Origin of the sequence: Solidesulfovibrio fructosivorans JJ] (genome assembly GCF_000179555.1) — a bacterium.
Taxonomy (GTDB): Bacteria; Desulfobacterota; Desulfovibrionia; order Desulfovibrionales; family Desulfovibrionaceae; genus Solidesulfovibrio; species Solidesulfovibrio fructosivorans.
In genome coordinates, this window is sequence record NZ_AECZ01000020.1 from 1 (window position 1) to 56,293 (window position 56,293).

The 56,293-nt window shown below is 64.4% G+C and carries 53 protein-coding genes and 2 tRNA genes (1 of these 55 cut by a window edge); 24 read left to right on the forward strand and 31 right to left on the reverse strand.

The features are described 5' to 3' along the window. Positions 1-40: 40 nt before the first annotated feature. The 15 genes from DESFRDRAFT_RS13835 to DESFRDRAFT_RS13910 all read right to left on the reverse strand — a co-directional run bounded on the left by DESFRDRAFT_RS13835 (position 41) and on the right by DESFRDRAFT_RS13910 (position 16,764). Positions 41-1,768, reverse strand: coding sequence for a proline--tRNA ligase (locus DESFRDRAFT_RS13835; protein ID WP_005994886.1), 1,728 nt, complete (start codon positions 1,766-1,768; stop codon positions 41-43). Then, positions 1,759-2,862, reverse strand: coding sequence for a flavodoxin-dependent (E)-4-hydroxy-3-methylbut-2-enyl-diphosphate synthase (ispG, locus tag DESFRDRAFT_RS13840; RefSeq protein WP_005994890.1), 1,104 nt, complete (start codon positions 2,860-2,862; stop codon positions 1,759-1,761). Before ispG ends, DESFRDRAFT_RS13835 begins: the two co-directional genes overlap by 10 nt. Positions 2,863-2,905: 43 nt before the next feature. Next, positions 2,906-3,223: a hypothetical protein gene (locus DESFRDRAFT_RS13845; RefSeq protein WP_005994892.1), complete on the reverse strand. Its 318-nt coding sequence runs from the start codon at positions 3,221-3,223 to the stop codon at positions 2,906-2,908. 36 nt (positions 3,224-3,259) lie between these two features. After that, a complete protein-coding gene (locus DESFRDRAFT_RS13850; RefSeq protein WP_005994895.1) occupies positions 3,260-3,574 on the reverse strand; it encodes a hypothetical protein in 315 nt (104 codons plus the stop codon). A 107-nt stretch (positions 3,575-3,681) separates the two neighbouring features. Further along, entirely contained in the window at positions 3,682-4,407 is a 726-nt protein-coding gene (locus DESFRDRAFT_RS13855; protein ID WP_005994897.1) for a response regulator, read from the reverse strand. Between the two features lie 54 nt (positions 4,408-4,461). Further along, positions 4,462-6,471 carry an ATP-binding protein gene (locus DESFRDRAFT_RS13860; protein ID WP_005994899.1) on the reverse strand — a complete coding sequence of 670 codons (2,010 nt, stop codon included), beginning with the start codon at positions 6,469-6,471 and terminating at the stop codon, positions 4,462-4,464. A gap of 12 nt (positions 6,472-6,483) precedes the next feature. Then, positions 6,484-7,779: an ABC transporter substrate-binding protein gene (locus DESFRDRAFT_RS13865; protein WP_005994901.1), complete on the reverse strand. Its 1,296-nt coding sequence runs from the start codon at positions 7,777-7,779 to the stop codon at positions 6,484-6,486. 395 nt (positions 7,780-8,174) lie between these two features. Continuing rightward, complete coding sequence (locus DESFRDRAFT_RS13870; protein WP_005994903.1) at positions 8,175-8,897, reverse strand: 4Fe-4S dicluster domain-containing protein; 723 nt, start codon at positions 8,895-8,897, stop codon at positions 8,175-8,177. Between the two features lie 12 nt (positions 8,898-8,909). Continuing rightward, entirely contained in the window at positions 8,910-11,954 is a 3,045-nt protein-coding gene (gene fdnG / locus DESFRDRAFT_RS13875; protein WP_081458497.1) for a formate dehydrogenase-N subunit alpha, read from the reverse strand. A gap of 169 nt (positions 11,955-12,123) precedes the next feature. After that, complete coding sequence (locus DESFRDRAFT_RS13885; protein ID WP_005994907.1) at positions 12,124-12,984, reverse strand: transposase; 861 nt, start codon at positions 12,982-12,984, stop codon at positions 12,124-12,126. A 201-nt stretch (positions 12,985-13,185) separates the two neighbouring features. Continuing rightward, the gene (gene moaA / locus DESFRDRAFT_RS13890) at positions 13,186-14,190 is read right to left on the reverse strand and encodes a GTP 3',8-cyclase MoaA (protein ID WP_005994908.1); all 1,005 of its coding nucleotides are present in this window, start codon (positions 14,188-14,190) and stop codon (positions 13,186-13,188) included. Further along, positions 14,187-14,786 (reverse strand): molybdenum cofactor guanylyltransferase, encoded by a 600-nt coding sequence (gene mobA, locus DESFRDRAFT_RS13895; RefSeq protein WP_043794946.1) that lies wholly within the window; start codon positions 14,784-14,786, stop codon positions 14,187-14,189. The genes moaA and mobA overlap by 4 nt, the downstream gene beginning before the upstream one ends. 8 nt (positions 14,787-14,794) lie before the next feature. Then, a complete protein-coding gene (locus DESFRDRAFT_RS13900; protein WP_005994910.1) occupies positions 14,795-15,505 on the reverse strand; it encodes a formate dehydrogenase accessory sulfurtransferase FdhD in 711 nt (236 codons plus the stop codon). A 1-nt stretch (position 15,506) separates the two neighbouring features. Next, positions 15,507-16,391, reverse strand: a complete 885-nt coding sequence (locus DESFRDRAFT_RS13905) for a formate dehydrogenase accessory protein FdhE (protein ID WP_005994911.1) — start codon at positions 16,389-16,391, stop codon at positions 15,507-15,509. A 286-nt stretch (positions 16,392-16,677) separates the two neighbouring features. Beyond that, positions 16,678-16,764, reverse strand: a tRNA-Leu gene (locus DESFRDRAFT_RS13910). 114 nt (positions 16,765-16,878) lie between these two features. Here DESFRDRAFT_RS13910 and DESFRDRAFT_RS13915 point away from each other — a divergent pair. The 15 genes from DESFRDRAFT_RS13915 (at position 16,879) to DESFRDRAFT_RS13985 (ending at position 29,847) form a co-directional block, all read left to right on the forward strand. Further along, positions 16,879-17,562: a DUF554 domain-containing protein gene (locus DESFRDRAFT_RS13915; RefSeq protein WP_005994912.1), complete on the forward strand. Its 684-nt coding sequence runs from the start codon at positions 16,879-16,881 to the stop codon at positions 17,560-17,562. A 59-nt stretch (positions 17,563-17,621) separates the two neighbouring features. After that, complete coding sequence (locus DESFRDRAFT_RS13920; RefSeq protein ID WP_005994914.1) at positions 17,622-17,972, forward strand: hydrogenase maturation nickel metallochaperone HypA/HybF; 351 nt, start codon at positions 17,622-17,624, stop codon at positions 17,970-17,972. 12 nt (positions 17,973-17,984) lie between these two features. Further along, positions 17,985-18,647, forward strand: coding sequence for a hydrogenase nickel incorporation protein HypB (gene hypB / locus DESFRDRAFT_RS13925; protein ID WP_005994916.1), 663 nt, complete (start codon positions 17,985-17,987; stop codon positions 18,645-18,647). Between the two features lie 487 nt (positions 18,648-19,134). Then, positions 19,135-19,722, forward strand: a complete 588-nt coding sequence (locus DESFRDRAFT_RS13930) for a hypothetical protein (RefSeq protein ID WP_005994918.1) — start codon at positions 19,135-19,137, stop codon at positions 19,720-19,722. A 142-nt stretch (positions 19,723-19,864) separates the two neighbouring features. Further along, on the forward strand, positions 19,865-20,845 hold the full coding sequence (gene fliM / locus DESFRDRAFT_RS13935) for a flagellar motor switch protein FliM (RefSeq protein ID WP_005994920.1): 981 nt from the start codon (positions 19,865-19,867) through the stop codon (positions 20,843-20,845). A 195-nt stretch (positions 20,846-21,040) separates the two neighbouring features. Beyond that, positions 21,041-21,766 (forward strand): C39 family peptidase, encoded by a 726-nt coding sequence (locus DESFRDRAFT_RS13940; RefSeq protein ID WP_005994921.1) that lies wholly within the window; start codon positions 21,041-21,043, stop codon positions 21,764-21,766. A 21-nt stretch (positions 21,767-21,787) separates the two neighbouring features. Beyond that, complete coding sequence (locus DESFRDRAFT_RS13945; protein ID WP_005994922.1) at positions 21,788-23,257, forward strand: RimK family protein; 1,470 nt, start codon at positions 21,788-21,790, stop codon at positions 23,255-23,257. Further along, positions 23,254-24,519 carry a carboxylate-amine ligase gene (locus DESFRDRAFT_RS13950; RefSeq protein WP_005994923.1) on the forward strand — a complete coding sequence of 422 codons (1,266 nt, stop codon included), beginning with the start codon at positions 23,254-23,256 and terminating at the stop codon, positions 24,517-24,519. The genes DESFRDRAFT_RS13945 and DESFRDRAFT_RS13950 overlap by 4 nt, the downstream gene beginning before the upstream one ends. After that, on the forward strand, positions 24,485-25,204 hold the full coding sequence (locus DESFRDRAFT_RS13955; protein ID WP_043794947.1) for an N-formylglutamate amidohydrolase: 720 nt from the start codon (positions 24,485-24,487) through the stop codon (positions 25,202-25,204). The genes DESFRDRAFT_RS13950 and DESFRDRAFT_RS13955 overlap by 35 nt, the downstream gene beginning before the upstream one ends. A gap of 24 nt (positions 25,205-25,228) precedes the next feature. After that, positions 25,229-26,173: an alpha/beta fold hydrolase gene (locus tag DESFRDRAFT_RS13960; RefSeq protein ID WP_144005044.1), complete on the forward strand. Its 945-nt coding sequence runs from the start codon at positions 25,229-25,231 to the stop codon at positions 26,171-26,173. Continuing rightward, complete coding sequence (locus DESFRDRAFT_RS13965; RefSeq protein WP_233489617.1) at positions 26,170-26,538, forward strand: type II toxin-antitoxin system HicA family toxin; 369 nt, start codon at positions 26,170-26,172, stop codon at positions 26,536-26,538. The genes DESFRDRAFT_RS13960 and DESFRDRAFT_RS13965 overlap by 4 nt, the downstream gene beginning before the upstream one ends. Next, a complete protein-coding gene (locus DESFRDRAFT_RS13970) occupies positions 26,535-26,756 on the forward strand; it encodes a hypothetical protein (protein WP_005994931.1) in 222 nt (73 codons plus the stop codon). The genes DESFRDRAFT_RS13965 and DESFRDRAFT_RS13970 overlap by 4 nt, the downstream gene beginning before the upstream one ends. Before the next feature lie 306 nt (positions 26,757-27,062). Continuing rightward, positions 27,063-28,046, forward strand: coding sequence for an ATP-binding protein (locus DESFRDRAFT_RS13975; protein WP_005994933.1), 984 nt, complete (start codon positions 27,063-27,065; stop codon positions 28,044-28,046). Beyond that, positions 28,043-29,371, forward strand: a complete 1,329-nt coding sequence (locus DESFRDRAFT_RS13980) for a vWA domain-containing protein (RefSeq protein WP_005994935.1) — start codon at positions 28,043-28,045, stop codon at positions 29,369-29,371. The genes DESFRDRAFT_RS13975 and DESFRDRAFT_RS13980 overlap by 4 nt, the downstream gene beginning before the upstream one ends. Positions 29,372-29,385: 14 nt before the next feature. Further along, positions 29,386-29,847: a hypothetical protein gene (locus DESFRDRAFT_RS13985; protein ID WP_005994937.1), complete on the forward strand. Its 462-nt coding sequence runs from the start codon at positions 29,386-29,388 to the stop codon at positions 29,845-29,847. 190 nt (positions 29,848-30,037) lie between these two features. Here DESFRDRAFT_RS13985 and pgi read toward each other — a convergent pair whose 3' ends face one another. The 4 genes from pgi to DESFRDRAFT_RS14005 form a co-directional block, all read right to left on the reverse strand. Further along, entirely contained in the window at positions 30,038-31,681 is a 1,644-nt protein-coding gene (gene pgi, locus DESFRDRAFT_RS13990; protein WP_005994940.1) for a glucose-6-phosphate isomerase, read from the reverse strand. Positions 31,682-31,711: 30 nt separating this feature from the next. After that, positions 31,712-34,216 carry a plasma-membrane proton-efflux P-type ATPase gene (locus DESFRDRAFT_RS13995; protein ID WP_005994942.1) on the reverse strand — a complete coding sequence of 835 codons (2,505 nt, stop codon included), beginning with the start codon at positions 34,214-34,216 and terminating at the stop codon, positions 31,712-31,714. A gap of 118 nt (positions 34,217-34,334) precedes the next feature. Next, complete coding sequence (locus tag DESFRDRAFT_RS14000; RefSeq protein ID WP_005994943.1) at positions 34,335-36,098, reverse strand: aldehyde ferredoxin oxidoreductase N-terminal domain-containing protein; 1,764 nt, start codon at positions 36,096-36,098, stop codon at positions 34,335-34,337. Beyond that, a complete protein-coding gene (locus tag DESFRDRAFT_RS14005) occupies positions 36,085-36,531 on the reverse strand; it encodes a 4Fe-4S binding protein (protein ID WP_005994944.1) in 447 nt (148 codons plus the stop codon). The genes DESFRDRAFT_RS14000 and DESFRDRAFT_RS14005 overlap by 14 nt, the downstream gene beginning before the upstream one ends. Before the next feature lie 181 nt (positions 36,532-36,712). On the opposite strand from DESFRDRAFT_RS14005, the gene DESFRDRAFT_RS14010 reads away from it, so the two are divergent. The 3 genes from DESFRDRAFT_RS14010 (at position 36,713) to DESFRDRAFT_RS14020 (ending at position 38,401) form a co-directional block, all read left to right on the forward strand. Continuing rightward, positions 36,713-36,788, forward strand: a tRNA-Ala gene (locus tag DESFRDRAFT_RS14010). 124 nt (positions 36,789-36,912) lie between these two features. Then, positions 36,913-37,860: a hypothetical protein gene (locus DESFRDRAFT_RS14015; protein ID WP_005994946.1), complete on the forward strand. Its 948-nt coding sequence runs from the start codon at positions 36,913-36,915 to the stop codon at positions 37,858-37,860. Between the two features lie 52 nt (positions 37,861-37,912). Continuing rightward, positions 37,913-38,401 carry a universal stress protein gene (locus tag DESFRDRAFT_RS14020; RefSeq protein WP_005994947.1) on the forward strand — a complete coding sequence of 163 codons (489 nt, stop codon included), beginning with the start codon at positions 37,913-37,915 and terminating at the stop codon, positions 38,399-38,401. Between the two features lie 185 nt (positions 38,402-38,586). On the opposite strand, the gene pdxA is transcribed toward DESFRDRAFT_RS14020, so the two are convergent. The 4 genes from pdxA to DESFRDRAFT_RS14045 all read right to left on the reverse strand — a co-directional run bounded on the left by pdxA (position 38,587) and on the right by DESFRDRAFT_RS14045 (position 43,992). Next, positions 38,587-39,585: a 4-hydroxythreonine-4-phosphate dehydrogenase PdxA gene (pdxA, locus tag DESFRDRAFT_RS14025; RefSeq protein WP_005994948.1), complete on the reverse strand. Its 999-nt coding sequence runs from the start codon at positions 39,583-39,585 to the stop codon at positions 38,587-38,589. A 345-nt stretch (positions 39,586-39,930) separates the two neighbouring features. After that, a complete protein-coding gene (glgB, locus tag DESFRDRAFT_RS14035) occupies positions 39,931-41,859 on the reverse strand; it encodes a 1,4-alpha-glucan branching protein GlgB (protein WP_005994949.1) in 1,929 nt (642 codons plus the stop codon). A gap of 35 nt (positions 41,860-41,894) precedes the next feature. Further along, positions 41,895-43,352 (reverse strand): glycogen synthase GlgA, encoded by a 1,458-nt coding sequence (gene glgA / locus DESFRDRAFT_RS14040; protein ID WP_005994950.1) that lies wholly within the window; start codon positions 43,350-43,352, stop codon positions 41,895-41,897. A 178-nt stretch (positions 43,353-43,530) separates the two neighbouring features. Beyond that, positions 43,531-43,992 (reverse strand): NUDIX domain-containing protein, encoded by a 462-nt coding sequence (locus DESFRDRAFT_RS14045; RefSeq protein WP_005994951.1) that lies wholly within the window; start codon positions 43,990-43,992, stop codon positions 43,531-43,533. Positions 43,993-44,102: 110 nt separating this feature from the next. Here DESFRDRAFT_RS14045 and DESFRDRAFT_RS14050 point away from each other — a divergent pair, with 110 nt between their 5' ends. Further along, on the forward strand, positions 44,103-45,044 hold the full coding sequence (locus DESFRDRAFT_RS14050; RefSeq protein ID WP_005994953.1) for a glycosyltransferase family 9 protein: 942 nt from the start codon (positions 44,103-44,105) through the stop codon (positions 45,042-45,044). Between the two features lie 114 nt (positions 45,045-45,158). After that, positions 45,159-46,007, forward strand: coding sequence for a S1 family peptidase (locus DESFRDRAFT_RS14055; RefSeq protein ID WP_043794950.1), 849 nt, complete (start codon positions 45,159-45,161; stop codon positions 46,005-46,007). 12 nt (positions 46,008-46,019) lie between these two features. Here DESFRDRAFT_RS14055 and DESFRDRAFT_RS14060 read toward each other — a convergent pair whose 3' ends face one another. Next, the gene (locus DESFRDRAFT_RS14060; RefSeq protein WP_005994955.1) at positions 46,020-46,658 is read right to left on the reverse strand and encodes an L-threonylcarbamoyladenylate synthase; all 639 of its coding nucleotides are present in this window, start codon (positions 46,656-46,658) and stop codon (positions 46,020-46,022) included. A gap of 111 nt (positions 46,659-46,769) precedes the next feature. On the opposite strand from DESFRDRAFT_RS14060, the gene DESFRDRAFT_RS14065 reads away from it, so the two are divergent. Further along, positions 46,770-48,440, forward strand: coding sequence for a glycosyltransferase family 2 protein (locus DESFRDRAFT_RS14065; protein ID WP_005994956.1), 1,671 nt, complete (start codon positions 46,770-46,772; stop codon positions 48,438-48,440). A gap of 513 nt (positions 48,441-48,953) precedes the next feature. Here DESFRDRAFT_RS14065 and DESFRDRAFT_RS14070 read toward each other — a convergent pair. Beyond that, positions 48,954-49,544: a TrmH family RNA methyltransferase gene (locus DESFRDRAFT_RS14070; protein ID WP_005994957.1), complete on the reverse strand. Its 591-nt coding sequence runs from the start codon at positions 49,542-49,544 to the stop codon at positions 48,954-48,956. Positions 49,545-49,601: 57 nt separating this feature from the next. Here DESFRDRAFT_RS14070 and panB point away from each other — a divergent pair, with 57 nt between their 5' ends. The 3 genes from panB (at position 49,602) to lgt (ending at position 52,744) form a co-directional block, all read left to right on the forward strand. Next, on the forward strand, positions 49,602-50,489 hold the full coding sequence (gene panB / locus DESFRDRAFT_RS14075; RefSeq protein WP_005994958.1) for a 3-methyl-2-oxobutanoate hydroxymethyltransferase: 888 nt from the start codon (positions 49,602-49,604) through the stop codon (positions 50,487-50,489). Positions 50,490-50,533: 44 nt separating this feature from the next. After that, a complete protein-coding gene (locus DESFRDRAFT_RS14080; protein ID WP_005994959.1) occupies positions 50,534-51,877 on the forward strand; it encodes a tetratricopeptide repeat protein in 1,344 nt (447 codons plus the stop codon). Between the two features lie 69 nt (positions 51,878-51,946). Continuing rightward, a complete protein-coding gene (gene lgt, locus DESFRDRAFT_RS14085) occupies positions 51,947-52,744 on the forward strand; it encodes a prolipoprotein diacylglyceryl transferase (RefSeq protein WP_005994960.1) in 798 nt (265 codons plus the stop codon). A gap of 192 nt (positions 52,745-52,936) precedes the next feature. Here lgt and DESFRDRAFT_RS14090 read toward each other — a convergent pair whose 3' ends face one another. The 6 genes from DESFRDRAFT_RS14090 to DESFRDRAFT_RS14115 form a co-directional block, all read right to left on the reverse strand. Then, entirely contained in the window at positions 52,937-53,176 is a 240-nt protein-coding gene (locus tag DESFRDRAFT_RS14090) for a hypothetical protein (RefSeq protein WP_005994961.1), read from the reverse strand. Further along, on the reverse strand, positions 53,173-53,979 hold the full coding sequence (locus tag DESFRDRAFT_RS14095; protein WP_005994962.1) for a glutaminyl-peptide cyclotransferase: 807 nt from the start codon (positions 53,977-53,979) through the stop codon (positions 53,173-53,175). The genes DESFRDRAFT_RS14090 and DESFRDRAFT_RS14095 overlap by 4 nt, the downstream gene beginning before the upstream one ends. Before the next feature lie 317 nt (positions 53,980-54,296). Then, complete coding sequence (locus tag DESFRDRAFT_RS14100) at positions 54,297-54,860, reverse strand: outer membrane beta-barrel protein (protein WP_005994963.1); 564 nt, start codon at positions 54,858-54,860, stop codon at positions 54,297-54,299. 40 nt (positions 54,861-54,900) lie between these two features. Beyond that, positions 54,901-55,290, reverse strand: coding sequence for a YbjQ family protein (locus DESFRDRAFT_RS14105; protein ID WP_005994964.1), 390 nt, complete (start codon positions 55,288-55,290; stop codon positions 54,901-54,903). Positions 55,291-55,507: 217 nt separating this feature from the next. Continuing rightward, positions 55,508-55,858: a hypothetical protein gene (locus DESFRDRAFT_RS14110; protein ID WP_005994965.1), complete on the reverse strand. Its 351-nt coding sequence runs from the start codon at positions 55,856-55,858 to the stop codon at positions 55,508-55,510. A gap of 4 nt (positions 55,859-55,862) precedes the next feature. Continuing rightward, positions 55,863-56,293 carry the 3' portion of a hypothetical protein gene (locus tag DESFRDRAFT_RS14115; protein WP_005994966.1) on the reverse strand. The gene runs 175 nt beyond the window's last position, so the window shows 431 of its 606 coding nt (coding positions 176-606); its start codon lies off the right edge, out of view; its stop codon occupies positions 55,863-55,865.

A 56,293-nucleotide genomic window follows, 5' to 3' on the forward strand; every position in this document is an offset into this window, starting at 1 on the left:
CCGGGGCCCGGGGCGGAGCCCCGCGCCTCTCCCGCCGCAGCTACTCCAGCCCCCAGCCCTGGCGCACGCCTTCGCGCCAGGCAACAAAGGCGTCCATGAAACCGTCGAGCGGCAGTTCGCCCTTCTCGCCGGTGCGGCGGTCCTTGGTTTCGACGATGCCCCGGGCCAGGCCTTTGCCGCCGAGGGTAAGCTGGATGGGGAATCCCATGAGGTCGGCGTCCTTGAATTTGCTGCCCGGGCGTTCCTCGCGGTCGTCGAGGAGGGTTTCGATGCCGGCGGCGGTCAGGGCGTCGTAGAGTTCGTCGGCCTTGGCGCTGGCCTCGGCGTCCTTGGCGTTGAGGTTTAAAAGCGCGACCTCGAAGGGGGCGATGGCCGGCGGAAAGACGATGCCGGATGCGTCGTTATTTTGTTCGATGCAGGCGGCCACGATGCGCGAGACGCCGATGCCGTAGCAGCCCATGATCATGAACTGCTCCTTGCCGGCCTCGTCGAGGAAGGTGGCGTTTAACGACTTGGAATACTTGAGTCCCAACTTGAAGACGTGGCCGACTTCGATGCCCTTGGCAAAGGAGAGGGGCGCGCCGCACTTGGGGCACGGGTCACCGGGAGCGACCTGGCGCAGGTCGGTGAAGGAAAGGATTGCGGCATCGCGGCCGAGGTCCACATGGCGCAGGTGGGCGTCGGCGGCGTTGGCCCCGACGATCCAGTCGGCGGCCAGGGAGAGTTCCCGGTCGGCGTAAACGGGGATGCCAGCAAGTCCCACCGGACCGGCGAACCCGACCGGAGCCTTGGTCGCGGCGGTGACTTCCTCGGGGCTGGCCAGACGGAGGTCCTTGGCGTCGAGAAGGTTCTTGAATTTGACCTCGTTGAGTTCGCGGTCACCGCGCACAAGGGCGGCCACGGTCTTGCCGTCGGCGACGTAGACGAGCGTCTTGACGATCCTGTCCGGCGTGACTTCGAGGAAGGCGGCCACCTCTTCCACGGTGTGCTGGCCCAGGGTGGCCACGGTTTCGGCCGGCGGACAGGGGGCGATGTCGCCGGGGGGCGGGCAGACGGCCTCGGCCTTTTCCACGTTGGCCCCGAAGTCGCAGGCGTCGCAGTAGGCGATGGTGTCCTCGCCGGTTTCGGCCAGGACCATGAATTCGTGAGAGAACGAGCCGCCGATGGCCCCGGAATCGGCCGAGACGGCCCGGAATTTGAGTCCCAGGCGCTCGAAGATACGGATATAGGCCTTGTACATGGCCCAGTAGCTGGCGTCGGCTCCGGCATCGTCCTTGTCGAAGGAGTAGGCGTCCTTCATGACGAATTCCCGGCCGCGCATGAGCCCGAAACGGGGGCGGATCTCGTCGCGAAATTTCGTCTGGATCTGGTAGAGGTTGATGGGAAGCTGGCGGTAGGAGCGAATCTCGTGGCGCACGAGGTCGGTGACGACTTCCTCATGGGTGGGGCCCAGGCAGAATTCGCGCTCGTGGCGGTCGACGAAACGCAGGAGTTCGCGGCCGTAGAACTCCCAGCGGCCGGATTCCTTCCAAAGGTCGGCCGGCTGCACGGCGGGCATGAGGATTTCCAGGGCTCCGGCCCGATCCATTTCCTCGCGCACGATGCGGGCGACGTTGTTGAGCGCCTTTAGCCCCAGCGGCAGATAGGTATAGATGCCGGCGGTGAGCTTGCGGATCATGCCGGCGCGCAGCAAAAGCTTATGGCTTACGACCTCGGCTTCGGCCGGAGTCTCTTTAAGGGTCGGGGCATAGTAGCGGCTCAGTCGCATGAGGTTTCCTTTTTTTCGGTGAGATAACGGTCCAGTTCGTCCATGAAGGCGGGAATGAGATTGTCGGCGCCGCGCACCTTGCCGAGCACCTGGCCCTTGCGGAAGATGATGCCGCAGTCCCGGCCGCCGGCGATGCCGATGTCGGCCTCGCGGGCCTCGCCCGGGCCGTTGACCACACAGCCCATGACGGCGACGGTGAAGACCTCGGTCACGCCGCGAAGGCGCTCCTCCACGGCCTCGGCCAGGCCGACGAGGTCGATCTCGGTGCGGCCGCAGGTGGGGCAGGAGATGATTTCCGGGCCCCGGGCGCGGATGTCGAGGGAACGCAAAATTTCATAGGCCACGCCGATTTCCGTGACCGGGTCGCCGGTCAGCGAGACCCGAAGCGTGTCGCCAAGCCCCTCGGAGAGCAGAATCCCCAGGCCCACGGCGGACTTGACCGCGCCGCGCATGGGGGTTCCGGCCTCGGTGACGCCGATGTGCAGCGGATAGTCGACCTTTCCCGCCAACAGGCGATAGGCGGCCACGGTGCGGGGCACGGAGGAGGATTTGAGCGACACCTTGATGTCGTGAAAGCCCCGTTTTTCCAGATAGGCGATATGGGTCAGGGCGCTTTCGACCATGGCCTCGGGGGTGGGACCGCCGAATTTTTTGAGCAGGTCCTTTTGCACCGAGCCGGAATTGACGCCGATGCGGATCGGCGCGCCGTGGTCCTTAGCCGCCGCGACCACCGTGTCCACGGCCGCCTCGGAACCGATGTTGCCGGGATTGATGCGAAGCGCCTCGATGCCGGCGGCAAGCGCCGCAACGGCGAGGCGGTGGTCGAAATGGATGTCGGCCACCAGCGGCACGGGCGAGGCCTCATGGATGGGCCGCAAGGCCGCCGCCGCGTCCTCGTCGAGCACGGCCAGACGCACGATCTCGCAACCGGCGTCGGCCAGGGCCCGGATCTGGGCCAGGGTGGCCGGCACGTCGCGAGTGTCGGTGTTGGTCATGCTCTGGACGCGCACGGGGTTGTCGCCGCCGACGCCGACATTGCCGATGGTCACGGCACGGGTGGGGTGCCTCGGAGGGGGTTGCGAATTGTCGCGCATGGGATGGGTGGTTGCGGGTTGGGAAAAACGCGGGACGCCGGGGTTACTTGCCCTGGGTCACGCGGGTTACGGAAAGATAGACGTCGTCCCCGGACTTTTTGGCCACGGCGCCCTCGATACGGCACGGCGCGTCCTTTTTGCCCAGGGCAAAGAGCTGCTCGATAACTTCCTTGGCGGTGACATCGTCGCAGATCATGTATTGCTTCTTCTCGTTGCTCGTAAACGACAGGCAGATGGTCTGCGTCTCCGGGTACTGCATGACGCCGGAAACCCGGCCGTCGAGGGTTACGGATTGCGCCGCCCGGGCCGGAACGCCGCACAACAAGCCGGTCAGGACCAAGGCCCACAGCAAACTACGCATCAGTCGAACCTCCAAAACCCTCCCGGAAAACCGCGCTTAGGAGGAAACCTCGCCGCCGTCGCGGGCGGACGATTTCCCGAGAAGCGTCAGCAACCAGATGCAGCAGGTCACGGCCGCCGCCTGGTAGACCACGTCCTGGCCCATGACCCAGACAAGGGCCGCGCGCGGCGCGCCGTCCGGGAGGCGAAACACCCAGCGCACCACGATATCCGGCAGAAAATCGCCGAGCGGCCAATCGAGCCACAGTCCATCCCGCAGCGCCACGAAAAGCTTCATGCCGCACAAGGTGTATAAGGCCGCCAGGCTGGTCCAGAGGCAGCCCCGGCCGAGGACGTCGCTTCGGGTTGTCATGAAACCGCCCTATCCGGTCGCCGTTTTGCGGTGGCGGCACTATATGTGCGGCAGGCCGACCTGTAAACGCCCGTGGCGCGTCTTTCTCCCCGAGAGAGGCCGCGCGGTCAACCGACGGGTTGCGCGGCAAGGTGCCCCATGGCCGCCTGACGGTCCGCAAACCGAGGGGCGCGGCCGGTGACGCCGAGCCGGTCGAGCACCTTGGCGAAATTGTCCGAAAGGCCGCAAATCGCCGCCGGGCGGCTGCTCCCCTCCTCCGTGGCCTGCAACAGCAGGTCGAGGCCGGCGCCGTTGATCGAGGCGTCGGGGCTGAAGGCGAAAAGCAGTTTGCCGGCGTCGGCGAGTTCGCGCATGGCCCGCGTCAGATAGGGCTCGGTTTCGCCGGTCAGGTTGCCCCGTATGACGACGATCCCCACCTCGCCGTCCCGCTCCACGCCGATGGGCTCGGTGCCCCCAGCCGCACCGGCCTGGTCCAGCCGGCCGTTGGCCCGGGCCAGGGCAGCTTCCAGGGCCTCGCGCCGGATGGGTTTGTCGATGAAATCGGTGGCCCGAAGCCCGAGCGCGGTCAGGGCCAGATCGACGTCGCCATGGCCGGTGATGACGACCACCTCGGTGCGCGGGCTCATTTCCTTGATAGCGCGCAGCACGGCCAGGCCGTCCATGCCGGGCATCTTGATGTCGGTGAGCACGATGGGCGGCTCTTTCTCGGTGAAAACGGCCAGCCCCTCCTCGCCGCTGGCGGCCGTCAGCACCGGATAGCCATAGGCCCCGAGGTAGAGCTCGAACATCTGGAGCGTCGGACGCTCGTCGTCGATGACCAATATGGTGCGCATGCCGTACTCCCGGGGATGACGGAGCGTCATGTTTGCAGGCAGGCGGAGCCGTCGTCAAGCCGTGGCACTGGCGGGAGCGCCATCCGCGACCGGAAAGCTCAGGCGAAAAAGACTGCCACCGCCCGGGGCCTCGTCCACCGCGATGTCCCCGCCGTAATCCTTGACGATGCCGTAGGTGATGGCGAGCCCGAGGCCCATGCCCTGCCCGGTCTGCTTGGTGGTGAAAAACGGCTCGAAAATCTTATGCCGCTTGGCCTCGGGGATGCCGCAGCCGGTATCGGCCACGGTCACCGTCACCCGGGGGCCTTCCCGAAAACACCGGATGCGAAGTCGCCTGACCTCGGAGGCCCTGTCCGGACAGCCGTTTCCCACCATGGCGTCGCGGGCGTTGACCACGAGGTTGAAAAAAACCTGCTCCAGGCGGTTGGCATGGGCCCGGATGGGCGGCACGGGCCGCAAATCCAGGTCGATCTCGATGCCGGCCAGGGACAGTTCGTGGCCGATCATGGCAAAAACGCCCCGGATGGGCACGGCGATGTCCACATCCTCCAGGACCGGCTCGGACTTGCGGCCGAAGTCGCGCAGGTGGCCGATGATAGCGGCGGCGCGGTCCACCTGTTCGCTGATCTGGGCGGTGACGGCCAGCAGGTTCTCCAGGGGCGGCGGATGGCCGGACTCGGCCACCAGACGCAGGTAGTCGCTGCCCATCTTGACGGCGTTGAGCGGCTGGTTGAGCTCGTGGGCGATGCCGGCCGACATTTCACCCAAGGTCTTCATCTTGCTCGCCTGGATGAGGTGGGCGTCCTTTTCCACCTGCTCGGTGATGTCGGTGGTGGAAAAAATCACGGCGTCGCGGCCCCGGTAGGCGATGCGGCAGGCGTGCAGGTTGACGAAAAGCGGCGTGCCGTCTTTTCGCACATGGCGCAGCTTGGCGAAAAGCACCCGGTCCGGCGCATCGCGGTCCTGCAAATAGGCCGAGACCCCGCCCGGGGGGCCGTCGGACTCCAGCACCTCCACGGCCCGGCCGACCAGCGCGTCCCGGGGATAGCCATAGACGTCCTCGGCCTGGGAATTGGCGTCCAGGATACGGCCGGTCGCCGTGTCGACGACAAAAACCGGGTCGGGGTTGCTGTCGAAAAGGGATCGGTACTTTTCCTCGGATTCCCGCAGCCGGCGGCGGTAGAGCCGGATGCTCCAGATCATGTTGCCGAAGGATTCGGCGAGCTGGGCCACCTCGTCGCCGCCGCCGTCCTTGCGGTAGAAGCGGCACTCCCGGCAGGTGGGAGCGTTGGCCGGATTGTCGGAGCCGCTCTCCCCCGCGCTCTGGTCGAAATGCCAGCAGGGAAGGTCCGTGTCGGCATAGGCCGGGCAATCCCGGGGCGCGGTCTCGCGCAGGCCAAGGAGCGTCGCCGGCTCGTCCAGACTGCCGCGACTGACGGCGTCAGCGGCCTTGGTCAGCCGGGAGATGGGTCGGGCCACGGCATTGGACAGGCGCAGCACGATGATGAACATGACCACGGTCACAACGGCGATAAAGCCCAGGAAGGTGGTGCGCAACGTGCCGACCAGGGAATCGATGTGGCTTTTGGAAAGCCCCACGTGGACCGCGCCCAGGGTGTAGATGCCCTCGCGCACGGGCACGGCGATGTCGATGGCCTGGCTGCCCTCGAAATGGACCAGCCTGATGCGGGACTCGACGCCCTCGGGCAGCGGATTGGCCCGCAAAAGCGCCTTGGGAAAGATCCGCATGAAGGTATTGGCCAGAATATGGCCGTCAGTGTTCTCGATGAAAATGTAGGAAACGAGGATGCGCCGCTCGCCAAGCTGGGCCGCGTCGAACACCAGGCTGACGAGATTGGCCCGGTCCTTGTCCAGGATGTAGCCGCTGGCCCGTTCGGCGATGCTCTGGCCGATGGCCACGCCGCGCTGCTCCAGCTCGCGGTTGAGGCTCGTGACCAGTATCCAGCGGGCGAGAAGCGCGATGACGGCGCTGACCAGAAGCACCACGGCCATGGCCCCGCCGAACATCTTGAGTTTGAGGCTTATGCGCCGCTTGGAAAACATGCCGTCCGCCGTCTATTGCGCGGACGCGGGCGCGCCCGTGCCGCCGCCCTCGCCCGTCGCCGGAGCGGCAAGCGAATCCTTGAGCCGCTTCCAATCCGTGACCAGACGAAACACGCCATGGTCGAATCGGGTGAAATAGACGCGCTCCATGCCCTGGTGCCGGTTCGGGGCGAAACTGACCGGGCTGGCGATGCCCACGGAAAAATTCTCGATGGAATCCACGGCGTCGATGAAGCGCTCACGCGTCAGGTCGCGCCCGGCCCGGCGCAGGCCCTCGATAAGCACCCGGGCGTTGACGTAGCCCTCGAGCCCCACCAGGTTTGGGCTTTCCTTGGGAAAATAGCGGGCCAGATCCCGGGCGTACGCCTCCACCCCGGAGAGCAGCGAGACCGACTCGGGCAGACCCGGCGGCGGCACCACCTGGGACATGATAAGCGGCACATTGCTTTGCCGGCCAAGGATACGGGCGATTTCGTCCGCCCCGACAAAGGACACGGCGTAAAAAAGCCCCTTGTAGCCACGTCCCTGGGCGAGGGTTATGGCCTTGGCGCAGGGGCTGTAGGCCCCGATCATGACGATGGCCTGGGGGGTGGCCTCCAGGATGCGCGAAATCCCCTCCTCCACGTCCATGGTGCCCCGGATGTAGGAGCCGCGCGCCACCGGAGCCAGCCCGTGGGCCTTAAGCGCCATTTCCGTGCCCTTAAGTCCGTCGAAGCCGTACGCGTCGTACTGGTAGAAGACCGCCACCCGTTCGATGCCCAGGTCGTTGACCAGATGCTCCACGGCGGCGGCGGTTTCCTGGTAGTAGGACGGCCGGACGTTTATGATGTAGCGCCGCGCGGGGGTGCGCAGGGCATCGGCCCCGGTGAAGCTTCCCACCAGCGGCACCTTGGCCTCTTCCAGCATGGGGATGATTTTGACCGTGGTCGGCGTGCCCACGTAGCTGAAAAGACAAAACACCTGGTCGTCGACAATGAGCCGCTGGGTGTTGGCCACACAACGCGGCGGATCGTAGCCGTCATCCAGGGCCAGGACCTTGATCCTGCGCCCGGCCACGCCGCCGGCATCGTTGACGGCGTTGATGCGGGCCAGGGCTCCGAAAAGCGTTTGCTTGCCCAGATAGCTGGCATGGCCCGTGAGCGGCAAAGACGAGCCGACAAGCACGGAATCGGAAGTCACGCCGGGCACGCGGGCGTCCGCGTTCTCCGGAGCGGGCTTTCCGGAACAGGCGGCCAGGGCCAGCAGGCAACAAAGCGCCAACACGGCGGCCGACAACGGGTGTGTTTTTTTGGCAGGCGTATCCGGCATACGACGGGAGATATCAGATCATGTCAGCCGGTCAACCGGCCGCCCCCGGGGGCCGTGGCAGCGGCTCCCCGAAGCGGACGCGGCGGGACGTTGCGGAGCATTCCCGATCACCAGTTTTTGCGGATAATGCGTTTGGCCGGGAGGTGGCGGGGTGTGCCTGCCGCGTGCGGCGCATATTCGAAGAATACGCCTTCGCGTCCGGCACACCCCGCCGCCTCCCTTGGCCGCACGCCCCCATCCCTGGGAACAACCCTTCCACGACACCGGAGGCGACAGCTCGAACCCTTGTCGCTCCCAGCATCATTTAAAAGTTTAGGAAGGGGAGAGCGCGAGAGGGGAAACCCTTTTCAAAGGGTTTCCCCTCTCGCACTTTTCTGCCTCCTCTCCTCCTCTCCCTAACCGAATGCGCGCAGGGGCCGCAGCACTTTGGCCAGGAAGGCCTTGCGGCTCAGCACGCTCGGCGCGGCGTCGCCGTACTGGACGTACTTATAGTAGGCGCTCGGCGGCTGCGGGCACAGGAAGATGGCCCGCACCGTGGAAGCGTCCACAAGCTCCGCCTGGGGATACTTGGGCTTGAGCGCGGCCAGGCGATTTTTCGCCAGGGCCAGCATGTCCTCGCGGTCACCGAAGTTCATGGTCCCTGTCGGGCAGGTCTTCACGCACGAGGGGAGTAGGCCGGCATGGACCCGGTCGTTGCACATGTCGCATTTGTACATGACCTTGGTCGCCGGATCGACGCGGGGGATGTCATAGGGACAGGCCTCGCGCACGGCATCGGCCGTGAGCCCCTTGGTCTTTTCGGTGAAGACCACGGCCCCGGTTTCCGGGTCCTGGACGATGGCGTCTTGGATCTCGGAATCCCCCACCATCTTGCAGGGCGCGTCCAGGCAATGCCGGCATTGGTCCGGGAAGAACAGCCAGTGGAACTTGCCGCCGACGGTGACCTCGGTGAAGCGCACGACCTTGAGCGTCTGCCAGGACAGGTCGGGCGGGTTCTGGTGGGAGCCGGTATTGACCGTGGGTTCCACGGGCTTGTTCTTCCACTGCTTGCAGGCCACCTGGCAGCCCCGGCAGCCGGTGCAGCGCGACAGGTCGATAAAGAAACTTTTTCCGTTCATGGCCGTCCTCCCTTACGCCTTTTTCACGTTGACCATGAAGGCCTTGGTTTCGGGGATGCCCGTATTGGGATCGCCGACGGACGGGCACAGGATATTGGCCGAATCGCCGCCTTCCTTGGGCCAGGTCCAGCCGTAGTGCCAGGGCACGCCCACCTGGTGGATGGTATGCCCCATGACGGTAAAGGGCTGGAGACGTTCGGTGACGATGGCCTTGGCCCAAAGCGAGCCGCGGGTGCTTTCGAGGATCACCTTGTCGCCGTTGCCGATGCCGCGCATCTTGGCCAGTTGCGGGCTCATTTCGCAAAACATCTGCGGTTCGGCCTCGAGCAGCCAGGGCGAGTTGCGGGTCATGACGCCGGTCTGCCAGTGCTCGGTGACCCGGTAGGTCGAGCACACGAAGGGATAGCGCGGATCGCAGACGGCATGGACTTCAGTCGGGCCGGTGAAGGTCAGCGCCGTGGGGTTGTTGAGCTGCTTGGAGAAGGGATGCTCGCCAACCGGACACTCCAAGGGCTCGTAGTATTCGGGCAGGGGGCCGTCGTTTCTCCCGGGGCCGAAGATCTGTCCCATGCCTTCGCTCTCCATGATGAAGGGGTACTTGCCCTTCTTGGAATCGGCCATGGGCGGCCAGCCGCCGTCGGGCACGTCGCCCACCCACTTGCCGTCCTTCCACTCGATGACCGGCTTTTGCGGCTGCCAGGGCTTGCCCTGGGGGTCCACCGAAGCGCGGTTGTAGAGGATGCGCCGGTTGACCGGCCAGGCCCAGGTCCAGCCCGGGTACAGCCCGATTTTGGCCTGCATGGGCGTCTGGGTCTTGTCGCGGCGGGCGGCCATGTTCTTATCCGTGTAGGAACCGGAGTAAATCCAGTTGCCGGAACAGGTGGAGCCGTCGGTCTGGAGCATGGCGAAGCTCGGCACGGGGTCGCCGGGCTTGAAGGTCTTGTCCTTGCCGCCGACCTTGAGCGTCTTCTCCTTCAGAAACACGCCGTTGATGATCTTGGCCACCTTGTGGCTGTCGAAGGCATGGTTCGTGGCGAAGTCCCACTTGAGGTTTTTGATCGGATCGGGGAACGCCCCGCCTTCCTTGGCATAGAGCGCCCGGATCTTCTCGAAGAGCTCGAAGATGATGTCGCCGTCCGGCTTGGTGTCGCCAAGGGGCTTCTGGGCGGCGTAACGCCACTGCATCCAGCGGCCGGAGTTGGAGATGGAGCCTTCCTTTTCGAAAGCCACGGCGCAGGGCAGGAAGAAGACCTCGGTCTTGACCTTCTTCGGGTCCATGCCCGGGCCCTTCCAGAAGGAGCCGGTCTCGGTCTCGAAGATGTTGACCGTGACCATCCAGTCGAGCTTGGCCATGGCCTCGCGGGTCTTGTTGGCGTTGGCCGTGCTCGCGGCCGGGTTCTGGCCCCAGGCGAAAAAGCCCTTGAAGGCGCCCTTGTGCATGGCGTCGAACATGGACAGCCAGGAGTAGTTCTTGCCCGGCTCGAGCTTGGGCAGATAACTGTAGCCGGTCTCCAGGTTCTGGTCCGGGTAGAGCGACTTCACAAAGCTCGCCATGTACTTGGGCCTGTTCCCCCACCAGTTGGCGCTCTGCGGGTCCTTGGTCATGGGGGTGGTTTTCTCGCCGTAGACCTGCAAGCTCTCCATGGTGGCGTTCGGCGTCGGCAGATAGCCCGGCAGGATGTGGTAGAGCAGCGCATGGTCGGTGGAGCCCTGGACGTTGGCCTCGCCGCGAAGCGCGTTGATGCCGCCGCCGGCCACGCCCATGTTGCCCAAAAGGAGCTGGACGATGGACATGGCCCGGATGTTCTGCACGCCGACCGTATGCTGGGTCTGGCCCATGGCGTAGAGCATGGTGCCGGATTTCTCCGGGACGCCTGTGGCGGCAAAGGTCTGGTAGACGAGCTGCAAATCCGCTTCGGGCGTGCCGCTGATCTCCGAGACGGTCTTCAGCGTATAGCGGTCATAGTGCTTGCGCAGGATCTGGAACACGCAACGGGGATCGCGCAAAGTCGGGTCTTTTTTGATCCGCCCGTCCACATCCTTGGCAAAGGCCCAGGCCGACTTGTCATAGGCGCGCTTGACCGGGTCGTAGCCCGAGAAAAGCCCGTCCTTGAAGTCGAACTTGTCGCCGAGGATGAACGAGGCGTTGGTGTAATTGACGACGTAATCCTTGAAATACAGATTGTTGGCCAGAATATAGCGGATAAATCCGCCGAAAAAGGCGATGTCGGACCCCGAGCGCAGCCGGGTGAACACATCCGCGTGGGCCGAGGTGCGCGTGTAGCGCGGGTCCACGTGAATGATCTTGGCGCCTTTGTCCTGGGCCCGAAGCGCCCACTTGAACGAAATGGGATGGTTCTCGGCGGCGTTGCTGCCGATAATGAGAATGCAATCCGAATTGGCGATGTCGATCCAGTGGTTCGTCATCGCCCCGCGTCCGAACGACTCTGCCAGAGCCGCTACAGTGGCGCTGTGTCAGATACGGGCCTGATGCTCGATGTAGGTAAATCCCAGGGCACGGAGCATGCCCTGGTATATCCAGCATTCCTCGTTGTCCATGGCCGCCGAGCCGACCGAGGCCAGCGTTTCCAGACGGTTGACGACGCGGCCCTTGGCGTCCTTGACGGTAAAGGACGCGTCGCGCGCTTCCTTGACCTTGCGGGCGATGCGATCCAGGGCGAAATCCCAGCTTTTCTCTTCCCAATTCTCGCTGTACGGGGCGCGGTAGAGCACCTTGGTGATGCGCCGGTCGTTTTTGCCGAGCTGGTAGTGGGACGCGCCCTTGGGGCAAAGCGAACCCTCGCTGATCGGATGGTCCGGGTCGCCCTCGATATTGACCACCCTGCCCTCGCCGTTCTTGTCGGTGCTGGCGATAAGCCCGCAGCCGACCGAACAGTAGCAGCATACCGAAGTGGTCTGCTTGGTGAATTTGAGCTTGTCGGCCTGGGCCAGCGCCGCGGCCTTAGCCTGGCCGAGGTCAAAGCCGAGACCGCCAAAGGCCGCCACGGCCGAGGTCGCGCCCGCGATCTTGAGGAACTCGCGCCGGTTCCATTCCATAAACGTGTCTCCTTTGCCGCCCCGCCGAGGCGGCCTGCCCGTCCGCCGGGCCTGCCGGGTCATCTCTACTTATGCTAAATTTAGCATAAGTTAAAAATAACATAGACTTCCGCAAACACTGTCACCATTTAACTAGAAAAGGGGTGGCAGACGGTCAAAGAAAAAAGAATTACGCAAGATCCGGCACAAATGAGCAGATATTAGTGAGCAAAATAGGTAGGATATCTTCGTTTCGGTGGTTGTAGCGGAATTCCAGCTCCTTGAGATAGAGCGGAAATTTGCGGGCCGTGACTCCGTGGAACCGGGCCAGCCGCTCCCGGGCATAAGGCCAGAACCCGTCCCTACTGGGCTCGACCGATGGGGCGCGCCCCGCCACCTCCACAAAGCGCCGGGACAACACCTCCGCGCCGCAGGTCACGAGCGTGGCGTAGCGCTGGTAGCGGTCGGAATAGACGATGGCCCCGAGCCGGGACAACGGCAGGGAAAAGTGCAGGTTGTAGTGCAGCAGGTCCTCGGGAGTCATGTCGGGCAGGTAGTCGATAAAGACCATGCCCCCGCGCTCCAGGATGCCGAAGACCGGCACGGCGGCGAGCGGCGCGTCGGCCGGGACCGGGCGCAACGTCTTGCCGGAAAAACCGAGATCATTGCCGAGGTGACCGCGCAGCACGGCCAGACCGTCGAGGCTCTCGGCCAAAAGGGCCAGGCGAATGAGCGTGGCCGCCTTGTAGGCGGTGTTGTAGGCCAGATCCAGGGCGGCGGCCATGGCGTGGGCCGTCTCCTCGGCGGCGAAAAGCGCCGCGAGCCGCAGCCATTGGCGGGCCGTCAACCCGGCCAGACCGGCGAAACGCCCGGTCAGCAGACGATAGGTATAGCGGCAGCCGGCGCAGCGCAGCCGCCCTTCGGCCAAAGCGTAAGCTTTTCTACTCCCGCAACGCGGGCACACCGGCTGCCCGTCCGGCCAGCAGTACTTCTCCAGCAAACGCCGCGCGCTCGCCTCGCTGCGCGTATGCCGGTCAATGTCAAAAGCCATTATGGAATAACAAACCGGGGGAAAACCTTTCTGAAGAAAGGTTCTTCCCCCGGGCCCCCTTTCCAAAGACTTTCGCCAAGGGGACGGAACATCATGTGGGCACCAATAAGAGGAAGAAGATTTAGGAAAGGGAGAGCGCGAGAGGGGAGAACCCTTTCCAAAGGGTTTCCCCTCTCGCACTTTCTTTCCTCAAAATACACTCTATCCTCCGATGGCCGACATTTTGCGGGCTTTTTTGGTGCCGCCGGGGTTTAGGACCTCGTAGCCGAGCGGCTTGTTGCGCAGGGCCAGGGCGATGACCCGGCGCACCATGGGCAGTCCGAGCTTGGGGTTTCGCAGCAGTTGGCGCAGCCTGTATTCGCGCTCGGAGAAGAGGCAGGTCCGCAGTTTGCCGTCAGAGGTGATGCGCAGCCGGTTGCAGGTAGCGCAAAAATGGTCGCTTAAGGGCGAGATGACGCCGAATCGGCCGACGCCGCCGTCGATACTGTACATCCTGGCCGGCCCGCCTGTGGTGTGCTCGTGGGGTATGGGCGTGAGCTGCGCCGTCCGCTCGGCCAGTTCCAGCACCTCCTTGGCGGCGATGTAGTTTTCCTTTTTCCAGAGCGTGCCGCCGCCGACGGGCATAAATTCGATGAAGCGCACGTCCAGGGGATAGGCTTTGGCCAAGGCCACGAAGTCGCCGATCTCGTCGGTATTGACCCCGCGCAGGGCCACGGCGTTGAGCTTGACCCGAAGCCCGGCCTCCAGGCTTTCGTCGATGGCCTGGCGCACGGCGTCGAACCGGTCGAGGCCGGTGATGTCCGCGTATTTTTTGCGGTCCAGGGTATCGAGGGAAATGTTGACGGCCGAGACGCCAAGGGCGGCCAGGGCGGCCGGTTTGCCGGCCAACAGCGTGGCGTTGGTGGTGAGCCGCAGGTCCAGACCCGGATAGCGGTCCAAAAGCGCGGCGATGAAATCCATGAGCCCCCGCCTGGCGAAGGGCTCCCCGCCGGTGAGGCGCAGCTTGCCGATGCCGAGTTCCCGGGCGAGCCCGACGAGACTCAGCATCTCCTCATAGCGCAGAATCTTGTCGTGCGGAATGAAGGTGAAGCTGTGCCGGGGCCGGCAGTAGAGGCAGGAGAGATTGCAGCGGTCGGTGACGGAAAGGCGCAGGTAGCTGACCTCGCGCCCCCGGCCGTCGCGCAGATGGGGTGTGACGTCGGTCATATCCGGGTCTCCATGCTCCGGGCCCGGGTCAGGTCCGGCGGCGCATTGACGTTGAAAAAGGGTCGGGCCGCGTCCGCGTCGGCCTGGCTGTAATCGATGTGCCAGCGGACCTCTTCGGGGAAAATGGCGGAAAGGCGGAGCTGCCCCTGTTCCAGGTTGCGGCGCAAACGCCCCTCCCCGGCCGGGTCGTAGATGGCGACCAGGGATTCCACGTAGCCGGTCTCGACGATCCGGTAAGTGGTCATCAGCGCGCTGGCCGGGCGCTGTCGCCAGGCGGCGGCCAGCCGGTCCAGGGTCGGCTCGTCCAGAAAGGGCAGATCGCAGGACACGACGAGGCAGGGCCGGCCGGTGGCGGCAAGGACGGTCAATACGCCGCCGGCCGGGCCGTGTCCGGGCTGCTCGTCGGGGAGCCAGGGGGCGTCGATGCCAAAAACGGACGGATCGCGACCGGAAACAAGCAGATCACCGGTGACGTTTCGCACCACGCTTGCCACCCGGGCCAGAAGCGGCTGCCCGAAAAAGGACAGCCAGGCCTTGTCGCGGCCCATGCGGCTGGATTTGCCGCCGGCCAGGATCACGCCGAGCAGCGGCTGCATCGCCCCGCTCACGCGGCGATCCTCCCGGCCGCGTCGGCAAAGACGGTAAAGCGCGCTTCGGCGTCCCGGGCGAAGCCGACCAGGGTGACGCCATGCTCACGCGCCAGGGAAACCGCCGCGCCGGTCACGGCCGAGCGGCTGACGATCAGACGCAGGCCGGCCCGAAGCGCTTTTTCCATCATGGAGGCCGTCACCCGGCAAGAGAGAAAAAGGAGATGCTCGGGCAAGGCGATTCCCTGGCGCAGGCCGAAGCCGGCCAGTCGGTCCAGGCAGTTGTGGCGGCCGATGTCCTCGGCCCGGACCACGAAATCGCCAGCGCGCGGATCGTAAAGCGCGGCCCGGTGGAAACAGCCCGTGCCGTCCCACAGCCCGGGCGCGGCGATAAAGCGCGTGACCAGGGCAAGGAGTTCCGGCGCGGCGAGGGTCCCCGGCAGGGAGGGATCGGGTTCGGGGCGCGTATCCGGGGCCGTCTCCAGATCGAAGCACAGCCCTTCGGCCCGGGCCAGCACGGGAATGCGGCCGGGGCCGAGCATGTCCAGGGCGGCATGGCCAAGGGCCAACCCCTCGGGGTCGATAGGCGAGGCAAAAAGACGGCAGGCGCCGACGCCGGCCAGACGCACCGTGACCCGGATCTCTTCGGCCACGTCATCGGTGATCTCGCGCCAGCGCCCGTCCTTGAACCGGCGGCAGGGGACCTCGCGGGTCAGCGCCGCGTCCACGTCAAAATCCCCAGGCGGACAACACCGGCCGGGCGTAGCCCTGGTTGCGGGCGGCGATGTCCAGGGTCAGCGACTCCAGGTCGTCGAGGCTGGAGACGCTTGGCCGATCGAGGTCGCGAAAGTCGGCCGTCTTGATGTAATTCCTGCAGCGCAGGCAGACATGGACGGCGTAGCCCGGCTCGTCCGGGGCGGTGAAGACCTCGAGCAGCTTGTGGTCCTCCTCGCCGCAGTAGGGACACATGAGGCGCTTGGCCCGGTATTCGAGCTGGCAAAAGGAGCAGGTCAAATGGCGCGCGCCCTCCTTGCCGACAAGCCGCGCCATCAAGGGCGGCGCGCCGCAGACCGGGCACTGGCCGAAGCTCCAGGTGCGATCGGCCGGAAAATGCGCGTACACGGCCTCGCCGATGGCGGCCAGCTGCGGGGCCAGCGCGGCCTGGGCCAGAAAGGCCAGCAGGCGCGGCGCATCCGGGGTCCTCTCGCCGAAAGCGGCGAAAAAAGCGTCGTCCCCGGCCACATGGCGGGCGAAGGCGGCGCGAATATCCAATTCTCCGGAGGCCAAGGCCGCGTCGATGGCGGCCATGCCGACGGCCAGATGGGGCTCGTCCTCCCGGACGATGCGGGAAAGCTCGGCGAAAAACGTTTCGGCCCTGGCCGCATCGACGGGAAAAGCGTCCCGGGCCAGCATGGTCGCGCCGCGAAGCACCCTTTCGATCTCTTCCAGCCGGGCGGGATCGAGGGTCACGGCGAATCCGGCCCGCTCGGCCAACTGGGCGCGGCAGGTGGCGGCCACGAGCGTGACCATGGGCGCGGGCAGCACCGTTTTATGGGCGATGTCGGCCAGCTTTTTTTCCAGCCGGCGACCGTAAGCGGCGGCATCAAAGGGCATGGAGGCTCCTTGTTGAAAGGACTTGGCGCAGGCGCGCCGGGCCTTGGTGACAGTATGGTGACGCGGCTAAAAATAGCAAGGGGGGGAAGCGCCGCTGGCCGGCGCAGCCGGAAGGGCGGAGAAGATGTCCCGGAAAAAGCACAGGGGCCGACGGACACGCCGCCGACCCCCGCGCTTGGACGTGCTTGGGGAAATAATGGGACAGGAGTGGGACAGACGGGACTTCAAAAAACAAACAGCGAGTCGCGCCATGGGAACCCATGTTCGCAACTCGTTGATATTGTTTTGGTACCGGGAGGGGGACTCGAACCCCCAAGAGGTTGCCCTCGGCGGATTTTGAGTCCGCTGCGTCTACCAATTCCGCCATCCCGGCTCGAATTTAGTACTATACCCTAATACTTCAGATGCTGTCAATCATCTTCTCCCTTGAGACAACCCGCTGAAACTGCTAGCCCTCCCCTGTCCCACTCGGGCAAGGAGTACCGCAATGCTTCCCCTCGGTCCCCTGGTCAATGGCGCTGCCATCATCGCGGGCGGCCTGCTCGGACTCACGCTCCACGGCCGCTTCCCGGATCGTGTGCGCATCATCATGTTCCAGGCCCTCGGCCTTTCCATCCTCCTTATCGGCTTCAAGATGGCGCTGGCCGTCACCGCCCCCCTGGTCGTGGTCATCAGTATGCTCGTCGGCGCGGTGGTCGGCGAACTCATGGACATCGAACGCGCCATGGCCCGCATCGGCGACGGACTCAAGGCCCGGTTGCGCTCGAACAACGCCCTTTTCACCGACGGGCTGGTCACAGCCTCGGTCATCTTCTGCACCGGCACCATGGCCATCCTCGGCGCCTTCGACGAGGCGCTTCGCGCCGACCACACCCTTCTTTTCACCAAGGCCGCCCTGGACGGCTCCGTGGCCTTGATCCTGGCCACCACCCACGGCTTCGGCGTGCTGCTCTCCTTTATTCCCGTAGCCCTCTACGAAGGCGCGCTGGTCTACCTCGGCGCGGCCGGCCACGACTATTTCACCCCGGACCGGCTCACCCAGCTCACCGCCGTCGGCGGACTCCTCATCGCGGCCATCGGCATCAACATGCTGGGCTTGCTCAAAATAAAGGTGGCCAATCTCCTGCCGGCCATGGTCGTGGCCGTGCTTTTGGCCCCGTTTTTCAAGTAACCCCTTTTGCAGCCGGTCTTCTTTACGCGCACACCGTTTTGCCGTACGACGGACCGGCCATGCATGAACTCTCCATCGCCCAAAGCCTGCTCGCCATCATCGAAGACGAAATGACCAAGCACGGTAAGGAGAAACTCCTGACCGTCAAGGTCCGCCACGGCCGCCTCTCGGCCATTGTCCCCGAGGCCCTGGAAACGGCCTTCGAGGTACTGACCGTCGACTCCCGGCTGGCCGGCTCGAAATTGGAGATGGAGGAGACGCCCGTGGTTCTGCGCTGCCGCGCCTGTGGCCGCGAATTTTCGCCCGAGGGCGACTCGGCCTTCGCCCCCTGCCCCGGCTGCGGCGAGGAACTCGGACACACCGTGCTTTCCGGCCGCGAACTCTACATCGAATATCTCGAACTCGAATAGCGGAGGCTTGCCATGCAGATTCCCGTGGTGCGCAACATCCTGGAGGCCAACGACCGTATCGCCCTGGAACTCAAGGATTTCTTCGGCCACAAAGGCATCCTCGTGGTCAACATCATGAGCTCGCCCGGCGCGGGCAAGACCACGCTCCTCGAACGAACCCTCGCCGAACTTGCCGGCGAGATGCGCATGGCCGTGGTCGAGGGCGACCTGCAAACCGACAACGACGCCCGCCGCGTGGCCGCGACCGGCGCCCAGGCCGTGCAGATCAATACCGAGGGCGGCTGCCACCTGACCAGTTCGCAGGTCCAGGAAGCCATCAAGAGCCTCGACCTGACCGGCCTCGACATCCTTTTTATCGAAAACGTCGGCAACCTGGTCTGCCCGGCCGAATTCGACGTGGGCGAGGATTTCAAGATCACGCTTTTAAGCGTCACCGAGGGCGACGACAAGCCCGAGAAATACCCGCTGATGTTCAATATTTCCGCAGCCCTGGTGCTCAACAAGATCGACCTGCTCCCCTATGTGGACTTCGACATGGAGCGGGCCAGCCGCCACGCCCGCGTGCTCAACGAACACATCGCCATCTTCCCGGTCTCGGCCCGCAGCGGCGAGGGACTTGCCGACTGGTACGACTGGCTGCGCGCCCGGCTCCGGGAAAAACGCGCCACGGCCTAGCCATGAGGAACGTGCGAGAGGGAAGACCCTTTAAACAAGGGTTCTTCCCTCTCACGCTCTTCCCTTCCCAAAGTCTTTATTTGGACAGTTCGCGTCCACTCGTCGTTTTCCCGATATAACGAGAAATTCCCTTTCGCTTTATAAGGTTAGAGCGGCGTCCCTGCACGGGAACGTAAAGGGGCCCTCGGAAAAGCGGCTGCGCTGAAAAATCTTCCGGAGCCCGTTGCTCCCGCTGCCCGGCCTGTCTGGCGTCCTTCCCCGGCTTCTCTCGCCCCCCCGAACGGAGTGGATAAACCAAAAGCTGTTTCACTTTCTGAAAGAGTCAAACATCCCCAGGTGTTGTCTGCGTTCCCCGGAGTGGACGGTTGAGATAAAAGCTATTTATATTGAGACGGTTAGCGATAAATCGCCATATTCCCTGATGATGGCATGGCTTTTGTAGAGTGCTGTCCGATTCCATAGTCCGCAACATATCAGGGAGAAGGTTATGGACGCTCTGTATCGCAAACTCGTGTACACACTTGCCGTCGCCTGCCTGGCGCTTGCCGCCTCGGCCACCTGGGTCATGGCCCAGACGCAAGGCTTCGCGGCCGGATCGTTCAATTTCGAACCGCGATTTGGCATCTACGGCACCACCAACCAACGGGTCAATTCCATCTACACCTACGGTGGGGCGCTCAACTACTACGTCTTCGACAACGTGGCCGTGGAAGTCGAAGGCATGGGCGTCTATGTCGACCAGAACAAACGCTTTGAGACCGCCACCGGCATCGGCTCCAAGGCTTCGCCGGCCAGCGGCATCGCCGGCAACTTCAACGCCCGGTGGCACTTCGTGGCCACTTCCCAGGCGAGCATTTTCGCCGGCGCGGGTTTCGGCGGCCTGTGGTGCGACACCCAGGTGCCCTACAACGGATTTGAAAACAGCCTGACCGAAAACGGCGAACTGGGCGCGACCTATTCCCTCACCCAGCAGCTGAGCCTCAAGGGCGCCGTCAAATACTGGCACATCGGCCAGTTCAACAACCAGGGCGTCGACGCCTTCGGCGGCACCTTCGGCCTCAACGTGAGCTTCTAGCAAGCCCCTCCAAGGCCTTTTTGCCAATGCCCCTTTCGTTAGCCGGCCGGCCGTCCAAAAGACGGCCGGCTTTTGTTTCTCCCCTTTTCATTTCGCGCCGACATCCCTATAGTTTGGGCGCGACAGGCCGAAAGGTTCCTATATGAGCAAAATTCTGGATCAGGACGAGGTCGATGCGCTGCTGCGGGGACTCTCCGGCGGCGAAATCGAGGCGGAAAACGACATCCTGGAGGACGACTCCGGGGTCGTGGTCTTCGACCTGTCCAACCAGGACCGCATCATCCGGGGCCGCATGCCGGTTCTGGAGATCATCAACGACCGCTTCGCCCGGCTCGCTTCCAACGCCATGGCCAACGCCATGCGCAAGCGCGCCGACGTCAACCCCATTTCCATCGACATGTCGAAATTCGGGGATTTCATGCGGTCGCTGCCCGTGCCCACCTCCATCAACATCTTCAAGCTCGACCCCCTGCGCGGCAACGCCATCCTCGTCGTCGACTCGCGGCTGGTCTTCGCCATGGTGGAGAGCTTTTTCGGCGGGGCCGGATCGCAGCCCAAGATCGAAGGCCGCGATTTCACCCCTATCGAGCAGGCCATCATCAACCGTGTGGTGCGCATTGCCCTGGAAAACATGGAGGAATCCTGGCAGCCCGTGCACGAGGTCCACATCGAGCTCGTGCGCAGCGAAGTCAACCCCCAGTTCGCCGCCATCGTGCCGCCAAGCGACGTGGTCATCGTGGTCACCTTCGAGGTGGAGCTCGAAAACGCCATCGGCTCGCTGATCGTCTGCCTGCCCTACGCCACCATCGAGCCCATCCGCACCAAGCTCTACGCCTCCTTCCAGACCGAACGCCTGGAAGTGGACCATGCCTGGATCGCCCGCTTCAAGGAGCGGCTCATGGAGACGCCGGTGGAGATGCTGGTGCGTTTCGGCCGGTCCCAGGTCACCGGCCGTCAGCTCCTTTCCTTGAAGCCCGGGGACATCATCATGCTCGACAACGACGTGGACGCCCTGCTCGAAGCCGAAGTCCAGGGCGTGCGCAAGTTCAGGGGCATCCCGGGGCTGGTCAAGTCCAACAAGGCCTTCCAGATCGTCAAGGAAGAGGAAATCCACGTCGAATAACCCGGATCAAACGCTGCGGCGGACCCGCCCGGCGCGTTCCCGGCCGCGTCCTTTCCCTTTGGCCCAACACCCCCGACAAGCAGCCGTGATCGCACCTTCTTTTTTCCATAATACGCCGATATACCTCGCCTAAACAAAAAATATGCCTCTCCTGTCCCATGGCCAACCGCTTTGGGCCGTGATAGGGGCCAGCCCGTGGAACCCAAACTCGCCATTCCCATTGCCGCCCAGCCCGACGACACCACCTGCGGCCCCACCTGTCTGCAGGCCATCTACCGCTATTACGGCGACGACATGGCGCTCGATTCCGTCATCCACGAAGTGAAAACCCTGCCCGGCGGCGGCACCCTGGCCGCCTATCTCGGCTGCCATGCCCTGGCCCGGGGCTACGCGGCCAGGCTCTACACCTTCGACCTGACCGTCTTCGACAGCACCTGGTTCGACGGCGCGCACGTGGATTTGGCGGCCAAGCTCAAAAAGCAGCGCCAGTATAAAAAAAGCCGGCGACTGACGTCCACGACCGAGGCCTGTCTCGAATTTCTGGAAATGGGCGGCGTCATCCGCTTCGAGGACCTGACGGCCGGGCTCATCCGCGCCATCCTCAAGCGCGACCGGCCGATTCTGGCCGGGCTTTCCGCCACCTACCTCTACCGCACCGCGCGCGAACGCGATGAAAGCGGGACTCTGGTCTACGATGACGTGCGCGGCGAGCCGGCGGGACATTTCGTGGTGATAAGCGGCTACGATACGGAGCGGCGCTCGACCCATATCGCCGATCCGCTGTTGCCCAATCCCATAAGCCAGAGCCAGTATTACGAAGTGACGCTCAACCACCTCGTGTGCGCCGTCATGCTCGGCATCATCACCTGCGACGCCAACCTGCTCGTGCTTTCCCCCAAAAAACGCGGCCGTCCCAAATGACGGCAAAGGAGCGTATCCCCCGTGTCCGTTCTGGTGGTCATCGAGAACCCCGAAGACTGTTCCCTGGTCTTTTCCGGCGTGGAGCCGGTGGCGGCCAGGACCTACCTGACCGACGAAACCTTCACCGGCCTGCGCGGTGTCAAGATCATCAATATCTGCCGTTCCTACCGCTACCAGTCCATGGGCTACTACGTGTCGCTTCTGGCTGAAGCGCGCGGCCACAAGCCCATTCCGTCCATCACCGCCATCCAGGACATGAAGTCCGTGGGGATCATCCGGGTGGCCTCGGGTGAGCTGGAAGACGTGCTGGCCAAAGCGTTGGCCGATCGCGAGCCCGGCAAGGTCAGCTTTTCCGCCTACTTCGGCAAGACACCGGAAAAGGGGCTGGAGCAGCTCGCCTCGAGACTGTTCAAGCTCTTCCCCGCGCCCTTTCTGCGGGCCGACGTCAGCTTCCAGAACGGCTGGCAGCTCCAGAATGTCTCGCCGCTTTCGGTCAAGGACATCCCGCCCGGGGAACGCGATTTCGCCGAATCCGTGTCCACGGAGTACTTCGCCGGCAAAAAGCTCATCATCCCCAAACGCCCGGTCTCCCGCTACGACCTGGCCATCCTGCACGATCCCGAGGAGGCCCGTCCCCCTTCGAGCGCCCGGGCCATCAAGCGTTTCGTCAAGGCGGCCGAAACGCTCGGCGTCGGGGTGGAGCTCATCACCAAGGACGACTCCAACCGCCTGTCGGAATTCGACGCCCTGTTCATCCGCGAGACGACCAACGTCGACCACCACACCTACCGCATGGCGCGAAAGGCCGTGGCCGAGGGGCTCGTGGTCATCGACGACCCGGAATCCATCCTGCGCTGCTCCAACAAGGTCTACCTGGCCGAGGTGCTGGCCCGGCACAAGATTCCGGCCCCGCGCACGGTCATCGCCCATTGCAAGAATTTGGACCACATCCTGGAGGAGCTTTCCCTGCCCTGCGTGCTCAAGCAGCCGGACAGCGCCTTTTCCCAGGGCGTGGTGCTGGTCCGGGAATCCGACGTCTTGATGGCCGAGGCCAGACGGTTTCTCAGCAAATCCGATCTGGTCATCGCCCAGGAATACCTGCCCTCGGATTTCGACTGGCGCATCGGCATCCTTGACAGGCGCCCCCTTTTCGCCTGCAAGTACTTCATGGCTTCCGGCCACTGGCAAATCTTGCGTAAGGGCAAAAGCGGCAAGGATATTTACGGCCGGGTGGAAACCCTGCCCGTGGGCAAGGTGCCCAGAAAGGTCATCTCCGCCGCGCTCAAGGCCGCCGACGCCATCGGCGACGGACTCTACGGCGTGGACCTCAAGCAGGTCGGGGACAAGGTGTACGTCATCGAGGTCAACGACAACCCCAACATCGACGCCGGGTACGAGGACGAGGTGCTCCAGGACGAACTGTATCTGCGAGTGGTGGAAGTCTTTCTCAAGCGCATCGAACTCCGAAAAACCGGGAGCCTCAACATATGAGCCGGGCCAAACCTCTTTTTTCCGCCTACGGGATCGAAATCGAATACATGATCGTGGACCGCGAGACGCTTGCCGTGCTGCCCGTGGCCGACAAGCTGCTCGCCGCCGCCGCCAAGAAGGAAAACGCCTCGGATGTGGAGAGGGGCGAGATCACCTGGTCCAACGAGCTGGTCAACCACGTGCTCGAAATGAAGGTGTCAAAGCCCGCCAAAAGCCTTTCCGGGCTCGCCGCCGCCTTTGCCGAAAACATCGCCGCGGCCGACGCCCTGCTCGCGCCCATGGGGGGGCGGCTTATGCCCACGGGCGCGCATCCCTTCATGGACCCGCATACGGAAACGCAACTTTGGCCCCATGCCTACAGCGACGTCTACCAGGCCTTCGACGCCGCCTTCAATTGCAAGGGGCACGGCTGGGCGAACCTGCAGAGCATGCACATCAACCTGCCCTTTCGCGGCGACGAGGAGTTCGGCCGGCTCCACGCCGCCATCCGCGCGCTCCTGCCCATCATGCCTGCCCTGGCCGCTTCCACGCCCATCCTGGACGGACATTTCACCGGATTTCTCGACGCCCGCATGGAGCACTACTCCAAAAACGCCGCCCGCGTGCCCTCGGTCATGGGCGTGGTCATTCCCGAGCCGGTCTTTTCCGAACAGGAATACCGCGACAGGATCCTGGCCCCCATGTACCGCGACATCGCACCGCTGGATCCCAAGGGCGTGTTGCACGACGAATTCTTAAACGCCCGGGGGGCCATCGCCCGCTTCAAGCGCTCGACCATCGAAATCCGGATCCTCGACACCCAGGAATGCCCGGCCGCCGACCTGGCTTTGGCCGGTGTGGTCGTTTCCGCGCTCAAGGGGCTGGTGGAGGAACGCTGGTCCAGCTACGAGGAGCAAAAAGCCCTTTCCACCCACGACCTCGCGGCCATCTTCAACCAGACCATCGCCAATGCCGGCCGCACCGTGGTGCCCGAGGAATACGCCCGGCTGTTCGGGGTTTACGCTCCGTCGAGCATTCCGGCCCGCGTCATCTGGCGGCGTCTGGCGCTGAACACGCTTCCGGCCATGGATTTCGACCCGGATTGGGAAAAGCCGCTGGCCGTGCTCGTCGACCAATCGAGCCTGGCCCGACGCATCCTGGCCGCCGTGGACGGCGACTACCGGCATCCCGCGATCAAGCGGACGTACGGGGAGCTGTGCGACTGTCTGGCCGCCAACACACCCTTCAATGCCGGCATCCTGGGCGCTCCTTATTTCCTGTGAGCACGGCGGCAACGCCGTGCCGCCGGAGTATGCGCCGCTTTTCGCGCATTGGCGGGACCTGCTCGTCTCCCACCGGGGCTTCGACGCCGGGGCGCTGGTCACGGCGGGCGCCCTGGCCGCCGCTTGCGACGCGCCGCTTTTCGCGGCCACCACCAGCCGGCTGGTGGTGGACCTCAACCGCTCGGTCGGCCACCCCGGACTTTTTTCCGAGATCACCAAGCCCCTGCCCGCCGCAGTCAAAAAAAACATCCTGGCCGCGCACTACCGGCCCCATCGGGAGGCGGTGACCGCGGCCGTGGCCGGGCTGCGCGCGCAGGGGAAAACCGTGCTCCACATCGCCAGCCACAGCTTCACCCCGCGTCTGGCCGGCGTGACGCGGCACTGCGACGTGGCCTTTCTCTACGATCCCAAGAGGCCGGTCGAAAAGACCTTTTGCCTGAACTGGCGGCGCAAGCTGGCCCTTCTTGCCCCCAACCTTCTCCTGCGCCGAAACTACCCGTACCGAGGCGCGGCGGACGGCCTGACCACGGCGCTTCGCCGCCGCTTCGGCGAAGGCTATCTGGGCGTGGAGCTGGAGGTGAACCAGCGCTTTGTCCAGGCCGGCGAGGCCGATCTGGCCGCGCTCAATGATCGCCTTGTCGCGGCGCTGGGTCAGGCGCTGGCACGAACGCCCCTCACGCCGTAGTCCGGGAGGGCCGGCCGCGCCGGCTTGTTGCGCGTACGCCGGCCTGCTATCCTCGCCGCCATGTCCCATATCCGATCCCGATCCGGCCGCCATGCGGCCCTGCTCCTGGCGCTTGTGGGCGTGCTTTTGTTGTGCGCCGCTTCACCGCTTGCCGCCAAGTCCCGGCCGGATTTCACCGTGGCCAACCTGCCGACCCGGCTGGCCCGGGTCGGGGACGGCGTCATCGCCTACAAGACCATAGGCAGCGGGCCGCCGCTGCTCCTTTTGACCGGCTACGCCTGTTCCATGGACAGCTGGGACGGGACCCTCGTTGGCGATCTGGCCGCCGGACGACGGCTGATCCTGTGCGATTACCCGGGCGTCGGGCGCTCCACCGCCCTGGCCGCGCCGCTCACCCTGCGCGGTCTGGCCGACGTTGCCGCCGGACTCCTCACCGCCCTGGCCATCCCCAAGGCGGATGTCCTCGGCTGGTCCATGGGCGCGGTCGCCGCCCTGGAGCTGGCCCTTGCCCACCCGGGCCGCGTGGGCAAAGTGGCCTGCCTCGGCGCGGCCTTTTCCCCGGAGACGGTGGTAAAATCGGTTGCGCGCCTAAGCGCCATGACGCCCGAGGCCTTTCGGGACAGCCTTTTTCCCCAATCCTGGCGGGACGCACATCCCGAAGCGTTTTCCCGCCTGCCCCGCCAAACAACCCCGATTCCGGCCGCGACCCTGGCCGGGGAGCGCCAGGCCCTGGCGTCCTGGCCCGGATTCGCCGGCCGGCTGCGAAGCCTCGAAACGCCGGTATTGCTGGTGGTGGGCGACGAGGACTGGGTCACGCCGCCCGGGGAAAGCGCCGCCCTGGCCCGGCAACTTCCCCGCGGCCGCCTCGTGCGCATGAAAAACGCCGGGCACTGGCTCCAATACCAGGACCCGGCGGAACTGGCCCGGCTTATCGGCTGGTTCCTCAAAGGACGCCCGGCCGCCCCTTGACGCCGGCCAGCTTCCCAAGCCATTTTCAGGCCATGTCTCCCAGCCCGACGCCGTCCCCGACGCCGCTTCCCGCCATCAAGCTCAACAGCGTGCGGCTGCGCACCTGGCAGGCGCTTTTCGTCGTCCCGCCGCGAAGCGACATCGCCTGGAACGAGGTCATCGCGCTGATACGGGCCTTCGGCGGCCAGGAGCTGCACCACCGCCAGAAAACCGCCGGTTCGCGCGTCCGTTTCCTGCTCGGCGGGGTCAAGGGCTTTTTCCACCGCCCCCATCCCGAAAACGTGCTCGGCAAGGGCTGCGCCGCCGATGTCCGGGAATTCCTCATCCGGGCCGGCATGGCCGCGCAAGATCAGGAGACCGCATGATGGCCGACGACGCCTGCTATACGATCTACAAGGGCTATTGTCTGGAATGCGCCGAGGAAGACGGCGAACTGCACGGCCGCATCGCCGGCATCCGCGACGTGGTGACCTTTCACGGCGAAACCCCGGAAGCGCTCATGGACGCCTTCAGGGAGGCCGTGGACGATTATCTGGAAGTCTGCGGCGAAGCCTGCCTATCGCCTGATGCCGCCGCGCCCTGACGTCTTGTCCCCGCGCCGATCCGCTTCATTATCCCGGCAAAATCACCGCCAGACACGCTCCGGCGTTTTCAGACGGTGCGGAAGTTTCGCCCGGTCAACCAGCGGGTTCGCACCATTGCTCACCGTCATCCCTTCCTGTATTGACATCGATTTTCATTTTCAATATCAGACAAGTGTCCCGGCCATCTCCCCGGCGGTCATGCCCGGCGCGCCGGCGGTTCGGAAGTCCGCGCCGGACCGTCTGCCCGTCCCTGCACCCGGACGGAGGCCGGCCGGGACAATCTCTCTTTCCGGAGGCTTGCCCCAGTGATCCCTTCCCAGATCGCCACCGCCCTTGAAACCCTCTTTCCCATCCGTCAGCCAGCATTCCTCTGGGGACCGCCGGGCGTCGGCAAAAGCCGGATCGTGGCCCAGACCGCCGCCCGGCTGGACCTGCCCCTAACCGACATCAGGGCCGTGCTCCTCGATCCCGTGGACCTGCGCGGCCTGCCCCATATCGGCGATGACGGCCGCACCCACTGGCGCGCGCCGGCCTTTCTGCCGCGCGAGGGTCGCGGCGTACTCTTTCTCGACGAACTCAACGCCGCCCCGCCCCTGGTCCAGGCCGCCTGCTACCAGCTCATCCTGGACCGCTCTCTCGGCGAATACCGCCTGCCGGACGGCTGGACCGTCATCGCCGCCGGCAACCGCGATCAGGACCGGGCCGTCACCCACCGCATGCCCACGGCCCTGGCCAACCGCTTCGTGCATCTGGACGTCGCGCCGGATCTCGACGACTGGGTAACCTGGGCCAAAACGGCAGACATTGCTCCCGAGGTCGTCGCTTTTTTGCGCTTTCGCCCAAGCCTGCTCCACGATTTCGATCCTTCCCGGGAAACACGCTCGTTCCCCTCGCCACGCTCCTGGGAATTTGTCTCGAACATGCTGGGGGCCACACGCGACGGACGGATTTGTCGGGAGCTTTTCGCCGGCGCCATCGGCGAGGGCGCTGCGGTGGAATTCGCGGGATTCCTTTCCCTGTGGCGAAAACTGCCGGACACCGACGCCGTGCTGGCCGCGCCGGACGACGCGCCGGCCCCGTCCGAACCAGCGGCGGTCTATGCCATCTGCGAGGCGCTGGGACGTCGGGCCACACCCGAAACCATGCCGGCGCTCACCCGCTACGCCGCCCGGCTGCCGATGGAATTCGGCGTGCTGCTCATGCGCGACGCGGTGCGCGCCGATAGCGCCACAGCCCGTACCGAGGCCTTCGCCGCCTGGGCCCGGGACAACGCCGAGGTATTCGCATGAACGGCCCGGACCCGGTATCGCGCGCGATCGCCAGAGCCAGGATGGAGCTCGTGCTCGGCCATCCCTTTTTCGGGGCCATGGTCCTCCAGCTCCTCATGCGCGAGGATACGGACTGCCCCGACCTTTGGACCGACGGCGTGACGCTCGGCTACAACCCCAACACGTTGGCCGGCTGCGACGAGGAGGAAATCGCGGCCATGCTCGCCCACGAGGTGCTGCATCTGGCCTGCGAACATCATCTGCGACGCGGCCGCCGCGATCCGGGCCTGTGGAACAAGGCCTGCGACTTGGCCATAAACGGCTTGCTCGTGGAGTCCGGCTTCACCCTTCCCCGGGGCTATGCCTTCGATGCGGCCCATGCCGGCCGCCCCGCTGAAGCCATCTACGCCACACTTTCCGGCGAGATGGAGGAACGCCCTGGCGGTAAAGGCGACCAAGGGGGCAAGAAAAAGGATGCTTCGGCCGAAGATGCCGACGGCGGTGGCCAGGGAGATACGCCCTTTGCCGGGCCAAACCGCCTGCGCCAGGCCGAAGCCGGAAACGCCAAGGATACGGCCGCCCGGAAAAAACGCCAATCCGCCTCGGGTCCCAAGGACGGGCGGGACAAACGCCCCGACGGCAAGCCGACGCAAAGCGTCGGCGAGGTGCGAGACCACCCGGGACTGCGCGGCGAACCGAGCGAAAGCGCGCGGCGCGAACTGACCGCCGCCCTGCGCCAGGATGTCGCCCAATCGCTTCGCGCCGCCGCCGACATGGGAAACCTCTCGGCCCATCTGGCCCGGGTACTGGGCGATCTGGCCCGGCCCAAGCTCCCCTGGGGCCTCATCCTGCGCCGGTTCGTCATGGCCCGGGCGGTCAACGACTACACCTGGTCCCCGCCCAACCGCCGCCACATCCATGCCGGGCTGTACCTGCCCTCGCCGCGGAGCCAGACGCTCGGCGACGTGGTGCTGGCCATCGACACGTCCGGATCCGTCGGCGATGCGCTCCTGGCCGCCTTTTGCGCCGAGCTGGCCGCCATTTTGGACGCCTGCGACGCCCGGCTCCTGGTCTATTTCTGCGACGCCGCCGCCCACGGCCCCCAGGTTTTCACCCGGCACGATCCTCCGCCGCTCCTTGCCCCCAAGGGCGGCGGGGGCACGGATTACCGGCCGGTATTCGCCAAGGTCGCGGGGGAAGGGCTGCGGCCGGCCTGCCTTGTCTACCTGACGGATTTCGAATGCGACCGCTTTCCCGAGGAGCCGGCCTATCCGGTGCTGTGGGCGGTGCCGGAAACGGCAACGCGCCGCCCCCCATTCGGCGAAGTTCTCAAACTGCCCCGTTAAGGAGGAAGCAGTTTATGCGCATCACCTGGTATATCGAAAAAAAGCGCGGCAACCTGCGTCCCAAACTGACCTATTCCGTGGTGCTCGAAGGCTACGAAAAGGAACTGGCCCTGCCCTACGTACGGATCACCTCCACCATCCCCGAACCGCCGTCATCGTGGCAGCCCCATTGCCATCCCGGCGAGTTCGAGCGAAGCGGCGCACCCGCCGCCGGCTGCTACGAACTGGCCACGCCAAGCCATCTCATGCGCAACGGATCGGGGCAGACCCTGCGGCTGCCCTGGCGGGAGGACAATGCCTACCCCGAAGTGGACGCGTCGTTTCAGGCCTTGCGGGAAGCTTTCGAGGAGGCCCTGGCCACGGCCCATGCCAGCGAGCCCATGGACGAACGGGGGGAACTGGTCGTCTCGCCGGCGCTCAAACGCGACATGGCCCCGGCCATCATGGCCGACCGCCTGCTGCGTCTCGCCAAGTGAGGGAGGAAAAGCCCGGGGGGAAACTTTTCTGAAGAAAAGTTTCCCCCCGGGCCCCCTTTCAAAAGACTTTAGTGGTGACGGGATGTTATACGTCACCCATTCGTATAGCTATAAAATTTAGGAAAGGGAGAGCGCGAGAGGGGAGAACCCTTTTTAAAGGGTTTCCCCTCTCGCACTTTCTTCCTCTTCCTCAACTTCTTAGCTGTTTATAATAAGTAATGAGCGCGTTGGTGGAGCAGTCGTGGGAGGCGACCGAGGCGTTGTTCTCGAGTTCCTTGAGGATGGTGCCGGCCAGCACCTTGCCCAGTTCCACGCCCATCTGGTCGTAGGAATTGATGTCCCAGATGGTGCCCTGGGTGAAGATCTTGTGCTCGTAGAGCGCGATGAGGGTGCCGAGGGTCTTGGGATCGAGGGTCTTGTAGAGAAACGAGTTGGTCGGCCGGTTGCCGGAAAAGGACTTGGCCCGGGAAAGCAGGGCGAGGCGATCGGTGTCGTAGCCCTTGTCGGCCAGTTCCGCTTTGGCCTCCTCCTCGGTCTTGCCGCGCATGAGCGCCTCGGTCTGGGCGAAGAAGTTCGACAGCAGCATGTCCTGGTGCCGGCCGAGCGGATTGTGGCTGACGGCGGCGGCCAGGAAGTCGCAGGGGATGAGCTTCGTGCCCTGGTGGATGAGCTGGTAAAAGGCATGCTGGCCGTTGGTGCCGGGCTCGCCCCAGATGATCGGGCCGGTGGAGTACGGAACGTAACGGCCGTCGGCGGCCACGGATTTGCCGTCGCTTTCCATGTCGCCCTGCTGAAAATAGGCGGCAAACCGGGTCAGATACTGGTCATAGGGCAAAATGGCCTGGGTCTGGGCGCCAAAGAAGTTGTTGTACCAGATCCCGACAAGTCCCATGACGACCGGAATGTTTTTTTCCAGCGGCGTGTTGCGGAAATGCTCGTCCGCGACGAACGCCCCTTCCAGCATGGCCTCGTAGTTGTCGAACCCCACGGCCAGGGCGATGGACAGGCCAATGGCCGACCACAGCGAATAGCGCCCGCCGACCCAGTCCCAGAAAGCGAACATGTTGGCCGTGTCGATGCCGAATTTGGCCACGGCCTCGGCGTTGGTGGAAAGGGCCACGAAATGCTTGGCCACGGCCGCCTCGTCCCCCGCCGCCGCCAGGAACCAGTCCCGGGCCGTGTGGGCGTTGGCCATGGTCTCCAGGGTCGTGAAGGTCTTGGAGGCGATGATAAAAAGCGTGGTCTCGGGCGAGACGCGCTTGAAGGTCTCGGCCAGATGCGTGCCGTCCACGTTGGACACGAAATGGGCGGTGATGCCGGGCACGGCGTAATGGGCCAGGGCCAGCGTCGCCATCTGCGGGCCCAGGTCCGAGCCGCCGATGCCGATATTGACCACGTCGGTGATCTTTTTCCCGGTGTAGCCCGTCCAGGCTCCGGAGTGCACCTTGGCGCAAAAATCGCGCATCTGCTCAAGGACCCGGTTCACCTCGGGCATGACGTCCGCGCCGTCGACCAGGATCGGCCGATTGGCCCTGTTGCGAAGGGCCACGTGCAGCACGGCCCGGTCTTCGGTGCGGTTGATCTTCTCGCCGGAAAACATGGCGTCGCGCCGCGCTTCGACCCCTGCCTGCCGGGCCAGGTCGAAAAGCAGCGCCATGGTTTCCGCCGTGATCCTGTTCTTGGAATAGTCGAACAGGATATCCCCCAGGCGCAACGAGAACTTGGCGAACCGATCGGGATCGGCGGCAAAAAGGTCCCGCATGTGCAGGTCATGGATCGCGGCGTGGTGTCTGACCAGAGCCGCATGGGCGGGCAATTCGGTCATAAGCGGCATGGCGAAAGCTCCTTGGGACGAATACGTCGGTTAACGGGCCGCCATCCTGGCCGCGTGCGGGTGCAGCAGCCGGTTGACACGGCCCAGAAAACGCTTGTGATGCGGTCGCTCCAGAGCCAGATGCTCGTAAACCACGAGTTTGGCCCAATCCTCGATGAAAAGCCAGACAAGGCAGTATCCCCAGATAAGGCCCACGTATTCCCAGGGCACGGCGGCCACGAACCAACCGAGGCCCACGCAGGCCGTGGCCAACGCCTTGGTGGCCACGGCCGACCAGATCATGGCCGGCGCGGGATAGGGCGAGGCCCAGAAAGGCTTTCGCGTGCGGGCGACGAACAGGGTCAGGTGTCCGGCCACGGCGAGCTTCAAAAAGACGAAGGACTGGATCTGGGCCAGATCGAGTTTGAGGTAGGTCTTGGCAAGAATGAGCAGACCGAAGGTCTCGATGACGCCGATGGTGCCGAGCACCGTGGAAAGCGTCAGCACCCGGCGCATGTCCCAGCGCACCGGATTGGGGTCGAGATAAGTGTTGTCGTAGGCGATGGTCATGATCGGCACGTCGTTTAACAGCGCCAGCAGGATGATCATGACCGCGGTGATGGGATAGAAGTTGTAGACCAGGATGGCCAGCACCACGAAGAACATGATGCGGATGGTCTCGGTGATGCGGTAGATGGCGTAGGAATTCATGCGCTCGAAGATGCGCCGGGCGTATTCCACGGCCGAGACGATGACGGAAAGCCCGGGCGCGGTCAGCACCAGATCGGCGGCGGCCCGGGCGGCGTCGGTGGCTCCGGACACGGCGATGCCGACGTCGGCCTGCTTGAGGGCCGGGGCGTCGTTGACGCCGTCGCCGGTCATGCCGACCAGATGCCCGCGGTCCTGCAAGGCGCGCACGATGCCGTACTTGTGCTCGGGAAAGACCTGGGCGAAACCGTCGGCCTCCTCGATGCGCCGTTCGACATCGCCCGGCAAGCGCGAGACGTCGGCATCGGCGGCGAAAAACTCCCCGGCCGGGATCATATTGACGCCGAGCCCGAGCTGACGGGAAATTTCCCGGCCGATGGCCGTGTTGTCGCCGGTGACCATCTTGACGGCGATGCCGTGCTCCTTGGCCTTGGCGATGGTGGTCGCCGAATCCTCGCGCGGCGGATCGGACAGCGGCAGGATGCCGGAAAAGGTCCAGCCCCCCTCCCCGTCCTTGCGGGCCACGCCCAGGGTCCGCGACCCCTTGGCGGCAAGTGCTTCGATGGCGGCGTCGGCCTTGGCCGCGTCGTCCTTGGACAGGGCGCAAAGGCCCATGACCACCTGGGGCGCGCCCTTGGTCACGGCAAACGTCGCGCCCGAGGCGTCGGCGACGGTGGCCTCGGTGCGCTTGCCCACCGGATCGAAGGGGGTAAACGCCGTCTGCTTGTAGGCGTCGAGGGACTTGGGATCGGCCAGGGAGTGGATGATGGCCAGGTCGATGACGTCGTTGTCCTCGGCCTTGGAGGCCAGCGCCCCGGTCAGGATCAGGTCGGCGGCGTCCTTGGCGGCGAACACCAGCGGTTCGCCGAGGGTCAGCTTGTTCTGGGTGAGCGTCCCGGTCTTGTCCGAGCACAGGATGTCCATGCCGGCCATTTCCTCGATGGCCTCAAGGCGCGAGACGATGGCCTTGAGCCGGGAAAGCGCCAGCGCGCCCACGGCCATGGTCACGGAGAGCACCGCCGGCATGGCCACCGGAATGGCGGCCACGGTCAAAATAAGGGCGAACTGGACCAGATCCAGCACCTTCTCGCCCCGGTCGAGGCCGACCAGGATGAGGACCGCGACCAGGGCCAGGGTCAGGTAAATCAGATAGTCGCCGATGGTCATGACGGCTTTCTGGAAATGGGACACCGAACCGGCGCTGGAGACGAGCTTGGCCGTCTTGCCGAAAAAGGTGTTGGCCCCGGTGGCCGTGACCACGGCCGTCATCTCGCCCTGCTTGGCCACGGACCCGGAATAGACCGTATCCCCCACCTTCTTGGTCACGGGCAGGGATTCGCCGGTCAGGGCCGCCTGATCGACGCTCAAGTAATCGCCGGACAGACAGCAGGCGTCGGCCGGCACCACGTCGCCCAGGCGCAGGCGGATGACGTCGCCCGGCACGAGCGTGTCGGCCGCGATCTGGACAAGCTTGCCGTCGCGGTAGGCCCGGGCCATGAGCGCCAGCTGGTTTTTCAGCGCGGCCAGGGCGCCCGCCGCCTTGTGCTCCTCGAAAAAGCCGATGGCCGCGTTGAAGATGAGCAACACCAAAATGATGGTCAGGTCGGCCCAGTGCTTGACCACGGCCGACAGCACCGCCGCCGCCTCGATCATCCAGGGGATGGGGCCCCAGAAATAGCTGAGCAGGCGCAGAAGCGGGTTGACCTTTTTCTCCGGCAGGGCGTTGGGGCCGTACTTGGCCAGACGGTTGGACGCCTCGTCGGCGCTCAGGCCGGCCGGGGTGGTTTCCATTTCCTTGAGGATGTCGTCGACGTTTGTTTGGGGGGATGTGGCAGTGGTATCGGCCATGGAGGACCTCCTTGGACAAAATGACGGGGGGAATAACGCGACGGTATCGATCCGCTAGCACATCGGCGGGCAAAATGCACGACTTCGCGCGCGTTTTGTCGGGATCGCAACGGGATCGTTACGCGTCCGGCGCGGGGGCGGCCAATTGAAGCACCGCCTTGGCATACCCCTGGCGCAGGGCTTCCATGTAGGCGGCGTCCACCGGCCCTTTCCAGGTGGTGATCTGGGAAAACCGCTTGGGGATGCGCGTTTTGGTCGGATCGTAGCCGGTTTCCATCTTGCGCCGCCAGCGTTCGCGCCTCGCATGCTCGCTCGCCGCGTCGAGGTTGGCGGCAAGCTCGCCATGGCCCAGGCAGGTCAGCACGTCGCCGACGACCTCGGGCTTGTAGACCTCGCGGGCGAACAGGCAGGCCACGAGACAGGTGAGTTGCACGCGTTCGCGTTCGTCGTCCACGAGGAATTTGACCACCGCGTCCACGTCCTTTTCCTTGTGCTTCTGGTCGTAGGAATAGGCCCCGGTGTCGAGGTGGGAATGGCGGAAGGCCACGGTCTGGGAGGCGAAATAGGTCTCGCCCGTGGCGTAGCCGGCCATCTCCTGGCCCAGCACGCAGGCGAAGTCCTCGCCGCCGTACCGGGAGGCCGCGACCAGCGCCCCCTGGCCAAGGGCGGCGTAAAAGTCGTTGGCCTTGTGCCCGAGCAGCCACATGGCCCGCTTGAAGGCGGCCGCGTCGCCGAAGGCCAGTTTCACCTCGGTTTCCTTTTCGGAAACGAGCCCCTTGGTCGTGGCCTCCACGGCCCAGGCCAAGGCCACGCCGGCCGAGATGATGTCCAGTCCCTGCCGGTCGGCCACGTCGTTTATGGCCAGCACCTCGGTCGGATCGGTGACGCCGAGCATGGGGCCGGCGGCGAAATTGGGTTCGTGGTCGTAGGCCACCTGATGGATGGCGAAGCGGTGGGAGGCGGAAAACATCTCGCGCACCATGCCCACGTGGATGCAGCCCACCGGGCAGCCGGAACAGGCGGCGTTGTGCATGAGGAGCTTTTCGGCAAAGGCCTCGCCCGAGATTTTATCCGCCTCGGGGTCGCTCGTCGCGGCCAGGTTGCGCCAGGGCAGGGACTTGAGCTCGTTTAAGGGCAGCACGTTGGCCGGAGTGCCGAGGTTGTGGTATTTCTCCATCATCCCCGAGGCCGTGACCTTCTCGTGGATGTCCTTGAAAAGATTGGAATAACTCTTGTCCTCGGGCAGGGGCAGGTCGCCGTCGCCCATGACCACCACGGCCTTGCAGTTTTTGGCTCCCATGACGGCCCCGGCCCCGAGCCGGCCGAAATGGCGGTAGGTGTCGACGTTGATGCAGGCGTAGGCGCTGCCGTTTTCCCCGGCCGGGCCGATGCGCATGATGGAGCGGTGGCCGGAAGCGCCGGCGGCGATCTTGCGCAGGAGCTTGCCCGTGGTGAAGACGTCGGCCCCGCGCAGGTAGTGCACGTCGATCAGTTCGATGCGCCTCGATCCCACCGCCAGCACGGACAGGCGCGGTGCCCGGCCCGTCACGACGAGCGCATCGAGCCCGGCGAAACGCAAGGCCAGGGCCGAACGGCCGCCGGCGTGGGACTCGGCGTAATTATCGTTATAGGGTGATTTGAAGCCGCACACGGTCTTGCTCATGAGCGGAAAATAGCCTGTTGCCGGGCCGATGGCGAAAATGAGCGGCTGGCGCGGATCGAACGGGGCCTCCCCGGGCAGGCCGTACTTGGAATAGAGCAGCGCCGCCAGCCCCGAACCGCCGATCCACAAGCCGCGCCCGGGCAGCATGACCAGATCGCCCCGCCCCTGGGACAGGTCGTAAACGAGCACGCGGAATTGGTCGTTATCACTTGGCGACATCGCAGCTCTCCAGGCAGGGCGCGGCGGACGCCTCGGCGTCGACGAGCTCCAGGCAGCCGTGGGGACAATACGGAATGCACTGGCCGCAGTGGATGCACACGCTGGGGTTGCCGGCGGCGTCGATGTTGATGGCCTCCACCGGGCAGGACTTGGCGCACTGGCCGCAACGGATGCACAGGGATTTCTTGAGCAGCACCCCGCCGCCGGATTTGCGCTGGACCATGGCTCCGGTGGGACAGGCGGCGGCGCAGGGGGCGGGATCGCAGGCCAGGCACAAAATGGCCTGGAAGCCGCTGGAGACGCCACCTGTGGAGCGGATGCGGATGCCGGCCGTATTCCAGGATAAATTCTTGTAAACCAACCGGGCGCAGGCCAGCGAGCAGGAATGGCAACCAATACAGCGTTCCATGCGCACGGCGCGATGGATCTTCATGTGAAACTCCAGCCCCTTGGCCTAAAAAGGCATAATCGTTCCGGGGGATTCCAGGTAGTCATAGTGGCAAACCCGTCAAAGCAGGTCAACAGTCGCGGCGTGTCTCTTTTGTTTTTTCCAAGGTCGCGAGAAGGATTTCTTGACCAGCCGCCCGATTGCGCCTATAGAGCTTTCTCCCGATGGGGGCGTAGCTCAGCTGGGAGAGCGACGCGTTCGCAACGCGTAGGTAGTGGGTTCAAGTCCCATCGCCTCCACCAAGAAAATAAGGGCCTTGCGGTAAACACCGCAGGGCCCATTTTCTTTGCCCACCCCGCCAGCCATTGCCCCTCCCCCGAAATTCCTGCATATTACCAACAAATCCGCTACCCATGGGAGGTCGCCTTGCCCCCATCCGCCCGAGAGCTCCTGACCAGGCTGGCTCCGGATTTCCCCGCCCGGCACGTCGGCGAAATCCACACCGACACCACCGAATTCATGAGCATCAGCGCCGGCGACGTGATCCAACTCGGCGCGCGACATTTCCTGGTCCTTCGCGACGAAGCCGAACGCCGCTTCGGCCTGGAAGACCCCAAATTCTGGGTCAAGCGCTGCCGCAACCTGGAAACCGGCAACCGCAACATACTCAAGCTCGTCTTCCACGAGAGCTTCCCCATGACCATCGGCTCCATGGTCGTCACCTGCACCAGAAGCCCCCGCAAGGAATCGCGCATCCTGGATCTCGTGCGCGGCGACCACCGCTTCATGCAAGGCGAAACGGTCCTGGACACAGCCGGAAATCCGGTGCGCATCCTGGAGGTCGTGGCCGGCAAACGCCTGGACGAAAAAATCGAAGCCCTGGAAATGTCCCACCGGGACTATTTCCACACCCTCTTCCCCGACGTGCTGGCCCGGTTCATCGAGGCCTGCGAAGCCATCGCCTGGCTCCACGACCACAACGAGAAACACGGCGACGTGCGCCGCGACCACCTTTACGTCAGCTACGACACGGGCCGCTACGTCTGGATCGACTTCGACTACACCTTCGATTTCCAGGAAAGCCCCTTCGGCCTGGACCTCTTCGGACTCGGCAACATCATCCAGTTTCTGGTGGGCATGGGCCAGCACACCACGCAGTCCATCACCCCGGCCCAGCGCAAGCTGATCGAAGCCGAGGACTGCTCCATCATGTTCGCCAACCGCATCGTGAACCTCAAAAAACTCTTTCCGTACATACCGGATGCGCTCAACAACGTCCTGTTGCGGTTTTCGCTCGGAGCGAACGTCTTTTACGACGCAACCAGGGACCTCATCCGCGACCTGACCAAGGCGCATAAGGCCCTCGGCGCGTAAAACCGACCCCAATCCCGCCACCATACGGCCGGAAACACCTCCCGGAGGCAGCATGAGCGAGACAAAAATCCTGATCGCCTTCGACGGCTCGGAAAATTCATTGCGGGCCGTTTCCTACACCGCCGCCATGATCGGCGGCGGCCAGAAACGCCACGTCGCCGTGGCCGCCATCGAACGGCCGCCGGACCGCGACCTGTTCCCGGACGATCTTTCCTGGAAGGCGGAATGCGCCCGCCGCGTGGACGCCATGCGCGCCTCGCTGCTCGACGCCAAGGCCATGCTGGTCGCGGCCGGCATCCCCGACGACTGGGTGGAGACGCGGTTCGTGGAAAGCTGCCGCTCGCCGCTACGGGAATCCATGGAATGCAGCATTGGCACGAGCATCGCGCTCGAGATCCTGCGGCTGGCCGAGGAAGGCGGCTTCGGCACGGTGGTGGTCGGCCGGCGCGGCGTGTCCAAACAGGAGGAATTCCTCTTCGGCTCCGTGTCGACCAAGATCATCCACGCGGCCAAAGGCCGGGCCGTGTGGGTGGTAGCTTAGGAAAAGTGAAGAAGGTGCGAGAGGGGAAACCCTTTGGAAAGGGTTCTCCCCTCTCGCGCTCTCCCCTTCCTAAATTTTCCAACTATACCGCGATGATATCGACAACACCTTGTCACTATTAAAAGTCTTTGGGAAGGGGGTCCGGGGGGAACCCTTTCTTCAGAAAGGGTTCCCCCCGGCTCTTCTCAAACCAAACGCATCGCCAAGTCGAGTGCGGCTTCCAGGCTGCCGGTATCGGCCCGGCCGGAGCCGACGAGGCCGAAGGCCGTGCCGTGTCCGACCGAGGTGCGCACGAAGGGGAGCCCGAGGGTCACGTTCACCGTTTCGTTAAAGTGGAACATCTTGAGCGGCGGCAGCCCCTGGTCATGGTACATGGCCAGGATGGCGGAAAATTCCCCGCCGACCGCCCGGTGAAAGACCGTGTCCGCCGGCAACGGCCCGACCGCCCCCATCCCCTTGGCCACGGCCGCCATGACGGCCGGGCGCACCACATCCTCGTCCTCGCGGCCGAGAAGCCCGCCCTCCCCGGCATGGGGATTGAGCCCGCAGACCGCGATGGGTTTGTCCGCCACGCCCAGCCGCTTCACATAATCCCAGGTCAGCTCCAAACAGCGCGCCACCCGGTCGTAGGTGACGAGGGCCGGCACCCGGGACAGCGGCGGGTGGGTGGTGACGAGGCTGACCCGCAGCACCGGCCCGCACAGGTGCATGCACACGCCCTCGCGCCCCACTCCCGAACGCTCGGCCAGAAATTCCGTGTGCCCGGGGAAGGCGAACCCCGCTTCATTGAGCGCCGCCTTGGACAACGGCCCGGTAACAAGCCCCCAGTCCGGATGCTTGGCCAGGATGGGCACGGCGTATTCCAGGGATTCGCCCGCGGCCAGCCCGCCGGCCGGGGTTTCCTTGCCCGGTGTGGCCGGGAGGCCGGCCAGACGCGGCGGCGTCAGGAGATAGATTCCGGGCGCGCGATCAGCCAGGGCGCTCGGGTTGGCCGGGTCCAGGGGGGTCCAGAAAGGGGTGATGGAAAAATGCCGGCAGTGGTGGACGAGCGGCGCTTCCGGGCCGATCAGGGCCAACCGAAGATCCGGGTAGGCCTTGGCGGCGAGAAGCCGGCAGATCAGTTCCGGCCCGATGCCGTTGGCGTCGCCCAGGGTCATGAGGACGGGGGAGAGTGTTTTGTACATGGTATACCGTATGTTTTTCTTTTGAACGACGGGGGGTGACGGAATGGATCAAGATGGAGATGGAGGCCTGGGAGGGTGTGCCCGAGGCGAAGGCGTATTCTTCAAATATGCGCCGCCCGCCTCGGGCACACCCCTCCCAGGCCCAGTCCATGCGGTCCATCATCGCAACCGGGAAAGACCCGTTGTCCTGGTGGAAACGTAAGGAAATAGCCCGAACTCGGCAAGATTCGGAGCTGGCAAGGAATGCCGTGCAAATCCCTTCGTCCATTAAAGGGGGCCGGGGGGAATTATTCCCCCCGGTGGTGGAGGGTCTGGGAGGAGGCAAAGCCTCCTCCCAGCGCTTCCCTACTCGGGCGTGAAGGCGATGGCGGCCAGGGGGGGAAGTTTGATGGACAGGAAGTAGGGCCAGCCGCCGTAGGTGGTGGGCTGGGCCATGACGCCGCCGTCGTTGCCGACATCGCCACCGCCGAAGTAGGTGGAATCGGAATTGAAGATTTCGCGCCAGAAGCCCGGCACGCGGCAGCCCACGGTATAGGCCTCGCGCACGACCGGGGTGAAGTTGAAGGCCCAGAGGATTTGCGAGCCGTCCGGGGCCTTGCGCAGGAAGGTGATGACCGACGAGGCGTAGTCCGACAGGTCCACCCATTCGAAGCCGGTCCAGTCGTTATCCTGGACGTGCATGGCCGGGCGTGCCTTGTGCAGGGCGTTGAGCGCCCGCACGAGTTCCATGGCCCCCTGGTGCTGGGGGAACTCGGTCAGCACCCAATCAAGCTCCTCGTGGGAAGTCCACTCCTTCCATTGGCCGAATTCGCAGCCCATGAAAAGCAGCTTCTTGCCGGGGTGCGCCCACATATACGAGAGGAAAAGGCGCAGGTTGGCCATCTGTTGCCAGTGATCCCCAGGCATCTTGCCGATGAGCGACCCCTTGCCGTGGGTCACCTCGTCGTGGGAGAGCGGCAGGATGAAATTCTCGTGGAAGGCGTAGAGCATGGAGAAAGTCAGCTGGTTCTGGTGGTAGGACCGGTAGACCGGGTCCTTGGTGAAATAATCCAGGGTGTCGTTCATCCAGCCCATGTTCCACTTGAAGGTGAAACCCAGGCCTCCGGTGTAGACCGGCCGGGACACGCCGGCCCAGGAGGTGGACTCCTCGGCGATCATGGACGCGCCGGGGAAATGCTCGTGCACCACGACGTTGAGGTCGCGCAGGAAATCGATGGCATCGACATTTTCCTTGCCGCCGTATTTGTTGGGAATCCACTCCCCTTCATTACGGGAATAATCGAGGTAGAGCATGCTGGCCACGGCATCGATGCGCAGGCCGTCGATGTGGAATTCCTTGAACCAGTAGAGGGCGTTGGAAAAAAGGAAGTTGCGCACCTCGTGACGGCCGTAGTTGAAGACATAGGTGCCCCAATCGGGATGCTCGCCCTGCCGCCAGTCCTCATGCTCGTAAAGCCCGGTGCCGTCGAAACGCCCCAGGCACCATTCGTCCTTGGGAAAATGGCCGGGCACCCAGTCGAGGATGACGCCAATACCCGCCTGGTGGCAGGCGTCGATCAGAAAGCGTAGGTCCTCGGGCGTGCCAAAGCGCGAGGTCGGGGCGAAATAATGTCCGGTCTGGTAGCCCCAGGATTCGTCCAGGGGATGTTCGGCCAGGGGCATAAACTCGATATGGGTGAACCCCAGATCGCGGACGTAGGGCACGAGCTTCGCGGCCAGTTCACGGTAGGTGTAAAACGAACCGTATTCCTTGGTGTTCCAGCGCCAGGACCCGGCGTGGACCTCGTAGACTGAAATGGCGTCGTCCAGGGGCAGCCCCTTGGCCCGGCGGGCATCCATCCAAGCGGCGTCGCCCCAGGTATAGTCGTCCAGGCCCCAGGCCCGGGCGGCCACGCCGGGGCGCATCTCGGCGAACAAGGCGAAGGGATCGGTCTTGAAGACCGTGTCGCCGTATTTCCCGGTGACGGCGAACTTGTAGAGATCGCCGTGGGCAAGACCGGGAATGTAGCCGGCCCAGACACCCGAAGCCGCGACCGGAAAAAGTTCGTGCGTGCCGGGCTGCCAGTCGTTGAAATCCCCCACCACGGAGACGGCTTTGGCATTGGGCGCCCAGACGGCGAAACGGTAGCCCGCTCCCTTTTCCCCTTCATGGGCATGGGCGCCGAGCACGCGGTAAAGGTCCCAATGCTTGCCCTGGCCGAAAAGATAAATATCGAGCTCGCCGATATTCACGGGCAGGCACGACGAACTGGTCTTCTTGCTTGATGCTTCCATGCGAGGGCTCCTTACAGTCATGACCAGACGGTTCCTTATATGTCCGCGCCGAGTTCCCGGTACAAACTAATGTAGTTCTTGGCCGCCTTTTCCCAGGAATAGTCGGACCGCATGGCCCGCACCACCATGCCGCGCCAAGCCTCGGGCTGGTCCCAAAGCTCCAGGGCGTCGCGCACGGCCTGGAAGAAAAGCTCCGGATCGGGCTCGCGGAAGGTGAATCCCGTGGCCTCGGGATCGGGCCAGGGCACGATGGTGTCGCGAAGTCCGCCCACGGCCGTGGCCACGGGCGGCGTGCCGAAGCGCAGGGCGTACATCTGGGTCAGGCCGCAGGGCTCGTAGCGCGAGGGCATAAGGAAGATGTCCGACCCGGCCTGGATGCGGTGGGCCAAGTCCTCGGTGTAACCGATGCGCACCACCAGCTTGCCGGGATAGCTCTCCATCATGTCGAGGAGCACGGCCTCGTAGTCCAGGCTTCCTTCGCCGAGGACCACCACGGCCACGTCCTGCTCCATGAGCCGGGCCATGATGTCGATCAGAAGGTCCACGCCCTTCTGGTCGCGGATGCGGCCGATAAAGCCGAGGATGGGCCGCTTGAGGAACCGGCGGTCGATGCCGAGCTCGGCCACGAGGTTGCGCTTGCAGGTTTTTTTCCCGGCCAGGTCGTCGGGATTGTAGGCGCTCGGCAGGTAGCGGTCGTTTATGGGGTCCCAGACGGTGTAATCCGCGCCGTTCAAAATGCCGCGCAGGTTCGAGGAGCGGCTGGACAGGATGCCTTCCAGGCCGCAGCCGAACTGGGGATAGAGGATTTCCAGGGCATAGGTGGGGCTGACCGTGGTCACGATGTCGGAATAGGCGATGCCGGCCTTGAGCAGGTTGAAATCGCCCCAGAATTCCGCGCCGTCCATGTTCCAGGCCTCGCGCGGCAGGCCCGAATCCCAGAAAAGCCGCGAGGCGAACCGGCCCTGGAAGGCCAGGTTGTGGATGGTCATGACGGTTTTGGTGTTGCGCCAAAACGGCGCTTCCGGCCGCAGGAAACGCAGATAGGCCGGGACCAGGGCGGCCTGCCAGTCGTGGGCGTGGACGATGGCCGGCGCGCCGTCGAGGCGGCTGGCCCAGGCCATGGTGGCCCGGCAGAAAAATATGAAGCGCTCGCAGTTGTCGAAATAGTCGCCGTCGTGGGTATTGTAGTAGAACCGGCGGTCGAAGTACTCGCCCCGCGAGACGAAATAAACCGGCACGTCGTCGCAGGTGGCGGTGTAGATGTCGGCGGTGATGGGCGCCCAGGGATAGCCGACGCGGCATTGGGAATAGATCAGCCGCAACTGGTGGTCGGCGGTGTTGAGCCGGCCGTAGTACGGCGTAATCAGGGCGACGTTGACCCCCTGGCGCTTGAGTTCCTTGGGCAGCGCGCCCATGACGTCCCCAAGCCCACCGGTTTTGGAAAAGGGGTACATCTCCGAAGCGACAAAGAGGACCTTGTGATGAAACTTCATCGCACTCCTCGGCCTGGCCGGTTGCGTTCATGGGCGTGTGCCGACGCGTCTGCCGCGCCTGGATCGCGCCCCTCCAGCCGCCGTTATTCGGCTTGGCGGCTGTCAAAACGTGGCTGCCCCGGCGGGAGTTGCTCCAAAAGGGTTCGCCCCCGCCGAAAATCCCCTAGATTGTACCAGCCTAACGCGGATTGACCTTTTTGAACAGCGCGACGTAATCACTTAGAATCCGCGCGTGATCGAAGCATAGGGGGCTTGGCCACTGGCCGACGGGAAACACCCCGACCTCCTTGGCGTCGTCGCCGGCGGCCAGTTCGTCCGGATCGAGGGCCTGGGCGGTGTAAACGACGCTCATAGTATGTTGCCTGGGGTCCCGGGACGGATCGGAGTAGACGCCGAGCAACCCGGTCAGCTCGACGGTGAGCCCGGTTTCCTCCTTGGCCTCGCGCACGCAGGCGATTTCCGCCGGCTCGCCATAATCGATAAATCCGCCGGGCAGGGCCCAGCCGAACGGTTCGTTCAAGCGTTTGACGAGCACGATTCCGCGTCCGGGAAGATGAATGAGGGCGTCCACGGTGGGGACGGGGTTGCGGTAATGCACCACGGGCTGACCGCAATGGGGGCAAGGCTTGGTAAGGGCCATGAGGCAGCGGCTCCTGAAGGGGCCTGGGACGCTTTTTCCCGCCTTTAAACGAAATATCGCGCAACCGGAAAAAACGGTCTCAAGCGTTTATAAAAATACGTTTTTCCAACATGTCCAAAGTACGCGAAATGCACTTCCCTGACAAGGTCGTTCTGGAACATGCCGGAGCTTTGGGAGATTTCCTTCTGGCCTGGCCCGCTTTCCTGTCCCTGGCCCGGCACTTCGCCGACCGCCCCATCCATTATGCCGTGCCTTCCGCCCACGCGCCCTGGCTGGCCCCGTTCGCCACGCCCTGCCCGCCCGCCTTGCGCCGGGGGCTCGACGCCCGGTTCGAGGGAAAGGCCTGGCCCATGGCGCTTGCGGGAACGCTGGTCGTGCGCCCTGGCCTGGGCAGGCGTCCGGAGCTCCCGGACTGGGAGGAATTCCTCTTTCTGCACGGCATGGCCGCCGACCGGGACGCCCCCCCGACGATGCTCTACCGCGAGGCCCTCACAAAGCGCGGCATCACCTTTGCCGCGAACTGGGCCGAAACCTTTCAGGCCCATTTCGGCCGCCATGCCCCGGCCGGGGACACGGCGCTCCTTTTTGCCGGAGCCGGCAGCCAGGACAAGGCCTGGCCGCTGCCCCGCCTTAAGTATCTGGCGGAAATGTTACGGGACCATGGCATGCGGCCGGTCTTTGTCCTTGGCCCGGTGGAGCGCGAACGCGGCATTGTCCCGGCCGGGGGCGAGATTGTCACGCCGGACACCATGGCCGAACTTTCCCGGGCGCTTTGCGCGGCCCGGTGCGTGGTCGGGCCGGACTGCGGCCCCATGCATCTGGCCGGGATGCACGGGGTGCCAGGAGTGGCGCTTTTCGGCCCGACGTCGCCGGCCCAGTGGGGGCCATTGGGCATGGAAATCGTCACGGCGGGGCTGCCCTGCGCGCCCTGCGCGGCCATGACGTCCGGGAATTTCGCGCCGCAGTGCCCCCGGCCGCTGCCGTGTCTGGCCGGCATTGCGGTGGAAACCGTCTGGAACGCGCTGCGGCGTCGCCTGGCCCTCGCGAGTTGACAAGGCACAACGCTTCACACAGTATGCAAGGAAGCGGACAGTATGCAACGAAAGGGCCGTCTTTATACGCCCTCTGTACCGCGAATCCAAAACGTCCAATTTATAAAAAAGCCTATGAAACAGGCCAAGATCGTCGTTGCGGCCATACTGGCCTGGATGGTGCCGGCACTGTGTCTGGCGACGGATTTCAGCGCGATTTTCAAAAAAAACACGGACTCCGTCGTCACCATAAAATCCGGGAACAATATCGGAACCGGTTTTTATATCACGCCCAATCTCATCGTCACCAACCTGCACGTCATACGTAACGCCCCGGACATCAGCTTCGCCACATCGTACAAGGATGGATTCGCCAAGGTCGATGCCGTCGCCGCCGTGGACAAAGCCCACGACCTGGCCCTCCTCTACGCGAAAAACCCGGGCAAACCCGTCACCCTGGCCCGGTCCGCCGACCTCGTTCCCGGCATGGAGCTTGTCTCCATCGGTTCGCCCCAAGGGTTCGAAAAGACGTTTGCCGGCGGCAATTTCAGCCAGATGCGGCAAAACGGCCTGATGCAGATTTCCATTCCCGTGTCCCCGGGCTCGAGCGGGTCGCCGGTGTTTGACGCCAAGGGGCAGGTGGTAGGCGTGGTCGTTGCGCAGCGAAAAGGAGCCCAAAACCTCAATTTCGCCATACCGTCCGAATTCGTGCTCGCCCTCATGCAAAAGGCGGAAGGGATTCCCGAGCAGGAATACATGAGCACGGGCGCGTTCCATCAGGCGAACAAAGACGATCGCCAGATCGAAGGGGCCGGGGCCGTCCTGAAAGATTACAGCAATATCGATACGGGCCGCGACGGGTGCAGAAATTTCAGCTCGACGTTTTTCGAATCGCCGGGCGCCGGCCCGATCAAGAAATGCGTCTGCAACGACGCCGTCATCTACACGAACATCATCTGCCAGTGTCCGGCATGTAGAAAATAAGGCCCGCGTGCGTCATTCCCGCACGAGGGTAAAACCCGCCGCCCGAAGCGCGCCAAGCGGCGTCGCGCCTTCCCGGAAAATGCGCAGCCGGCGGCCGCCCAAAAGTCCGGCCACGGTCGAGGCCACCCCGCCCCCGGGAGCCGGTCCCTCGGTCACGACGCCGTCAGCAGCCGCCACCACCGCCGGATCAAGAGCCTCGGGAGAAGCCGCCGGCGGGTTGCCGCTCACATTGGCGCTGGTGGCGACCACCGCCCCGCCGGCCAGACGGCACAGCGCCGCCGCCGTGGGATGCGGGGTGAACCGCACCGACACCCGGCCCGAAGCGTCCTTGACCAGCCCGGGCAACGCGTCGCGGCACGGCACCACGAGCGACAACGGCCCCGGCCAGAACCGGCGGGCTAGATCGTCGAAATCCGCGGCCAGGAGACCGGCTGCGAATCCCTCCGGCAATATGGCCGCAAACTGGCCCACCCCCCCCACGAGAAGCGGCAAGGGCTTGGTCGCCGGCCGGGCCTTTATGGACACAATGCGCGCCAGGGCCGCCGCTTCGGTGGCCAGCGCGCCAAGCGCGAAAAACGTCTCGGTCGGATAGACCAGACAGCCCCCGGCCATAAGCCCGCGCGCCGCCGCCGCGATATCCAGGCGGGCCATGCCGCCCCCCCTCTCCGTCGTTTGATCCGATGCTGGAATGGACATTTATCCCCCGGTTCCGTACTTCCCGAAAAGAGCTAGCACCATTGCCGACAGGGGAAAAGAACCGTCATGCCGACCAATCGCCAGGGCTGGGACCTGCCGCCCATGCCCGTCCCAAGCCCGGAATTTCCGGCCGCCATCCGCCAGGCCATGCCCATCTGGGCGCTCACCTCGCAACAACCGGAACTGCGCCTGTCGCTGTGCCGCATCCTGGCCGGCCAGTCGTCCTCCGATTGCCTGGCCGCCGCCCAGGGCATGCTCGCCTGGGCCTTTCAGGAAAACCCCTTCGACGCCGCGACCGCCGCCTTGCTGGAATCGCTCCAGGACGCGCACCCCTTTTTGCCGCCAAGGACAGCCGCCCTGCTGCGCCTGACGCGCGCAGCCACGGCCTCGCCCCCGGACGATATCCGCTTCGACGAACTGCGCGCCGGCGGCGACACGGCGCTTATCGTCCGCTACCTGGAACTGGCGGCCAAGGACAAGGCAAGCGCGCTTTCCCGCCTGGCCCCGGCATTCGCCACCCTTTGCCGCCTGCCCGACGCCGACGCGGCCGCGTCCCTGCTCGCCGCCTTCGCCCCGAACCTGCCGCCCGCGCTTTTCGCCCGGCTCGCCGCCGAACTGGCCTGCCTGCGCCGGCCGCCCGAAGACGCCCTGCCGCTCCTTTTGACACTCGACCGCGAGGCCTGGGGCCTCTACGCCGCGGTTGCCGCCTCCCACTGTCTTTCGCGCCTGGGCGAACGCGACAAGGCGCGTGACGCCTGTCTGGCCGCGCGAAGCCTCCTGCCCCAGCACGTCAACCTGACGCTGCGGGCCTACGAACTCAGCCTTCCCCGCGCCACGCCGCCTACCCCGGAACCGAACGAAGCAGCCGTGTGCCTCTACTCCATGAACAAGGCGGAACTCTTCCGCGACTGCCTGGCCCATCTGGCCACGACCGACCTCGGCGGCAGCCTCGTGGCCGTGCTGGACAACGGATCGAACGACCAGACCCCCGAGGTTCTGGCCGCCGTGGCCCCCCTTTTCCCCGAAGGGCGCTTCGTCTCCGTGCGCCTGCCCGTCAATATCGGCGCGCCCGGAGCCCGCAACTGGCTGCTCGCCCTGCCCGAAGTCGCCGCCTGCCGCAACGTGGCCTTCCTCGACGACGACGCCTTCCCCGAAGTCGACTGGCTGTCCCGGCTCCTGGAAAAAGCCCGCGAAGTCCCCGACGCCGGGGCCATCGGCTGCGCCATCGTGGATACGGACGCGCCAAACGACCACCAGTCCGCCGACTTCAATCTCTTTCCCCCGGAGATGGGCGCGCAAAGCCTGCCCGAGACCAACGAACGCCTGTTCGTGTGCGAGCCCTGCCGGGGCGCGCCGGACATAAGCCTTTTCGCCTACACCCGGCCCTGCCTGTCCGTCTCCGGCTGCTGCCACCTGCTCCCCCGCCGCGCCCTCGACGCCGTGGGCGGCTTCGACATCCGCTACAACCCCACCCAGTTCGACGACCTCGACCGCGATATCCGCTGCTTTCTGGCCAACCACCCCGCTCTCTACGCCGGGACCGTCCGCGTCGGCCACAAACAAGGCTCCAGCCTCGCCCTGGCCAAGACGCAGGCCCAGGTCGCCCATATCGTCGGCAACAAGATCAAACTCGAATACACCGTGTCCGACCCCGACGCCGACCGCCTGTGGCGGGAGAATTTGCAGGAGTTGCTACGGGATCTGGCCGAGAAGGACGCGGCCCTGGCATCAGGCTAGGCGAGGCGAGGCTTGAGAGACAGGGGCTCCGCCCCTGGACCCCGCCGGGGGACTTGATGTCCCCCGGACCCCCTTTTACCGGGTTGGGTTGGTGGGGTGTGGGAGAGGCTGGTGGGTTGATGTCTTTGGGCGATGAGACGCCGTATGTTAGTTGCCGCAATCGGCCCGGCGGCACGAGGCGCTTCGCGCCTCGACGCCGGACACGATTGCGGCAACAACCGCGCCAGCGGCGAAGCGCCGCATTTTAAAACAAGCAGTTTCTCTGAATGTCGCCCCCTTGGGGCGACGGCGTGGTGGAAGCGGAATTTGCTTGGGACGAGCTTGTCGCGAAGCGACATGCACCGTCCCGACAAATTCCGCCTCCATCTTCACCCAACCGCTTCCCCGCCAGCCAGCCCCTCCCCCGCCCAGCCAAAGCACACCAAACGGGGGGTCCGGGGGCCCGTGGCCTCCCGGCGGGTCCGGGCAGCGCCCGGCGGGGCCTGGGGCGGAGCCCCAGATACTCCGGTCGCCTTACTTCTGCTCCCAGGCGGCGGCGAGACGGTCGAATTCCTCGGGCGGCAGACAGGGCGCGTCATAGCAGCCGGCGGCGAGGCGCTGGCGGAAGCCTTCGTAGAGGATGACGGCGGCGGCCACGGACACATTGAGGCTTTGCACCATGCCCTGCATCGGGATATAAAGCGCTCCGTCCACGTAGGGGGCGAGTTCTTCGTCGACACCCCGGTGTTCGTTGCCGAGGATGATGGCGACCTTGCCCGTCAGGTCCCATTCCTGAAGCGGCCTGGCCGTTTCGGAGAAGCTGGTGGCCACGAGGGCGAATCCTTGGCCTTTTAGGGAGGAGGCCAGGGAGGCGGCGTCGGGGTGGCGCGTGGTTTCCACCCATTTCTTGGCTGATCCGGACGATTTTTTCCCCAGAGCCGGAAAGGCCGTATCGGTATAGAGCAGATGCACGCGATGGATGCCGAAGGCGTCGCAGCTTCTTAATATGGCCGACACGTTGTGCGGATCGTGGATGTTGTTTATGACCAGGGTCAGATCGGTCTGCCTTTTGGCCAGCACATCCCTGATGCGGCCGGCCCGGCGTTCGGTGATGCAGGTTCGCATGGCCGTGGCACATAGGCCAAAGATCGTGTCGGCGCAAGAACGGAGGTTTTTGCGGATATGACCAGGATGACTGCTCCGGCGGTTGTCGCCGCCAAGGGCGTGCGCAAACTGCCGATGCTGACCGCGTACGATTATGCCGCCGCCAGGCTGGCCGAGGCCGCCGGGATCGACCTTCTTTTGGTGGGCGATTCGCTGGCCATGGTGGTGCTCGGCCATGAGGACACCTTGTCCGTGACAATGGAGGAGATGCTCCACCATGTCCGGGCGGTGTCTCGCGGCGCGCAGAAGGCGCTGGTCATCGCCGACATGCCGTTCATGTCGTACCAGGCTTCGGTGGCCGAGGCCGTGACCAATGCCGGGCGTTTCCTCAAGGAGGGGCGAGCCGGGGCGGTCAAGCTCGAGGGCGGGCGCGAGGTGGCGCCGCAGGTGCGGGCCATGGTGGCCGCCGGCATTCCGGTGCTCGGGCATGTGGGGCTGACGCCGCAGCATGTGGCGGCGCTTGGCGGCTTCAAGGTGCAGTCGAAGACAGCGAAAGACGCCGCCGAACTGTTTGCCGACGCCATGGCCCTGGCCGAAGCCGGCTGTTTCGGGGTGGTGCTGGAGTGCATTCCCGCGCCGGTGGCCGCCGCCGTGACCAAGGCCCTGCCCGTGCCGACCATCGGCATCGGGGCCGGGCCGGACTGTGACGGACAGGTGCTGGTCTTCCACGACGTCCTGGGGCTCTACGATCGAATTCATCCAAAATTCGTCAAGCAATACGCAGAGTTGGGAAAGTCCGCAGTGGAAGCGTTGACGCAGTACGCCCAAGCGGTTACCAAGGGGACCTTTCCGGGACCGGAGCATGTTTTTTCCATGGCTCCGGAGGCGCATGACACTTTCCTTTCCATGATTGCCGCCGCCACGTCCGCGAAACCCACGGACCCGAACGATCCAAGCAACCCGTAAGCAGCCCGTGATCGCTCCGCGCGGCATTCTCCGATGAGCAGTACATGAAAAACAAGCAGTTCGACGACGACGTCAGGGAATTCGTCCTTTTGTTCAATGGCGTCTTTCTTGTCGTCAGCAACGATGCGCTCTTCAATAAAAACCTTCTGAGCACGCTGCAACGCCATCTTGGCATCAAGCAGGACTGCGTCTACAACGCCGCGACGATTGAAGCGCTCCACAAGGAGATCAAGGCGCTCCGCTCGAAAAGTAACAAGGTGCTGCTCTTTATCGAACGGGAGCTCAACGGCCGCAACATGGCGGACCTTATCCGCTATATCAAGACGGACTACAGCAACGAGGTCTATGTCGTCGTCCTGACCACGGAAGTGGAACGGGACAAGCTGGTCTTGCTCCACGAACTCGGCGCGGACAACATCATCACCAAGCCCATTTCCCCGGACACCCTGGTGGAAAAAATCGCCTTCACGGTCAAGCCGCGCGGCCAGCTCGGCGAACTCATGGACCAGGGACGGCAAAGCCTGGAGATGGGCAATCCCCTGGAAGCCGCCAAGATCGCCAAGCAGGTGCTGGAAATAAAGGCCAACAGCCCGTCGGGGCTGCTGCTCATGGGAGACGCGTTGCGCGAGATGGGCAAACGCGACGAGGCGCTTCGGGCCTACACCCAGGCGGAAAAAGGCGCCCGCCTGTTCCTGGACCCGCTCAAGAAAATCGCCGCCCTGCACCACGATGAAGGCAACACGGCCGAGGAACTCAAGTTCCTGGAACGCCTGGACAAGCTCTCACCGCTCAATGTCGACCGCAAGGTGGACATCGGCACGGGCTACGTGAAGCTCGGCGACACCGACAAGGCCAAGGCCGCCTTCGACCAGGCCGTGCGCATCGCCACCAAGGACGCCCTGGATGCGCTCAGCCGCGTCACCCAGACCATCGCCGCCCGCTGCATGGATGCCGCGCCGGAACTTTCCGAGCAGTATCTGCGCCAGACGCTCAACACGCGCAAGAACATGCTCGACCGCTCGGACATCGAGACGTTCAACCGCCTCGGGCTCATGTTGCGCCGCCAGGGCAAATGGCAGGAAGCCATCACCGAGTACCGCCGGGCGCTCAAGATATCCCCGGAGGACGCCGGGCTCTTCTACAACATTTCCATGGCCCTCACCGAAGGCAAGCAATACATCGAAGCCTACCAGTACCTGGACCGGGCGCTTTCGCTCAATGCCGACCTATGGCGCACCAGCGAGGCCATCTGCTACAATATCGCCACGGTCTACCGGCGCTACGGCAAGAAGGACCAGGCGGTCGGCTATCTGAAAAAGGCCCTGGGCATCAATCCGAAATACACCAAGGCCCAAACGCTGCTCCAGGAAATCGGCACCTCGGCCTGACGCCATCCCCGGGCTGCCACGCCATTTCTCCCGCACCGCAACCGGCTTTCCCGCCAAGGCACCTTAGCCATGCTTGCCTATCCCCACTTCGATCCCGTCGCCCTGCACCTGGGCCCCTTAAAAGTCCGCTGGTACGGGCTGATGTACCTCATCGGCTTTTGCGCCGCCTGGCTGCTCGGCCGCTACCGGGCCAAGAAGCCCGATTCGGGCTGGACGCCGGTCATGGTCGACGACCTGATCACCTACTCGGTGCTCGGCGTGGTGATCGGCGGCCGGGTGGGCTACGAACTTTTCTACGACCTGCCGGATTTCCTGGCCAATCCCCTGAACCTGTTCAAGGTCTGGGAGGGGGGCATGTCCTTCCACGGCGGCTTTCTGGGCATGGCTGTGGTCATCTGGTTTCTGGGCAAAAAGAGCGGCAAGGGCTTTTGGGGCGTGGCCGATTTCACCGTGCCGCTGATTCCCCTCGGCATCCTGGCCGGGCGCATCGGCAACTTCATCAACGGCGAGTTGTGGGGCAAGGTCACGAACCTGCCCTGGGGCATGGTCTTTCCCAGCCCGCTGGCCGGCGACCTGCCGCGCCATCCCTCCCAGCTCTACGAGGCAAGCCTGGAGGGGTTGGCGCTTTTTTGCATCGTGTGGTTCTACTCGGCCAAAAAGCGCAAGCCCGGCGCGGTCTCCGGCGCCTTCTGCCTGTGGTACGGCATCTTCCGCTTCGTCGTGGAGTTCGTGCGGGTGCCCGATCCGCAGCTCGGCTACCTGGCCCTCGGCTGGCTCACCATGGGCCAGATCCTCAGCATCCCGGTCATCGCCTTCGGCATCTGGCTGCTGTGGCTGCGCCCGGTGCCTGAAAACCTTCAGAAATAAATGAACCTGGGGGGAAACCTTTCTGAAGAAAGGTTTTCCCCCCAGGCCCCCTTTCCAAAGACTTTTATCGATAGCAGATTGTTATCGATATCAGATTGATACCGTGAAAAAGTTTAGGAAAGGGAGAGCGCGAGAGGGGAGAAACCTTTTCCAAGGGTTTCCCCTCTCGCACTGTCTTCACTTTCTTAATCTTCATTCCTTGTTCAAGGGAATGAGCACGAATTCGCCGCACAGGTCGTCGGCCAAGGTCTCCGGCCAGACGGCCACGTAGGTTTTTCCCCGAGCCTGTTCCACCGGCACGCTGGCGGGCGCGGGGGCGTGGCGTTTGCAATAGCCCCAATCGCCGGAAGTCATCTCCTCGGGGGGACAATAGCGGTGTTCGGGGGGAATGGGCCCTTTCCAATACCGGCACATCCGGCACTTCTGCTTCATGGTTGCCGCCTGGTCCCGCCGGGGTGTCCGAAAGGCAGCCCCGGGACCTTGATTTCGAATATTTTCGGCCAATGCTTACCCGTCACCCAGATCCGCCCCGTGGCCGGATCGCAGGCTATGCCATTGAGGACGTCATCGGGGCTGGTCTTGGTTACGCCCGCGGCCAGGGCGGCGCAATCCACCCAGGCCAGCACCCTGCCCGAGGCCGGGTCGATCACCGCGATGCGCGTATCGCCCCAGACATTGGCCCACACCATGCCGCCGATGGATTCCAACTCGTTTAAGCGGACCACGGGTTCGCCAGCATCGGTCACGGACACGGTCCGACGCAAGGCCATGGTTTCGGGGGCGTAAAAAAAGAGCTTGTCCGACCCGTCGCTGACGACCAGGTCGTGGCCGAGCGTGCAAGCCCCCCAGCCTTCAGTGGCCAGCGGCAACTCGCGGACGGGCGCGAGATCGGACAGCCGGGACACGAACACCCGCCCTTCCCGCCAAGTCAGCTGATACAGGTGATCGCCGGCAAGAGCCAACCCCTCGCCGAAATAGGGCTTGGCCAAGGCGCGGCTGGACAGCACCCTTCCCGTGGCCGGGTCGAGACGCCGCAGGGAGGACTGGCCGTAGAGCCCGGTGCTTTCGTAAAGCGCGCCGCCGTGGAAAAGCAGTCCCTGGGTGAAGGCGTCCGGATCGTGGGGAATGGCCGCCACGACCTGGACGGGGAAACTCGGCGCGGCCGCCAGGGCCGGGGCGGAAGAAAGCAGTGCCCATGCAAGCAGGAGCGCCGCCCGGATCGCGACCGGCGGCATGGCCGGCCGGCGTAGCGGCGAAAACAAGACGAAGCTTGCCGCAATATTACAGTCTTTTCTTGTCATACAAGGAGGTTAGCATTCCCAGGACAGGCTGGCAAGAACACGGGGCTTTACACGGCGGGAATTTCCGGCCATAGTTCACTCCATGAACGATACCCTGCTTTTCGTCGGCATCATGGTTGCATGGTTTCTGGTCGTCCGTTTCATTTTCCCCAAGCTCGGCATACGGGGCTGAGGCATCGACACGGGGTGCGGTTCGCGCCCCAAGCCCCCGCACAAGCCGGAAGATCCGGACAGCATGCCGCCGGATCGCCCTAAAAACTGATCTTGAGGCCGACGTTGCCGCCCAGGCTGTCGAGCCCGCTGTCCGAAAAAGACCCCATGTGCTGGAAACGTCCGGCCGCCTTGAGGCTCACGTTCTTGCCGAGCGCCACGGACGCGCCCAGATCGGCCTGGCCCATGCCGCTTCCGGTCTCGCCGTTGTAGGGCAGCTTCTTGTCGGAAAACACGCCGCCGCCGCCCGCGCCCACAAACAGCGTGCCCTTGTGCGTGCGCAGGAAGTTCCAGCGGGCCATGCCCGCCACGCTCACGGCATTGGTGGTCTCGCTTTGGGTGGCCTCTCCGAGCACGGTCCGGGTCTTTTTCTGCTGGTCCACGGCATAGCCCAGACCCTCGGCCTCCACAGCCACCCCGTCCATGACGTAGTAGCCGGCCGCGCCGCCGTAGGTGCCGATCGTGTTGACGTTGGGATTGGTGGTGCCGTAGACGCCGCCCCGGGGTTCGAGATAGGTGGTGCCCTTGGTGTACTCCTGGGCAGGGACGGCCCCGGCCCCAAGCAGCAGCACACAGGCGGCAAGGATCATGACGCGACGCTTCATGGCGTTCCTCCTTGTCTTCCCCGGTCGCGGCGACCGGGAATCAATGCATCAGGGACTTGACCCCGATGGTCTTTCGCGCGGCCTGGGCGGACGTTTCCCGCTCCAGGATGACGGCCGTGCCGTAGCAGGAGAAATAGCGCGAGCCGTCGGGATGGAAGGCCACGTTCTCCTGGTAGCCGATGATGGCGTCGGCGCCGATGTCGATGGCGCTGGCGGTCAGGCCGTAAAAAGCGCACTCGGAGTCGAAGCCGCGGCCGCTGACGAGCCCCAGCACCTTGCGGACCTTGCGGCCTTCGAGGCCCGGCGTGGTCACCACGGGAAACTTGCCGGAGAAAAACATCTCTTTGGCGTTCTTGAGGCGCGCGCCTTTCTTGAGTTCTTCGTGACGTCCCCCACGGCTCTTCTTGTCGCCGCCGAAAAGTGAAAGCATGCCGTCCTCCTTTGTGCGCGTGCCCGGCCGGGCTGGCCGGACATTCCCTGCGTTCGTTCTTTCCTAGCAAGGAGCTTGCCAATTATTTTTCCATTCTATTTCGGAATGTTAAAAAGAAAGGCATACTGTTTTGTCAAAGTTCTGACTGCCGCTACATAAAAAAAAAGCCGGGCCCGAAGGCCCGGCGCGAAACCGAAAGTGCCAGAGGGGGGCACGATCAACCAGCCTTGTCCAAATAGCGCCGTACGGCCGGATTGGGACGCACGCTGGTGCGATAGCCGGAAAGGCGCTGGTTTTCCTGCTTGGCCCGTTGCAGGTCGGACTGGAGTTCGGCGTGCAGACGCCTGGCTTCGACGGTCAGCTGGCCTTGCAGATTCTTCAGTTTAAGCAGCTTGTCCCGAAGCTGGGCGATGCCGTCCGGATCGGTGGAACGCCAAGCCATCTCCAGCAGCTGACCGCGATCCTTGGCCAGCACTTCCGCCTCCTCGATTTCACCGGCGAGCAGGCAATGCAGCTCGCGTTCGCCGGCAACCAATGCCGCTTCGAGATATTCAAGCTTGTCGGACATGGCCTTATTCCTCGCGGATTCCTCGAAAGTTCTCCCGCAGCTCTGCAATGACGACCTTCCAACGGCCCATGGCCGGAATAAACTCGTATTCGAGCAGATCGGCGAGCAGGATCCAGTCCTCGTTCTCGAGGACTTCCAGCATTTCGGAGAACAGGTTGGAAATTTCGTCGGCGGAGGCGTCGAATGAGCTGGATTCCTTGGTCAGGGACTCGCCGCGCAACACACCTATCATGTTGAGGAAATCACGGGTGACATCCATCAGGTCCTGATAGACCTCCAGAGCCTCGGCATCCTCGGCCTGGCGGAACAGATCGGCCACGCGCCGGGCGCCGTGGTCCATGAGCACCACCACCTTGTCGAGCTCGGTGGCGATATCCAGGGCCATGCTGACCACGGGAACGCTCTTGACCTCGACCGAGGTGATCTCCTCGACCT

Coding starts and splice junctions, on each gene's coding strand:
- panB (WP_005994958.1), top strand. CDS start 49,602: ATGACCAGGATGACTGCTCCGGCGGTTGTCGCCGCCAAGGGCGTGCGC.
- glgA (WP_005994950.1), bottom strand. CDS start 43,352: ATGAAGTTTCATCACAAGGTCCTCTTTGTCGCTTCGGAGATGTACCCC.
- DESFRDRAFT_RS14110 (WP_005994965.1), bottom strand. CDS start 55,858: ATGTCCGACAAGCTTGAATATCTCGAAGCGGCATTGGTTGCCGGCGAA.
- DESFRDRAFT_RS13835 (WP_005994886.1), bottom strand. CDS start 1,768: ATGCGACTGAGCCGCTACTATGCCCCGACCCTTAAAGAGACTCCGGCC.
- DESFRDRAFT_RS13920 (WP_005994914.1), top strand. CDS start 17,622: ATGCATGAACTCTCCATCGCCCAAAGCCTGCTCGCCATCATCGAAGAC.
- DESFRDRAFT_RS14090 (WP_005994961.1), bottom strand. CDS start 53,176: ATGAAGCAGAAGTGCCGGATGTGCCGGTATTGGAAAGGGCCCATTCCC.
- DESFRDRAFT_RS13865 (WP_005994901.1), bottom strand. CDS start 7,779: ATGCCGGATACGCCTGCCAAAAAAACACACCCGTTGTCGGCCGCCGTG.
- DESFRDRAFT_RS13885 (WP_005994907.1), bottom strand. CDS start 12,984: ATGGCTTTTGACATTGACCGGCATACGCGCAGCGAGGCGAGCGCGCGG.
- DESFRDRAFT_RS14050 (WP_005994953.1), top strand. CDS start 44,103: ATGTCCAAAGTACGCGAAATGCACTTCCCTGACAAGGTCGTTCTGGAA.
- hypB (WP_005994916.1), top strand. CDS start 17,985: ATGCAGATTCCCGTGGTGCGCAACATCCTGGAGGCCAACGACCGTATC.
- DESFRDRAFT_RS14000 (WP_005994943.1), bottom strand. CDS start 36,098: ATGTCGCCAAGTGATAACGACCAATTCCGCGTGCTCGTTTACGACCTG.
- DESFRDRAFT_RS14105 (WP_005994964.1), bottom strand. CDS start 55,290: ATGCTTTCACTTTTCGGCGGCGACAAGAAGAGCCGTGGGGGACGTCAC.
- pgi (WP_005994940.1), bottom strand. CDS start 31,681: ATGCCGCTTATGACCGAATTGCCCGCCCATGCGGCTCTGGTCAGACAC.
- DESFRDRAFT_RS13855 (WP_005994897.1), bottom strand. CDS start 4,407: ATGCGCACCATATTGGTCATCGACGACGAGCGTCCGACGCTCCAGATG.
- DESFRDRAFT_RS14100 (WP_005994963.1), bottom strand. CDS start 54,860: ATGAAGCGTCGCGTCATGATCCTTGCCGCCTGTGTGCTGCTGCTTGGG.
- DESFRDRAFT_RS14055 (WP_043794950.1), top strand. CDS start 45,159: ATGAAACAGGCCAAGATCGTCGTTGCGGCCATACTGGCCTGGATGGTG.
- moaA (WP_005994908.1), bottom strand. CDS start 14,190: ATGACCGACGTCACACCCCATCTGCGCGACGGCCGGGGGCGCGAGGTC.
- DESFRDRAFT_RS13980 (WP_005994935.1), top strand. CDS start 28,043: ATGAACGGCCCGGACCCGGTATCGCGCGCGATCGCCAGAGCCAGGATG.
- DESFRDRAFT_RS13915 (WP_005994912.1), top strand. CDS start 16,879: ATGCTTCCCCTCGGTCCCCTGGTCAATGGCGCTGCCATCATCGCGGGC.
- DESFRDRAFT_RS13930 (WP_005994918.1), top strand. CDS start 19,135: ATGGACGCTCTGTATCGCAAACTCGTGTACACACTTGCCGTCGCCTGC.
- lgt (WP_005994960.1), top strand. CDS start 51,947: ATGCTTGCCTATCCCCACTTCGATCCCGTCGCCCTGCACCTGGGCCCC.
- DESFRDRAFT_RS13970 (WP_005994931.1), top strand. CDS start 26,535: ATGATGGCCGACGACGCCTGCTATACGATCTACAAGGGCTATTGTCTG.
- DESFRDRAFT_RS13850 (WP_005994895.1), bottom strand. CDS start 3,574: ATGACAACCCGAAGCGACGTCCTCGGCCGGGGCTGCCTCTGGACCAGC.
- DESFRDRAFT_RS14045 (WP_005994951.1), bottom strand. CDS start 43,992: ATGGCCCTTACCAAGCCTTGCCCCCATTGCGGTCAGCCCGTGGTGCAT.
- DESFRDRAFT_RS13845 (WP_005994892.1), bottom strand. CDS start 3,223: ATGCGTAGTTTGCTGTGGGCCTTGGTCCTGACCGGCTTGTTGTGCGGC.
- DESFRDRAFT_RS13955 (WP_043794947.1), top strand. CDS start 24,485: ATGCCGGCATCCTGGGCGCTCCTTATTTCCTGTGAGCACGGCGGCAAC.
- DESFRDRAFT_RS13995 (WP_005994942.1), bottom strand. CDS start 34,216: ATGGCCGATACCACTGCCACATCCCCCCAAACAAACGTCGACGACATC.
- DESFRDRAFT_RS14020 (WP_005994947.1), top strand. CDS start 37,913: ATGAGCGAGACAAAAATCCTGATCGCCTTCGACGGCTCGGAAAATTCA.
- DESFRDRAFT_RS13950 (WP_005994923.1), top strand. CDS start 23,254: ATGAGCCGGGCCAAACCTCTTTTTTCCGCCTACGGGATCGAAATCGAA.
- pdxA (WP_005994948.1), bottom strand. CDS start 39,585: ATGTACAAAACACTCTCCCCCGTCCTCATGACCCTGGGCGACGCCAAC.
- DESFRDRAFT_RS14065 (WP_005994956.1), top strand. CDS start 46,770: ATGCCGACCAATCGCCAGGGCTGGGACCTGCCGCCCATGCCCGTCCCA.
- DESFRDRAFT_RS14005 (WP_005994944.1), bottom strand. CDS start 36,531: ATGAAGATCCATCGCGCCGTGCGCATGGAACGCTGTATTGGTTGCCAT.
- DESFRDRAFT_RS14060 (WP_005994955.1), bottom strand. CDS start 46,658: ATGGCCCGCCTGGATATCGCGGCGGCGGCGCGCGGGCTTATGGCCGGG.
- DESFRDRAFT_RS14070 (WP_005994957.1), bottom strand. CDS start 49,544: ATGCGAACCTGCATCACCGAACGCCGGGCCGGCCGCATCAGGGATGTG.
- ispG (WP_005994890.1), bottom strand. CDS start 2,862: ATGCGCGACAATTCGCAACCCCCTCCGAGGCACCCCACCCGTGCCGTG.
- DESFRDRAFT_RS13870 (WP_005994903.1), bottom strand. CDS start 8,897: ATGAACGGAAAAAGTTTCTTTATCGACCTGTCGCGCTGCACCGGCTGC.
- mobA (WP_043794946.1), bottom strand. CDS start 14,786: ATGCAGCCGCTGCTCGGCGTGATCCTGGCCGGCGGCAAATCCAGCCGC.
- DESFRDRAFT_RS14095 (WP_005994962.1), bottom strand. CDS start 53,979: ATGCCGCCGGTCGCGATCCGGGCGGCGCTCCTGCTTGCATGGGCACTG.
- DESFRDRAFT_RS13905 (WP_005994911.1), bottom strand. CDS start 16,391: ATGCCCTTTGATGCCGCCGCTTACGGTCGCCGGCTGGAAAAAAAGCTG.
- DESFRDRAFT_RS14080 (WP_005994959.1), top strand. CDS start 50,534: ATGAAAAACAAGCAGTTCGACGACGACGTCAGGGAATTCGTCCTTTTG.
- DESFRDRAFT_RS13985 (WP_005994937.1), top strand. CDS start 29,386: ATGCGCATCACCTGGTATATCGAAAAAAAGCGCGGCAACCTGCGTCCC.
- DESFRDRAFT_RS13860 (WP_005994899.1), bottom strand. CDS start 6,471: ATGTTTTCCAAGCGGCGCATAAGCCTCAAACTCAAGATGTTCGGCGGG.
- glgB (WP_005994949.1), bottom strand. CDS start 41,859: ATGGAAGCATCAAGCAAGAAGACCAGTTCGTCGTGCCTGCCCGTGAAT.
- fliM (WP_005994920.1), top strand. CDS start 19,865: ATGAGCAAAATTCTGGATCAGGACGAGGTCGATGCGCTGCTGCGGGGA.